This is a genomic window from Thermosynechococcus sp. GLH187 (genome assembly GCF_031583395.1).
GTDB lineage: Bacteria > Cyanobacteriota > Cyanobacteriia > Thermosynechococcales > Thermosynechococcaceae > Thermosynechococcus.
The window spans coordinates 2,004,289-2,060,316 of record NZ_CP134175.1; the positions used below are offsets into that span (position 1 = coordinate 2,004,289).

Annotated in this window: 57 protein-coding genes and 1 pseudogene (2 of these 58 cut by a window edge); 29 read left to right on the forward strand and 29 right to left on the reverse strand. The window is 53.0% G+C overall.

Annotated features, from left to right (window positions below; all coding sequences use genetic code 11):
* The 4 genes and pseudogenes from RHI63_RS09860 to ntcA all read left to right on the forward strand — a co-directional run.
* On the forward strand, positions 1–1,392 hold the 3' portion of the coding sequence (locus RHI63_RS09860) for an MGH1-like glycoside hydrolase domain-containing protein (protein ID WP_206200013.1). 1,335 nt of this gene lie to the left of the window's left edge; the window shows 1,392 of its 2,727 coding nt (coding positions 1,336–2,727); its start codon lies beyond the left edge, outside the window; its stop codon occupies positions 1,390–1,392.
* Positions 1,393–1,759: 367 nt separating this feature from the next.
* On the forward strand, positions 1,760–2,329 hold the full coding sequence (locus tag RHI63_RS09865; protein WP_310821537.1) for a hypothetical protein: 570 nt from the start codon (positions 1,760–1,762) through the stop codon (positions 2,327–2,329).
* Positions 2,330–2,335: 6 nt separating this feature from the next.
* Positions 2,336–2,990 (forward strand): annotated as a pseudogene (locus RHI63_RS09870) (DUF2834 domain-containing protein).
* Between the two features lie 174 nt (positions 2,991–3,164).
* A complete protein-coding gene (gene ntcA / locus RHI63_RS09875) occupies positions 3,165–3,830 on the forward strand; it encodes a global nitrogen regulator NtcA (RefSeq protein ID WP_190278317.1) in 666 nt (221 codons plus the stop codon).
* On the opposite strand, the gene RHI63_RS09880 is transcribed toward ntcA, so the two are convergent.
* Together RHI63_RS09880 and psb35 are read right to left on the reverse strand one after the other, a co-directional pair.
* Positions 3,827–5,443 carry a cyclic peptide export ABC transporter gene (locus tag RHI63_RS09880; protein ID WP_302678191.1) on the reverse strand — a complete coding sequence of 539 codons (1,617 nt, stop codon included), beginning with the start codon at positions 5,441–5,443 and terminating at the stop codon, positions 3,827–3,829. The two genes, ntcA and RHI63_RS09880, sit on opposite strands and share 4 nt — an antisense overlap.
* Positions 5,440–5,670, reverse strand: a complete 231-nt coding sequence (gene psb35 / locus RHI63_RS09885; RefSeq protein WP_315862966.1) for a photosystem II assembly protein Psb35 — start codon at positions 5,668–5,670, stop codon at positions 5,440–5,442. Before psb35 ends, RHI63_RS09880 begins: the two co-directional genes overlap by 4 nt.
* A 159-nt stretch (positions 5,671–5,829) precedes the next feature.
* Between psb35 and RHI63_RS09890 the strand changes: the two genes are divergently transcribed.
* Both RHI63_RS09890 and hemC read left to right on the forward strand, forming a co-directional pair.
* On the forward strand, positions 5,830–7,173 hold the full coding sequence (locus RHI63_RS09890; protein ID WP_302678192.1) for a TIGR03279 family radical SAM protein: 1,344 nt from the start codon (positions 5,830–5,832) through the stop codon (positions 7,171–7,173).
* A 64-nt stretch (positions 7,174–7,237) separates the two neighbouring features.
* Entirely contained in the window at positions 7,238–8,200 is a 963-nt protein-coding gene (hemC, locus tag RHI63_RS09895; protein ID WP_310821539.1) for a hydroxymethylbilane synthase, read from the forward strand.
* A 7-nt stretch (positions 8,201–8,207) separates the two neighbouring features.
* On the opposite strand, the gene RHI63_RS09900 is transcribed toward hemC, so the two are convergent.
* The 3 genes from RHI63_RS09900 to accD form a co-directional block, all read right to left on the reverse strand.
* Positions 8,208–12,470 (reverse strand): CHAT domain-containing protein, encoded by a 4,263-nt coding sequence (locus RHI63_RS09900; protein WP_310821540.1) that lies wholly within the window; start codon positions 12,468–12,470, stop codon positions 8,208–8,210.
* Between the two features lie 113 nt (positions 12,471–12,583).
* Positions 12,584–14,443, reverse strand: a complete 1,860-nt coding sequence (locus RHI63_RS09905; RefSeq protein ID WP_310821541.1) for a serine/threonine phosphatase — start codon at positions 14,441–14,443, stop codon at positions 12,584–12,586.
* Between the two features lie 119 nt (positions 14,444–14,562).
* On the reverse strand, positions 14,563–15,486 hold the full coding sequence (accD, locus tag RHI63_RS09910) for an acetyl-CoA carboxylase, carboxyltransferase subunit beta (RefSeq protein WP_206200021.1): 924 nt from the start codon (positions 15,484–15,486) through the stop codon (positions 14,563–14,565).
* A gap of 235 nt (positions 15,487–15,721) precedes the next feature.
* Here accD and rseP point away from each other — a divergent pair, with 235 nt between their 5' ends.
* The 5 genes from rseP (at position 15,722) to RHI63_RS09935 (ending at position 20,276) form a co-directional block, all read left to right on the forward strand.
* The gene (rseP, locus tag RHI63_RS09915; RefSeq protein ID WP_302677716.1) at positions 15,722–16,828 is read left to right on the forward strand and encodes an RIP metalloprotease RseP; all 1,107 of its coding nucleotides are present in this window, start codon (positions 15,722–15,724) and stop codon (positions 16,826–16,828) included.
* A gap of 8 nt (positions 16,829–16,836) precedes the next feature.
* Positions 16,837–17,505 carry an endonuclease III gene (gene nth / locus RHI63_RS09920; protein WP_206200023.1) on the forward strand — a complete coding sequence of 223 codons (669 nt, stop codon included), beginning with the start codon at positions 16,837–16,839 and terminating at the stop codon, positions 17,503–17,505.
* A 10-nt stretch (positions 17,506–17,515) separates the two neighbouring features.
* The gene (locus RHI63_RS09925) at positions 17,516–18,145 is read left to right on the forward strand and encodes a Uma2 family endonuclease (RefSeq protein WP_302678195.1); all 630 of its coding nucleotides are present in this window, start codon (positions 17,516–17,518) and stop codon (positions 18,143–18,145) included.
* On the forward strand, positions 18,142–18,900 hold the full coding sequence (gene gloB, locus RHI63_RS09930) for a hydroxyacylglutathione hydrolase (RefSeq protein WP_310822021.1): 759 nt from the start codon (positions 18,142–18,144) through the stop codon (positions 18,898–18,900). Before RHI63_RS09925 ends, gloB begins: the two co-directional genes overlap by 4 nt.
* A 62-nt stretch (positions 18,901–18,962) precedes the next feature.
* Positions 18,963–20,276: a hypothetical protein gene (locus RHI63_RS09935; protein ID WP_310800179.1), complete on the forward strand. Its 1,314-nt coding sequence runs from the start codon at positions 18,963–18,965 to the stop codon at positions 20,274–20,276.
* Here RHI63_RS09935 and RHI63_RS09940 read toward each other — a convergent pair.
* The 5 genes from RHI63_RS09940 to RHI63_RS09960 are packed head-to-tail and all read right to left on the reverse strand — an operon-like array spanning position 20,273 to position 24,758.
* Positions 20,273–21,841, reverse strand: coding sequence for a trypsin-like peptidase domain-containing protein (locus RHI63_RS09940; protein WP_310821542.1), 1,569 nt, complete (start codon positions 21,839–21,841; stop codon positions 20,273–20,275). The genes RHI63_RS09935 and RHI63_RS09940 overlap by 4 nt on opposite strands.
* A 53-nt stretch (positions 21,842–21,894) precedes the next feature.
* Complete coding sequence (locus RHI63_RS09945) at positions 21,895–22,776, reverse strand: inositol monophosphatase family protein (protein WP_310821543.1); 882 nt, start codon at positions 22,774–22,776, stop codon at positions 21,895–21,897.
* Positions 22,773–23,306 (reverse strand): GIY-YIG nuclease family protein, encoded by a 534-nt coding sequence (locus RHI63_RS09950; RefSeq protein WP_302680002.1) that lies wholly within the window; start codon positions 23,304–23,306, stop codon positions 22,773–22,775. Before RHI63_RS09950 ends, RHI63_RS09945 begins: the two co-directional genes overlap by 4 nt.
* Entirely contained in the window at positions 23,303–23,995 is a 693-nt protein-coding gene (locus RHI63_RS09955; RefSeq protein WP_310821544.1) for a HAMP domain-containing protein, read from the reverse strand. The genes RHI63_RS09950 and RHI63_RS09955 overlap by 4 nt, the downstream gene beginning before the upstream one ends.
* Positions 23,996–24,038: 43 nt before the next feature.
* On the reverse strand, positions 24,039–24,758 hold the full coding sequence (locus tag RHI63_RS09960; protein ID WP_310821545.1) for a cache domain-containing protein: 720 nt from the start codon (positions 24,756–24,758) through the stop codon (positions 24,039–24,041).
* A 78-nt stretch (positions 24,759–24,836) separates the two neighbouring features.
* Between RHI63_RS09960 and rodA the strand changes: the two genes are divergently transcribed.
* The 4 genes from rodA to RHI63_RS09980 all read left to right on the forward strand — a co-directional run bounded on the left by rodA (position 24,837) and on the right by RHI63_RS09980 (position 27,423).
* A complete protein-coding gene (gene rodA, locus RHI63_RS09965) occupies positions 24,837–26,111 on the forward strand; it encodes a rod shape-determining protein RodA (RefSeq protein ID WP_310821546.1) in 1,275 nt (424 codons plus the stop codon).
* Between the two features lie 54 nt (positions 26,112–26,165).
* Positions 26,166–26,333, forward strand: a complete 168-nt coding sequence (locus RHI63_RS09970) for a DUF3285 domain-containing protein (protein WP_206200031.1) — start codon at positions 26,166–26,168, stop codon at positions 26,331–26,333.
* A gap of 20 nt (positions 26,334–26,353) precedes the next feature.
* Positions 26,354–26,842 carry an rRNA maturation RNase YbeY gene (gene ybeY, locus RHI63_RS09975; protein WP_310821547.1) on the forward strand — a complete coding sequence of 163 codons (489 nt, stop codon included), beginning with the start codon at positions 26,354–26,356 and terminating at the stop codon, positions 26,840–26,842.
* A gap of 128 nt (positions 26,843–26,970) precedes the next feature.
* A complete protein-coding gene (locus RHI63_RS09980; RefSeq protein ID WP_310821548.1) occupies positions 26,971–27,423 on the forward strand; it encodes a diacylglycerol kinase family protein in 453 nt (150 codons plus the stop codon).
* A 24-nt stretch (positions 27,424–27,447) separates the two neighbouring features.
* On the opposite strand, the gene ychF is transcribed toward RHI63_RS09980, so the two are convergent.
* The 5 genes from ychF to RHI63_RS10005 form a co-directional block, all read right to left on the reverse strand.
* The gene (gene ychF, locus RHI63_RS09985; RefSeq protein ID WP_310821549.1) at positions 27,448–28,539 is read right to left on the reverse strand and encodes a redox-regulated ATPase YchF; all 1,092 of its coding nucleotides are present in this window, start codon (positions 28,537–28,539) and stop codon (positions 27,448–27,450) included.
* 235 nt (positions 28,540–28,774) lie between these two features.
* The gene (gene glnA, locus RHI63_RS09990) at positions 28,775–30,190 is read right to left on the reverse strand and encodes a type I glutamate--ammonia ligase (protein ID WP_310821550.1); all 1,416 of its coding nucleotides are present in this window, start codon (positions 30,188–30,190) and stop codon (positions 28,775–28,777) included.
* 109 nt (positions 30,191–30,299) lie between these two features.
* On the reverse strand, positions 30,300–30,797 hold the full coding sequence (locus RHI63_RS09995) for a DUF2085 domain-containing protein (protein ID WP_206200036.1): 498 nt from the start codon (positions 30,795–30,797) through the stop codon (positions 30,300–30,302).
* 168 nt (positions 30,798–30,965) lie between these two features.
* On the reverse strand, positions 30,966–32,324 hold the full coding sequence (locus RHI63_RS10000; protein WP_206200037.1) for a glycosyltransferase family 1 protein: 1,359 nt from the start codon (positions 32,322–32,324) through the stop codon (positions 30,966–30,968).
* A 59-nt stretch (positions 32,325–32,383) separates the two neighbouring features.
* Positions 32,384–33,460 (reverse strand): glycosyltransferase family 4 protein, encoded by a 1,077-nt coding sequence (locus RHI63_RS10005; RefSeq protein WP_149819063.1) that lies wholly within the window; start codon positions 33,458–33,460, stop codon positions 32,384–32,386.
* Positions 33,461–33,803: 343 nt separating this feature from the next.
* Between RHI63_RS10005 and RHI63_RS10010 the strand changes: the two genes are divergently transcribed.
* From RHI63_RS10010 to RHI63_RS10040, 7 genes are read left to right on the forward strand one after another with little or no spacing between them, the layout of a single operon-like run.
* Entirely contained in the window at positions 33,804–34,673 is an 870-nt protein-coding gene (locus tag RHI63_RS10010) for a branched-chain amino acid ABC transporter permease (RefSeq protein WP_206200038.1), read from the forward strand.
* On the forward strand, positions 34,657–35,202 hold the full coding sequence (gene rfaE2 / locus RHI63_RS10015) for a D-glycero-beta-D-manno-heptose 1-phosphate adenylyltransferase (protein WP_310744505.1): 546 nt from the start codon (positions 34,657–34,659) through the stop codon (positions 35,200–35,202). The genes RHI63_RS10010 and rfaE2 overlap by 17 nt, the downstream gene beginning before the upstream one ends.
* Positions 35,178–35,885, forward strand: a complete 708-nt coding sequence (locus RHI63_RS10020) for a GUN4 domain-containing protein (RefSeq protein ID WP_310800908.1) — start codon at positions 35,178–35,180, stop codon at positions 35,883–35,885. The genes rfaE2 and RHI63_RS10020 overlap by 25 nt, the downstream gene beginning before the upstream one ends.
* A 45-nt stretch (positions 35,886–35,930) precedes the next feature.
* Positions 35,931–36,326: a Spy/CpxP family protein refolding chaperone gene (locus RHI63_RS10025; protein WP_310744506.1), complete on the forward strand. Its 396-nt coding sequence runs from the start codon at positions 35,931–35,933 to the stop codon at positions 36,324–36,326.
* 4 nt (positions 36,327–36,330) lie between these two features.
* Positions 36,331–36,489 (forward strand): hypothetical protein, encoded by a 159-nt coding sequence (locus RHI63_RS10030; protein ID WP_310821551.1) that lies wholly within the window; start codon positions 36,331–36,333, stop codon positions 36,487–36,489.
* Positions 36,443–36,610, forward strand: coding sequence for a hypothetical protein (locus tag RHI63_RS10035; RefSeq protein WP_310821552.1), 168 nt, complete (start codon positions 36,443–36,445; stop codon positions 36,608–36,610). The genes RHI63_RS10030 and RHI63_RS10035 overlap by 47 nt, the downstream gene beginning before the upstream one ends.
* Complete coding sequence (locus RHI63_RS10040; RefSeq protein ID WP_310744508.1) at positions 36,611–37,036, forward strand: hypothetical protein; 426 nt, start codon at positions 36,611–36,613, stop codon at positions 37,034–37,036.
* Here the strand turns inward: RHI63_RS10040 and RHI63_RS10045 are convergent.
* Complete coding sequence (locus RHI63_RS10045; protein WP_206201682.1) at positions 36,954–37,256, reverse strand: carbon dioxide-concentrating mechanism protein CcmK; 303 nt, start codon at positions 37,254–37,256, stop codon at positions 36,954–36,956. The two genes, RHI63_RS10040 and RHI63_RS10045, sit on opposite strands and share 83 nt — an antisense overlap.
* Before the next feature lie 96 nt (positions 37,257–37,352).
* On the opposite strand from RHI63_RS10045, the gene cofH reads away from it, so the two are divergent.
* The 5 genes from cofH to RHI63_RS10070 all read left to right on the forward strand — a co-directional run bounded on the left by cofH (position 37,353) and on the right by RHI63_RS10070 (position 42,932).
* On the forward strand, positions 37,353–38,534 hold the full coding sequence (gene cofH / locus RHI63_RS10050) for a 7,8-didemethyl-8-hydroxy-5-deazariboflavin synthase subunit CofH (RefSeq protein ID WP_206200043.1): 1,182 nt from the start codon (positions 37,353–37,355) through the stop codon (positions 38,532–38,534).
* Positions 38,531–40,159: a DUF3352 domain-containing protein gene (locus RHI63_RS10055; RefSeq protein ID WP_310821553.1), complete on the forward strand. Its 1,629-nt coding sequence runs from the start codon at positions 38,531–38,533 to the stop codon at positions 40,157–40,159. Before cofH ends, RHI63_RS10055 begins: the two co-directional genes overlap by 4 nt.
* A 58-nt stretch (positions 40,160–40,217) precedes the next feature.
* Positions 40,218–41,132 carry a pentapeptide repeat-containing protein gene (locus RHI63_RS10060; protein ID WP_302677693.1) on the forward strand — a complete coding sequence of 305 codons (915 nt, stop codon included), beginning with the start codon at positions 40,218–40,220 and terminating at the stop codon, positions 41,130–41,132.
* A gap of 57 nt (positions 41,133–41,189) precedes the next feature.
* Positions 41,190–42,275 (forward strand): 3-isopropylmalate dehydrogenase, encoded by a 1,086-nt coding sequence (gene leuB / locus RHI63_RS10065; RefSeq protein ID WP_310800182.1) that lies wholly within the window; start codon positions 41,190–41,192, stop codon positions 42,273–42,275.
* A gap of 126 nt (positions 42,276–42,401) precedes the next feature.
* Entirely contained in the window at positions 42,402–42,932 is a 531-nt protein-coding gene (locus tag RHI63_RS10070) for a YqhA family protein (RefSeq protein ID WP_310821554.1), read from the forward strand.
* A 29-nt stretch (positions 42,933–42,961) separates the two neighbouring features.
* Here the strand turns inward: RHI63_RS10070 and RHI63_RS10075 are convergent, their stop codons facing one another.
* The 3 genes from RHI63_RS10075 to RHI63_RS10085 all read right to left on the reverse strand — a co-directional run bounded on the left by RHI63_RS10075 (position 42,962) and on the right by RHI63_RS10085 (position 45,994).
* Complete coding sequence (locus tag RHI63_RS10075) at positions 42,962–45,100, reverse strand: EAL domain-containing protein (RefSeq protein ID WP_310821555.1); 2,139 nt, start codon at positions 45,098–45,100, stop codon at positions 42,962–42,964.
* 140 nt (positions 45,101–45,240) lie between these two features.
* Complete coding sequence (locus RHI63_RS10080; RefSeq protein ID WP_310821556.1) at positions 45,241–45,555, reverse strand: hypothetical protein; 315 nt, start codon at positions 45,553–45,555, stop codon at positions 45,241–45,243.
* 307 nt (positions 45,556–45,862) lie between these two features.
* Positions 45,863–45,994, reverse strand: coding sequence for a hypothetical protein (locus RHI63_RS10085; protein WP_302677689.1), 132 nt, complete (start codon positions 45,992–45,994; stop codon positions 45,863–45,865).
* A gap of 119 nt (positions 45,995–46,113) precedes the next feature.
* On the opposite strand from RHI63_RS10085, the gene nrdR reads away from it, so the two are divergent.
* Positions 46,114–46,602 carry a transcriptional regulator NrdR gene (gene nrdR / locus RHI63_RS10090; RefSeq protein WP_206200049.1) on the forward strand — a complete coding sequence of 163 codons (489 nt, stop codon included), beginning with the start codon at positions 46,114–46,116 and terminating at the stop codon, positions 46,600–46,602.
* Here the strand turns inward: nrdR and RHI63_RS10095 are convergent.
* Genes RHI63_RS10095 through RHI63_RS10110 form a run of 4 tightly spaced genes read right to left on the reverse strand, consistent with a single transcriptional unit; the run spans position 46,599 to position 49,406 of the window.
* Positions 46,599–47,795 carry a GNAT family N-acetyltransferase gene (locus RHI63_RS10095; RefSeq protein WP_310453757.1) on the reverse strand — a complete coding sequence of 399 codons (1,197 nt, stop codon included), beginning with the start codon at positions 47,793–47,795 and terminating at the stop codon, positions 46,599–46,601. The two genes, nrdR and RHI63_RS10095, sit on opposite strands and share 4 nt — an antisense overlap.
* Positions 47,796–47,839: 44 nt before the next feature.
* Complete coding sequence (locus RHI63_RS10100; RefSeq protein ID WP_310742995.1) at positions 47,840–48,832, reverse strand: pentapeptide repeat-containing protein; 993 nt, start codon at positions 48,830–48,832, stop codon at positions 47,840–47,842.
* A gap of 48 nt (positions 48,833–48,880) precedes the next feature.
* Positions 48,881–49,132, reverse strand: coding sequence for a hypothetical protein (locus RHI63_RS10105; RefSeq protein WP_302678207.1), 252 nt, complete (start codon positions 49,130–49,132; stop codon positions 48,881–48,883).
* Positions 49,125–49,406, reverse strand: a complete 282-nt coding sequence (locus RHI63_RS10110) for a helix-turn-helix transcriptional regulator (RefSeq protein ID WP_011057702.1) — start codon at positions 49,404–49,406, stop codon at positions 49,125–49,127. Before RHI63_RS10110 ends, RHI63_RS10105 begins: the two co-directional genes overlap by 8 nt.
* 43 nt (positions 49,407–49,449) lie before the next feature.
* On the opposite strand from RHI63_RS10110, the gene RHI63_RS10115 reads away from it, so the two are divergent.
* Complete coding sequence (locus RHI63_RS10115; RefSeq protein ID WP_206200053.1) at positions 49,450–50,847, forward strand: aminotransferase class I/II-fold pyridoxal phosphate-dependent enzyme; 1,398 nt, start codon at positions 49,450–49,452, stop codon at positions 50,845–50,847.
* On the opposite strand, the gene RHI63_RS10120 is transcribed toward RHI63_RS10115, so the two are convergent.
* The 6 genes from RHI63_RS10120 to acpP all read right to left on the reverse strand — a co-directional run.
* Positions 50,844–51,389, reverse strand: coding sequence for a DUF3727 domain-containing protein (locus RHI63_RS10120; RefSeq protein ID WP_225901561.1), 546 nt, complete (start codon positions 51,387–51,389; stop codon positions 50,844–50,846). The two genes, RHI63_RS10115 and RHI63_RS10120, sit on opposite strands and share 4 nt — an antisense overlap.
* Before the next feature lie 180 nt (positions 51,390–51,569).
* Positions 51,570–51,980 (reverse strand): hypothetical protein, encoded by a 411-nt coding sequence (locus RHI63_RS10125; RefSeq protein ID WP_190278265.1) that lies wholly within the window; start codon positions 51,978–51,980, stop codon positions 51,570–51,572.
* Positions 51,981–51,984: 4 nt separating this feature from the next.
* Complete coding sequence (locus RHI63_RS10130) at positions 51,985–52,386, reverse strand: hypothetical protein (protein ID WP_206200055.1); 402 nt, start codon at positions 52,384–52,386, stop codon at positions 51,985–51,987.
* A gap of 107 nt (positions 52,387–52,493) precedes the next feature.
* Complete coding sequence (gene tkt / locus RHI63_RS10135; protein WP_206200056.1) at positions 52,494–54,488, reverse strand: transketolase; 1,995 nt, start codon at positions 54,486–54,488, stop codon at positions 52,494–52,496.
* Positions 54,489–54,523: 35 nt separating this feature from the next.
* Positions 54,524–55,786, reverse strand: coding sequence for a beta-ketoacyl-ACP synthase II (fabF, locus tag RHI63_RS10140; protein ID WP_206200057.1), 1,263 nt, complete (start codon positions 55,784–55,786; stop codon positions 54,524–54,526).
* Between the two features lie 4 nt (positions 55,787–55,790).
* Positions 55,791–56,028 carry the 3' portion of an acyl carrier protein gene (acpP, locus tag RHI63_RS10145; RefSeq protein ID WP_149819108.1) on the reverse strand. 8 nt of this gene lie beyond the right edge of the window, so the window shows 238 of its 246 coding nt (coding positions 9–246); its start codon lies beyond the right edge, outside the window; its stop codon occupies positions 55,791–55,793.

A 56,028-nucleotide genomic window follows, 5' to 3' on the forward strand; every position in this document is an offset into this window, starting at 1 on the left:
TTCGCCAAAGAGCAGCTTAAGCTGATGGTGAATGAACTGTATCTGCACCCCAACGGTCAAATTCCCGCCTACGAATGGAACTTTGGTGATGTGAATCCGCCTGTGCATGGGATTGCCACGTGGCAAATCTATCTCTTGGACAAAGCCATGAAAAAAGGCGAAGGCGATTTGGCTTTCCTTGAGAGTGTCTTCCACAAGCTCATGCTCAACTTTACGTGGTGGGTCAACCGCAAAGATTCCCTCGGCAACAACGTCATGGAGGGTGGCTTCCTTGGTTTAGACAATATTGGCGTCTTTGATCGCAGTGCGCCCCTACCCACGGGTGGTGTTCTTGAGCAGGCGGATGGTACGGCTTGGGTGGCAATGTTTGCCCTCGATATGCTCTCTATGGCGCTGGAGCTAGCACAGCACAATCCCGTTTATGAGGATATTGCCTGCAAATTCTATGAGCACTTCGTTTACATTGCCGGAGCGATGGATCGCATTGGTGTCCAGAAAGATGAACTCTGGGATGACAAAGATGGCTTTTACTATGACCTGCTGCGACTGCCCGATGGTCGTGCCCAGCGCCTGAAGGTACGCTCGATGGTGGGATTGCTGCCCCTGTGTGCCACTGCCATTTTCTCGGAAGAGTTGCTGGACTCCCTACCCACCTTTAGGGAACGCATTGCTGCCTTTAATGCCCGCCACCCTGAGCTTTTGGCCAACATTAACCCCATCGATCGCCCGGGTGTAAAAAAACGGCGGTTGCTCTCGCCCGTCAACGAGGCCAAACTACGGCGGATTCTCACCCGCATGTTGGATGAGAGTGAATTCCTCAGTGACTATGGCATCCGTGCCCTCTCCCGCTACCACTACGATCACCCCTATATTTTCCAACTCGGCCGCGAGGCCTATCGCGTTAGCTATGAACCCGGTGAATCCACCACCGGCCTCTTTGGCGGTAACTCCAACTGGCGTGGCCCCATTTGGATGCCCGTGAATGCCCTTTTGGTGCAAGCCCTCCGCAAAATGTATGGCTATTACGGCAACGAGTTTACGGTGGAATGCCCCACCGGTTCAGGCCGCTGGCTCAACCTCTGGGAGGTCTCGGCAGAAATTGCCCGCCGCTTGGCCAGTATCTTCCTCAAGGATGAATCGGGGCGGCGACCGGTCTATGGTGGCACCGAAAAATTCCAAAGCGATCCCCACTGGCGTGATCTAATTCTGTTTTATGAATACTTCCATGGGGATAATGGCGCAGGACTAGGTGCGAGTCACCAAACCGGCTGGACGGGTCTGATTGCACGGATCATCATGGGACTCAATGTTCTCGACGCCGATGAGGTACTGGAGAAAGGACACTTGGCTGTGGTCTCGAAACGCTTAGCGGAGTTGGTCAGCGCCAGCTAGCACCTGATTAAGGCTGAAGCGTATTGTGATAGGGGGGCGATCGCCCCCTTTTTTAGGTCAAGACTTGGCCACCCCCACAAAAATCTAAAACTCGGTAATCCTAGCTGATTTTAGTTCTATTAAATTTGCCAACGCACAAGTAAATTTCCGTGAAATTACTGGCAAAAAAGTACCCCTTGTCTCCTACCTTGATAAATAGACAGGAGGAATGAACTGACTTTTGTCTGAAGTGAGTTTTTACTGCTGCTAAAATTTGCTGCAGTAAGTGTAATGTTTACATTTTGCAATACAGCAGGAGACATGTTAAGCTGATTTACAAAAGTTTACATTCCGTCTGTGTTCCACATTGGCTTGATTTGAGGTTCAGATGATGTCGCTCACACCCATGACCCGCTATTACATTCGCCGTCTCCTTGCAAAGCGTGCTGAATCCCTTGGGTTGACCGTAAGTGGTGCCGAAAGTGACAGTCAAGCCTTTGCCGATCAATTGGCACGCCTAGAATCCTTGGCGGCAACTAAGTTGGCAGAAATTGATCTCATTGTGCGGATGCACCAAACCCTGAGCCGCAACGGCCAAACCTACAATAGCTACCTCGCCAATCTGGAACAAAAACTCTTTGCCCTCATGGGTCTGGGGGGACAGCCTCGCGAAGAACTGACAGACATTACCCTGCCGCAGCTTGAAGAAACAAAAGGCGCCGCAGCAAAAGCCCTCACCTTAGCGGAAGTGCTAGAACACTTTAACAAAATTGGCGACAATGATGGTCGTGTGGTTTGTCAATCGTACCAGTCCACCCGCGATGTGTTTCTCAGTGAGGAGCAGCTAGAGCACTTGCAAGGTTGGCTAGAGGCCTTTATCCGCCAGTGCCAGCGAGTGCTGCCGCAATTTACGAAGCAACTGCAAAAAGCGGGGGTACCCGAAACGGTTTTAGCTTAGGGCGGTATGCGGATTTTCTTTGCGGTTCTGTGGCTGGGATTGATTGTCTATAGCTTTGGTTTTGCCCCCCCCGATCAACCGCAAACACTGACACTTATTCAACGGCTAGCAACGGGAGACTGGCAAGGCATTAACCCCCTCATTGTCAGTCTTTTTAATTTGATGGGCGTCTGGCCACTGATTTATACCGCATTACTGGTGGTGGATGGTCAAGAACAGCGATTTCCCGCGTGGCCATTTGCGGCTTTTAGTTTTGCTGTGGGTGCGTTTGCCCTGTTACCTTACTTCATCCTGCGCCAGCCAGCACCGATCTTCAGCGGAGAACTCAATCGGGGGGTACGCCTCTGGGAATCACGGCTCACTGCCGTTGTCATTGGTTTATTGGCTATGGGCTTTCTTGGCTATGGCTTGGTCGGCGGCGATTGGCCAGACTTTTGGCAGCAGTGGCAAACCAGCCGCTTTATTCATGTGATGAGCCTAGACTTTTGCCTCCTGTCGTTGCTCTTGCCGGTGCTACTAGGTGCTACTAGTGGATGACTGGCAACGGCGAGGGCTGGAAAAGTCACCGTGGCGCTGGTGGAGCCTTGTCCCCCTCTTAGGAGCATTAGGGTACTTGCTTTTGCGTCCGCCCTTAATTCTCTCGAAAAAAAGTGTGGCATGATACAAAAAAATGCCCCTGAATTGGTTTTACTAATCTGTCAATGCTGAACTCTTCACCCAGAGCAAGATTCGCTGGCGTTGAGAGAGTTGCATTGTTGGGGGGATATCAATGCCGACAGCACCCTATGCGATCGCCACACCACCAGTTAAACCACCTTGGATTGACACACGACTCATGAACAAAGATCAACCCTTAGCACCCGTCTTTCGCCACATGGCCAGTGGCCTGTTTCCATCCACCACTGAAACTTATGAACGCGGCAAAACCATTTTCTTTCCGGGGGATCCGGCGGAAAAGGTCTATTTTCTCCTCAAGGGGGCAGTGAAGCTCTCACGGGTGTATGAAGCGGGTGAGGAAATTACGGTGGCACTGCTGCGGGAAAATACCGTATTTGGGGTGCTGTCCCTGATTACGGGCACCCGCTCCGATCGCTTTTACCATGCGGTGGCGTTTACGAATGTGGAGCTATTGGCCGTTCCCATCGAACAGGTGGAAAAGGCGATGCACGAGGATCCCGATTTGCCGATGTTTATGATTCAGGGGCTGTCATCGCGGATCCTGCAAACGGAGATGATGATCGAGACCCTTGCCCACCGCGATATGGGATCCCGCTTGGTGAGCTTTTTGCTGATTCTTTGCCGTGATTTTGGGATTCCCACGAGTGCGGGAGTCACTGTGGATTTGAAGCTTTCCCATCAGGCGATCGCCGAGGCCATTGGTTCGACACGGGTAACCGTAACTCGCCTTCTCGGGGAACTTCGGGATCAAAAAATGATCTCAATTCACAAAAAGAAAATCACGGTGCATAACCCCTTGATGCTCAGTCAGCAGTTTACCTAGGTCACGAGTTGGCCATAGTCGAGTTTGATCAGGCGATCGGCCACGTCAAAGTAGCGATCGTCATGGCTAATCACAAACACCGTTTTGCCCTGAGCCTTTAGCTCGGGTAGGAGTTGGCGGTAGAAAATCTCCCGAAACACAGGATCTTGATCCGCTGCCCATTCATCAAAGAGGTAGGCGGGGCGATCGTCGAGATAGGCCATCAACAACCCCAAACGCTTGCGCTCCCCTTGGGAAAGAGATGTCGTAGAGAAGCGGTTACCTTCTAGGCAAACTTTGTGGCTCAAGCGCAATTTTTCGAGGTAACTTGGCACTTCTGCAAGGCGTTCGGGGCACTCAATGCCCAACAGTGACTCAAAAAGATAAAAGTCACTAAAAACAGTGGCAAAGTGTTGGCGATACCATTCGTAGTCCTCAGGCTGCAAACAGTGATCATCCACCCAAATTTCTCCCTGATCGGGAATGTACAGGCCAGTAATAATTTTTGCTAGGGTGGATTTACCGCTGCCATTGCCACCGACAATAAAAAGGAGTTCCCCAGCCTGCACGGTCAAACTCAAAGGGCCGAGGGTAAAGGTCGCAGGTTCATCCTCGTGGCCACTGCGGTACTGATGACAGATCTGCCGCAGAGAGAGGGTTTTCCAGCCAAGGGGAGGGAGTTCGCCTGTATCGTTGAGGTTTTGGTGCGGATCTCCAAGGCTGAGTTGCAAAGATTCCACTTTTTTCAGGGCAACCCTAGCACGGCTAAAGACAGGAATCGCATCAATCAGCTGCTGCATCGGCAGCATGAGGTAAATGATCGTCAGAACATACCCTGAGAGAACTGTGGGTGTGGCTCCTAGCAAATGGGGCAGCGTAAAGAGAAAGAAGCCAATGGTGACAAACAGCAGCAACTGCCCCCAACTGGCAGCAATGGCAAAGACCATGTACCCTAGCTCGTTTTGCTGCCGTGTTTTCTGAGCCGTGGGTTCCAATTCCCGATAAAAGAAGGCCAACCGCCGTTGCCGATTGAGCTTGAGTTCTTTGTTGCCCTCGGTGAGTGTCCGAAAGTGTTGAAAAAGGTGATCCTGTTGCTGCCGTGCCCGCTCTAGGAATTTGCGTGCTCTGCCCGCTAGAAACAAGTAGCTGCCAGTACCAACGACAATCAAGCCCACAAGGGCAAAAAAGAGGGGCGGCGACAACCAACCCATGTAAATCAGGCAGCCAATAACAATGGCAATGGCATTAAAAAGATTGGGCAGGACGGAAAAGGAACGGGAAACGGCATCCACGTCCTCTGTCAGTGTCGCAAGGAGTTGCGGATTGCCAATGGCTTCTAACTGGCGTAGGGGTGAAGCGAGAATCTGGCGGCTGAGGAAGAGGCGCATTTCATAAACCGCCTGTTGGGCAGCCCGCACCAGGAGCACTTGAGAGCTAAAGTGGGTCAGCAGTAGGAGGGTTCCGAGGAGAATAAATCCCCAAGGTAAGAGGCGCTGGAGGGCAGGGGTTTTCTGCAGGGCGGCATTCATCAGGGCAATGAGCGCAGCCGTACTGCCACCGTTGAGAAGTCCAGCGATCGCTGCCGCAACAATCGTCGGCCAAGCCGCCCGTAAAAGAATCCGAAAGAGCTTCACGAATCTGTTGTCTCATCAGGGGTGGGATTGGACTCAGACTCTTCGAGATTCAACTTGGGAATAAAACTGGGGCGATCGGCATTTTCCCAACCGGGGGGACGCTTCGAGTTGTACCATGCAATGAGGCCAATGCTCACGGCCGCCACAAGACCCAGCAGCAATACCCCATAAAAGGGGACAAAGTTACCTGCACCAACGGTAAAGCTAATCCCCAATGACCCCATCATCGTCCTCGTTAACATTTTTTAGAAATATGTAGAACACCACTATATCAACCCTATGGTTGCTTTGAGAATCCTGAGAGTTGGAAGCGGCTGTGCTGCCTAAGGTACAGTACAAGATAAAGAAGTTTTGCTGACTGTCCCCCCACTTTTCAACAATCAACCATGAGCGATCGCGCCCTTCGCCCGGCTGTTGTGGCTGCTGTGGAACCCGGCTCCATTGCCGCTGAGTTGGGATTTGAACCCGGTGATGCGTTGGTGGCCATTAATGGCGATCGCCCCCGCGATTTGATTGATTATCGGTTTCTCTGTGCCGAGGAATACCTCACCCTAGAAGTGCTAGGGAAAGACGGCCAAACCTATGTTCTCGAAATTGAAAAAGACATTGATCAAGATTTAGGACTGGAGTTTACCACCGCCCTCTTCGATGGGTTGATGCAGTGCAACAATCGCTGCCCCTTTTGTTTTATTGATCAGCAGCCCCCCGGCAAACGGGAAAGCCTCTACGCCAAAGATGACGACTACCGCCTCAGCTTCCTCTACGGCAGCTACATTACCCTGACGAACCTGCTTCCCTCAGAATGGCAGCGCATTGCCCGCTTGCGCCTTTCCCCCCTCTATGTCTCTGTCCATGCCACAGTAGCCAGTGTTCGCCAACGCCTACTGAAAAATCCACGGGCGGGGGAAATTCTGCAACAGATGCGCTGGTTTCAAGAGCAACGGCTGCAACTCCATGCCCAAGTGGTTGTCTGTCCGGGGATTAATGACGGCGAGTGCCTTGAGCAAACACTGCGGGATTTAGCCCAGTTCTATGATCCTGAATGGCCAACCGTGCTTTCAGTGGCAGTGGTGCCGGTGGGGCTGACTCGCTTTCGCCCTGCTGAGGATGAACTGATTCCCGTCACCCCTGATCACGCCCAAGCGGTGATTCAACGGGTACAGGCACTCCAACAGCGGTTTGAACAGCAGTGGCAAACCCCCTTTGCTTGGCTAGCAGATGAATGGTTCTTGATTGCCGGATCGCCCTTACCCCCCGCCGCCCACTATCAGGACTATCCGCAACTCAGTAATGGCGTGGGAACGATTCGCCTGTTTTTAGAAGAGTTTGAGCTTCACGCCCAACAGCTTCCCCAACGCTTACCGCAGCCGCGTCATCTGAGTTGGGTGGTGGGTAATACCGTGGAACAGGCCTTTGCACCCTTGGTGGCTCGCCTTAACCAAATTGAGAACCTGCGCCTTGATCTCTATGCCCTTGCTAGCGACTATTGGGGACAGCAGATGTCCGTGACAGGGCTATTAACCGGCCATGATTTGATCTATCACCTGAAGGGCAAACCCTTGGGCGATCGCCTGCTTCTGCCCAGTCTGATGCTCAAGCACGATGAACCCGTTTTTCTCGATGATGTGTCTTTAGCCACTGTGGAGGAAGCGCTAGGGGTCCCCATTCAAGTGGTCTCTGGTGGCGCGGCAGCGATTATTGCTGCTTGTACTCACCCCGAAAATGCCTGATCTTGCCCCTTGGGATCCCCGCAACCTATAATGGCTGGATGCTGTCCGCTGCACACTCAACCCTATGATTGCCACCTCCTCCCGCCCGGTTCGCATTGGTTCCCGCAAAAGTCAACTGGCGCTTGTGCAAACGGAATGGGTACAGGCGCAGTTACAAGCCCATCATCGCGATCGCGCCTTTGAGGTGGTGACCATGACCACCCAAGGAGACAATATCCTTGATGTCGCCCTTGCCAAAATTGGCGATAAAGGCCTCTTTACCAAAGAGCTAGAACTTTCAATGCTGCGGGGTGAGACCGATTTGGCCGTTCACTCCCTCAAGGACTTACCCACCAAGTTGCCCGCTGGTTTAGTTTTAGGTGCGATTACTGAGCGGGAAGACCCAGCAGATGCCCTTGTTTTAGGTGCAAAATGGACAGGACACACCATTGATACCCTACCTGAAGGCACGGTCATTGGTACTTCGTCACTGCGTCGCTTGGCACAGTTGCGCCACCACTACCCCCATCTCACGTTTAAGGATGTGCGGGGCAATCTAAATACTCGCTTGGCCAAATTAGATGCTGGGGAATACGATGCCTTGATTTTGGCGGTAGCTGGTCTGCGGCGTTTGGGCTTTGGCGATCGCATTAGCCAAGTCTTACCCGCAACAGTCTCCCTTTATGCCGTGGGTCAGGGCGCCTTGGGCATTGAATGCCGCGCCGACGATGCTGACATTTTAGCCTTGGTCAAGACCCTTGAACATCCAGAAACAGCAGCCCGTTGCCTAGCAGAGCGAGCCTTCCTACGGCAATTGGAAGGGGGCTGTCAAGTGCCCATTGGGGTGCATACGGTGATTGAGAATGGTCAACTCACCCTCACAGGCTTAGTAGCGAGTCTCGATGGCCAGCGCCTTGTCAAAGACAGTCTCACAGGGGAGCCTGCCAGTGCAGAAGAACTAGGAACGCAGCTTGCCCTGAAACTCCGTGAACAGGGTGCGTCAGAGATTTTGGAAGAGATTTTTGCTACTGCCCGTCTCGAGCGTTAGTTTATCCCTACCATGGAACCCCTACCATGGTAAAGGCAGCCCAGTAGTAGGGATGATCGAGGGAACGACCACCAGCCCCTTGGGTAACTTCTGGGGGTAACGGGATGCGGCCACGAATTGTTTGCAGTTCATTGTCCTGGATGCGAATATTGCCGCGCAGCATCGCTAGCTGCGCTTGCCGTAGCGCCTCGGCCTTAATGGGTACCGTATTTAACAAATCGTAGAAAGTGGTCATCAACGCCAACGTCCCCTCATCGCTGACATACCACAAACTGGCCAGCACCGACTTCGCCCCCGCCTGTACCGCCAGACCCGCAAACCCCAGTTCTGCATCCAAATCTCCAACCGCCGTGCGGCAGGCACTGAGGGTCAAAAATTCTGCTTGGGGACGGTTAATCTGTAAGCCTTGGAACTGCAAAAGATTCAATCGCCCATCCCTAAAAGCAATGTAGGAATTTTCTGCAGCCCCCGGTTGAAACTCAGCGTGAGTGGCCAAATGGATCACGGGATAGATTCCTTGACGGCGCTGTTGTCTAAAATTAGCAATTGTAAAGGCCTCATTGAGAAAGGCTTGGCCTCCTCCTAGGTTTTTAACAACCTGTGCTACCTCTAGGGGTGCCATCGGCAAGGGGGACTGATCTGGGAATTCCGATGCTCCCATTGCCAAGATGGGTTCCCGTTGAATACTGCGGTAGCGAATATCTATGAGCCTTATACTGGGAACCAGCGCCGTACTAAATTGCTCTACAAGAAAGTTTTGACCATCATGGAGCGCTGCCAAGGGAAGGCTACGCATACCACTGTCTAGAACAAAGACCAGTGTATCAATGCTCTGGGCATTCAAGTTAGCACGCAAGGGGGCAATCAACCATTGGTAAAGCTGTTGTGCCGCCGGTAGATAAGTACGGGTATTGATCAGGCGTGGATCACGCACCCTGTTAGTCAAAGTATCCACTGTTTTCAATAACTGTTCACGTCCCACGTTCTGTAGGGGTGTATAAAGCGGCCTCCCCTCTGGGGTAACCAAGATGAGATCAAATTGGTCAGGCCGGGCTAGGGTATAAATGACCGCTGGCTTTTTACCTGTTTGCTTGGCAATTTCATTGAGGGCTGCCTGTAAATCCTCAAGGGAGAAATCTTGCCTATCACAAGTACGTTGTAGGTAACTGCTGACTTCTTGACAGCCCCGTAGATCGAGTAACGCCAGCGCACCCTCAATGTTATTGCTAGCTAGGGCAGTCTCGATATCTCTAGTCAAGAGAATTTCAGGGGGAGCGGTGGGTACTTTAAGGGGATCTGAGATGGCTGGTGTAGGGGGTTCTAACAGAGGATTGATTTTTTCAGAAGGAACGAAGCTCCTATCGGCAACATTTTGACCTGTATTTTCAAAACGAATATTTCCGACCTCCACAAGACCTGAAAGCGTTGTAGGTACAGGAATAATCGATCCCTCGGCTTGAATTGCCCCTGCAGTTCCATTCTTTTCGGAATTGCCCACTAAAAATGGAGTAGCATTGTTGATAAAGATATTCACTGAGTCACCCCATATCGTGGTAGGTACACCATTGGAAACAAACGTACCCAAGCCACGCAGTGAATTTTGCGCATAAATATCAACACCGCCCGCCCCAGCATTAATCCAGTTGAAAACTAGATTGCCGCCCCTTAGGTTGACATCCCCACCACCAGTCGTCAAATGACCCAGCGTTAAGTTGCCGCTGGGTATTGTCTGGAGATTAGTGAATAGATCAGGCAGTGTTAAATCATCATCCGGAATTGGATCAATCGTACCTCTAGAGGTTGGAATAGGGAAATCACCAGTCCAAGCTAAGAAGTTACCACCGTTGGTGAAGATATCACCCGTCGTAATCGTAGGCGCAAACAGTGTGACATTGCCACCACTGCCAGCTGTATTGATATTACCTATTGTTAAAGCACCCCTGTAGGCAACAGCAGCCAAATCACCCCCGCGAGTCGTGATATTGCCAGTTGTTATGTCAGTTATGGAATCAAGATAAACAAAACCACCGTTGCTGTTGATATTGCCAGTTGAAATACCCCCGATTTCTGAAAAGACTGCGATCGCTCCGCCTGCACTGATTAGGTTGCCGAGAGTGATGTCATTAAAAGCAACTACGCCGACAGTACCACTACTTTGAGTTACTTGCAAATTACCAGCAGTAATATTAGATGCCGAGTCTAGACTAATACCTGAACTAGTGGTGACATTGTTCAGCTGAATATTACTAAGAGCATTGATGCTTAGACTTGCAGTGTTGATTGTTCCTAAAACTACGGTTTGACCTGTTGAGTCAATATTCAAAGAATGATTGCCATTGATATTGCCATTGAATGTAATATTTTTCCCTGAAAAGCTCGTTGAGTTCAGTAGAGCTGTGTTACCACTGAATTGAATGCTGCCTGCAGATGCATTAACTAAACCTCCAAGGGAAATCGTACCCCCACTACTCTGTAGATTAATACTTCCACCTGATGTACTGAGAACATTGCCACTAGAAGGAAGGAAGATATTGCCACTAGCTTGGAGGGTGATATTAGCGCCATTAGTTTGTATGGGAGCATTGGCACTAATGTTTGCTGCACTGATATTAATTGGATTATTGAAGGATGATTGATTTCGAATCACTCCCTCTGCTTGTAATACCAAGCTCCCCTGAAGCGAGATGGGGTAGCCGATGATGATATCATTATCAGCCTGTAGCGTGAGTGAGTTTGTCGAGCTGCTGGAAATTGAGGTTTCTACATAGATATTCCCAGTAGTTAGCGCCGTACTGTCTGTTGTTATGACAACGTCTGTGGAATTGAGTGCTGATAACAGCGTTCCTATAGTTAACATAGAAAATGAATGAGAGTTTGATAGTGCTTTAAAGGGCGAAGAGGAAGTAATGTTGACATCATGCATGCTGTCAGTGATGTATATGTCTGTCGGATCAAGTAATAATGTTCCTGTGTTGCCATTTAGGGCAGTGGTATCGACTGTGCCTTGAAAATCTAGAAACTGTTTGCCAGAAACTTCGACAAAGCCGCCATCTCCCCCAAGCGCACCGCCACGGCTACTGATCTGGCCATAGAAACGTGTGTTGTGCTCTGCCCAATTGATAATTGTGCCCCCGTTGCCCTGATGGGTGGCATCAGCATTCAAAAGAGTACCGGCATTAACAAAAAGGTTTTGCGCATTGAAGCTACTGCCTAGCCGGCCAGTTCCTGTTGTTCCCCCTAAATAGTCACCACCAATGAGAATTGTGCCGCCCCCTGTATTACCCGCAGCATTCAGTTGAGCATTAATCAGAGCAATATTACTGCCTTGGCCAGCAATGGTGATTTTACCCCCGGCGCCGGTGGTATGACTCACATCAATCGTGCCGCCAATGACTGCTGTATTTGTGGTTAGGGGAATCTTGGTACTGTCGTGAACCAAATGAATCGTGCCATCTGGATTTTGAATCACGCTATTGACGGCAGGATAGCCATTACCCCCTGTGAGTAACGTCGGGAGATCAATTGGCTGAATAATGCCTGCGGCGGGCAATCGCTCTTTGGGAATCTCTAGACTGAGGAGCATGCCCTCTTGGGAAATGCGCACCAGACCTGATTCAGGTACCGCCACAACATTGACCGTGCCCCCCGTTGCGCCAAGGGTACCTGTATTGATCACCTGATGCGCCATCAGGGTCAGGGATTGACCAGCATTCACCCTAAGATTGCCTTCATTAATTAGGATGCCTCTATTGGCCAATTCAAAGCCAATCGGGGAGCCATTGAGTTGGCTGTAGGTGTTTGAACCATTGAGATCAAAGAGGCCATTGCCAAAGTGAACGCGCTGGGCTGTCGAGGCATGGAATGCCGCTGGTAGATTCAACTGCGCATTCGGACCAAAAACAATACCTGCAGGATTTAGGAGGTAGAGATGACTGTTTCCGCCTGTAACTTGCAGCACGCCGTTGATATAACTAGCACTGCCACCATTGACGCCAGCAAGAATGTTGCGAATTTGCGGGGTAGAAAGAAAGTTGGCGGTTTGCCCCTGCTGGACGTTGAAATCACGAAACAGGTGAAAAAGGTTTTGGCCATCGGCAGAACGTTGTCCGCCCCCAATGTTGAACTGATGGTTGACGGTTTCTACGGTGGTGCCAGTGGCATTGGGAGCGGGGGTAATTTCAGCAAGGGCGGGTGTACCAAGAAAAGAGGTCAAGCTAGTCAGGATCACCCAGCTGTAGGGCAACACTTTTGTTAAGCATTGAGAATTCATATGACGTTATGTAAAAAAAAACTTGCTAATGAGGATAGTTTTATCCTCAGGGACTATTTTAAGTGTGATCAAGGCAATGTGCCACTTGGTAAAGTGTCTGCTGCGGGTACTGTCTAAAATAGGGCATTAAGAACAGAGCGCAATTTGAAGCGGAGGGCGATCGCTGTTAGGTTGTCGTGGCCGTTGACTTGATTTCCAATATCAATGAGTTTATGAAGCGACTGATTGAGGGGGAGACTAAAATCCAGCATTGGCAGCAAATGGCTAATAATGTGGGTTTCGAGGCAGCGGTTATCGGAAAGGCCATCGGAGCAAAGCAGAATCAGGGTGTCTTCTTCGATGTCCAAGTCTATAACCTCAGGGGCAATGGCTTCATTGCTGCGGGGGCCAAGGGCTTGGGTGAGTTGATAGGCATCGGGACGACCGTAGGCAATTTCAGGCTCTACCCCTTGTTGAATCAGGCGTTGACCGACTTCGTGATCAATGGTGAGTTGTTGCAGTCCTTGGCGTTTGGTGAAGCGGTAAATGCGACTATCACCGACATGGCCAAGGCGTAGGTGGTAGTTATGCAGTAGAGCCATGACAAGCGTGGTCCCCATGCGACCACTGCCGGTTTTCCCTTTTTGATCATTAGTGGCAAAAATGACTTCATTGGCACGGTAAATAGCGTTGCGTACTTCCTCCGCACTCGGCAGTTCTCCCTGCCACGGCCAAGTCTGCTCGAAGTATTCATGAACAGTTTTAGTGGCAAGGGAACTGGCAATTTCACCTTCTGCATGCCCCCCCATGCCGTCACAGAGCACGTATAGTCCCTGGACATCCAACTGCTGCCCTTGGGGGGTGAGACGCACTTGCTGCCGATGATCAATCAGGTAAAAATCCTCGTTGTGGTGGCGATCGCGCCCGGTGTCTGTCTGGGCAGCAACATCCACTTGAACCAGTTGTCGCGGTAAGAGGGCAGTGGGTGCATCCTCAATAGCGGTATGGTCCTCTTCTGGTGATTCTGATGAGAGGGTGATGTCTGGCAGTTCATTAATCAAGTCACCCGTACTTTCACCTGTCTCCTCCTCAAAGTCTGGCAGGGGTTCACTGCGCAGGGTGGAGGCGAGAGAGTCGAGCAACATCTGAATTTCTGAGATTTTCTCCAGAGGAGCCGTGCTCAAGGAGACCAAGAGCGGCATAAAAACGGCTTGACGACGACTAGAGGCATGGCGAAATAACTCTTCCCAAACAGTAATGAGGCTGGGGGGTGGCGTGGGTCGCTCAAAGGTTTTCACTAAGGGAAAGGTGAAGTCCAGTTGATGCAGCCGCAATTGATCGTCAGGGTTGACGGCTAAATTCCTAACTGTGAGCAAGGAATAATGGCAGTGCCACGGTTCTAGAGTCTTCCACAGCTCAATCATGTCCTCTAGGTATTGGAAAATTTGCTCATCGGAAATGTTGTCGTCTTGCCAGACATCTTGCAGAGGGCGCGCTGTGTGATCGTAGTCGAGAATAATGCCGTGGCAGTAGTTGGCCGGTAAGTTGCTTGTGGAAACGGTATCTAGCCACGCATCGTGAATGGCTGGAATGGTTTCGGGATAGACAAGGTGCAAGGCAAGGTAGGCGATCGCCACCGCACTGAGGTCAGGGTATTGAGCTTGCAAATGGGGAATGACCACACTGGGGTCGAGAATGTTTAACCCCTGTGCCCAATCCTGAGCCGTTTCGCGGAGGGCTTCTAAGAGCGTCGGTTCCTCAGGCTGTAGATCCTGTACCAGTTGGGGCAAATCACAGGCGTAACGGTGATCCCAGCGTTGGTAGCGGTGCTGTGGGTCAAAAAAAGCGGCGGCATTGGGAGGATTGGTGTCCTGCTCAAACACAGTTCCCTCAGAGTTACGGTTGGAGACAGCCAAAATGGGGTGATCGGTATAGGCAGGATAGAGAACGCCCCACCAAAGTTTGAGGTTTTGATCAGTTTGAGCGGTAGGCATTAGAGCAGGTGAGCCAGCAAAGACAGCACAGTGACGACCACCCCTTGCGGTGTGGGAGCGGTATCCCCTATTGTATAGCGATCGCCCTAGGACAACCCTTGATCTGGGGGTTGCTGCTGTTATTCCTCAGCCATTGCCATCACAGGAAATGATTTGGGCAGCAGGGTCGAGGAAACATGACGCGTCACCGGTTGATGTAACCGAATTAACTGTGCCAAAGTTGACTTCAGGTGAGTCCGCGGCACAATCACATCCACAAAGCCGCATTTCTGGACAAATTCGGCGGTTTGGAAGTCATCGGGAAGTTTTTCCCGCAGCGTTTGCTCAATAACCCGCCGCCCCGCAAAGGCGATCGTTGCTTTTGGCTCGGCAATGATAATATCCCCTAACATGGCAAAGCTAGCCGTCACGCCCCCAGCAGTGGGATGGGTCAAGACGGGGATATAAAGCAGACCTGCACTGCGATGCCGTTCGAGAGCAGCAGCCGTTTTCGCCATTTGCACCAAGCTGAGCATCCCTTCTTGCATGCGGGCACCGCCAGAGGCACAGACAATCACAAGGGGAATCTGCTCCCAAGTGGCTCGTTCAATCAGGCGCGTGATTTTCTCGCCGACCACGCTGCCCATGCTACCGCCCATGAAGGCAAAGTCCATCACCCCCAAGGCAACTGGCAGACCCTCGAGTTGGCCGAGGCCGGTTTGCACGGCATCCTTGAGACCGGTTTTCTCTTGATATTCCCGCAGGCGATCGCTATAGGGCTTGCGATCCTTGAATTGTAAGGGGTCACAACTGACCAAATTTTCATCGAGGGGGCGCCATGTGTGGGGGTCAATCAGTTGTTGGATACGCTCACTACTGCTGACGCGATGGTGATGGCCGCACTCTGGGCACACCAGTTGATGGCTATGCAGATCCTTGCTGTAGATCATGACGCCACAGGCTTCGCACTTTGTCCAGAGACCATCAGCGATCTCCCGCTCTGGCTGCATGGGGGTCAAGGCGGTTTCTTTACGGCGATTTGCAAACCAATCAAATAAAGACATTGTAGAAAATTCCCTTTAACGTTGAGGTCTCAAATAGCACGTTTGTATGGGTCTCTCTCAGGAGCGTCCACTAAGAATAATTACTTATCATCCCACTTTGTTGCATTTTTGCAATATATCGCACAAGTTTGAGAAATGATGCAAGGGGCTGTGGCGAGATCACCGATCCAAGGGGAAGTTCGGTGTCACAATAAAAGGGAGTTAACAATTCGCAGCGTAGCACTGGGTTGAATCTATGTCCATGGTTGCAGTCGTGGTGGCGATCGCCATCCTAGGAATCTTGATTTTTGTCCATGAGTGGGGGCACTTTATCGCTGCTCGCAGCCAAGGCATTCATGTCAACCGCTTTTCCATCGGCTTTGGCCCGATTCTCTGGAAGTTTCAAGGCAAGGATACCGAGTATGCCCTGCGCCTGATTCCCCTAGGGGGCTATGTGGGATTCCCAGACGATGACCCCAATAGCAGCGTTCCCGCCAACGATCCCAATCTCCTGAGCAACCGGCCGATTTTGGATCGCGCCATTGTCATCAGCGCGGGGGTGATTGCCAACTTGGTCTTTGCCTATTTGCTACTGCTGGTGCAAGTGGGCGTCATGGGGATTAGTCAGGCCACCTACTATGAGGGTGTCCTCATTCCCGCCCTTGTCCCGGAAAGTAGCCTTGTGGCCACCAAAGCGGGCATTCAGCCGGGGGACTTGGTGTTAGCGGTGGATGGCCAACCCTTGGGTGCCGATGCCAATAGCTTACCAAACCTGATGCGAGCCATTCAGCAGCATCCGCAGCAACCCCTGACACTGACGATTCAACGTCAAGGGCACATCCAAGAGATTACCGTCACGCCAGAAGTGAGTGAGGATGGTCAAGCCCGGATTGGCGTTCAATTAGCCCCCCATGCCGACATTCACCGTGAACACACCTTAAACCCGATTAAATTAGTCACGGCGGCTGCGGCGGAGTTTCAGCGGGTGATTGTGCTGACCCTAGAGGGGTTTCGCGAACTTTTCCAGCATTTTGATCAAGCGGCTCAACAGGTCTCTGGACCGGTGGCGATCGTAGCGATGGGCGCGGATATTGCCCGCTCCAATGCTGAACAGCTCTTTACCTTTACCGCCTTGATCAGTATTAACCTTGCAATTATTAATATTCTGCCCTTTCCAGCCCTTGACGGCGGTCAACTGCTCTTTTTACTGGTGGAAGCGCTGCGGGGTCGTCCCTTACCCAATCGCATTCAAGAGGGCGTCATGCAAACGGGGCTGGTGTTGCTCCTTGGACTGGGGATGTTCCTCATCGTGCGGGACACCGTGAACCTCACGGGCTTGGGCTGGGTGCAGCAACTCTTTTAAGTCCACCTATGGCTATTACCCGTCGCCTCTCCGCCAAGCAACAACGGGCCTTGGAAATTCTCACCCGCCTCAAACGCCTCTATCCGGATGCCACCTGTAGCCTCAACTTTGCCAATCCGCTGCAACTGCTGGTAGCCACGATTCTCTCTGCCCAATGTACGGATGAGCGGGTGAATCAAGTCACACCGGCGCTGTTTGCTCGCTATCGCGATGCCGAGGACTTTGCCATGGCTGATTTGGCTGAGCTAGAACAGTACATCAAGTCCACTGGCTTTTATCGCAACAAAGCCCGCCATATCCAAGGCGCCTGTCGCCGCATTGTCGAAGTCTATGGGGGTCAAGTGCCCAAGGTGATGGAAGATTTGCTTTCACTGCCGGGGGTAGCTCGCAAAACAGCCAATGTGGTTCTTGCCCATGGCTACGGCATTTTGGGGGGAGTGACGGTGGATACCCATGTCAAGCGGCTGAGCCGGCGGCTGGGGCTGACCCAAGAAACGGATCCCGTGAAAATTGAGCGGGACTTAATGCGCCTGATCCCCCAGCCCGATTGGGAAAACTGGTCAATTCGCTTGATTTACCATGGCCGCGCCGTTTGCCAAGCGCGCCAACCCCAGTGCGAAGGCTGTGAACTCATTGATTTGTGTGCCACAGGTGGGAAGCTGATACCAAAGTCATAGGGGATTTGCCATGAAAACCCTAACCACAACTACGGGCGAACAGCGTGTCACGCTCCACGGCCTCACTTGGCAGCAGTACCAAGAGATTCTTAATGCCCTGCCGCAAACCCGTGCTGCCCACTTGATATTTGATCGCGGAATCCTTGAAATTACGATGCCCCTTGAAGAGCATGAGTTTGCCAGTGAGCTAATGGGTCTATTTTTGCGCATTCTGGTGGTGGAAACAGGACTGCGGCTGCGATCGCTGCGCTCAACAACCCTGTGGCGACCGGATCTGAAGCGAGGAGCAGAACCAGATAATGCCTATTACATCCACCATCAACCACAGGTGGCTGGCCGCAGCATTGATCTGAGCATTGATCCACCGCCTGATTTAGTGATTGAGGTGGACATGACCCATACCGATATCGATAAAAACCAGCTGTATGCGGCCTTGGGGGTACCGGAGCTATGGCGGTACAATGGTCGGGAATGGCAAATTTTCCAGTTGTGGGACGGATGCTATCAGGGGTGCGATCGCTCCCCTTTGTTTCCATGGGTGCCCAAGGAATGCCTTTATCGCTTCTTGGCAGAGGCCAAAATGGATGAGGTAGAGGCAGAGAAAAATTGGCGACGCTGGGTACAGGAACAACGGCCATGATGATTTATCGCCTCAATGCCCTTACAGATAACTACATTTTTTTGCTCCATGATCCGCAAACGGGGACAGCGGCAGTGGTGGATCCGGCAGAGCCAGAACCTGTTCTTGCCAAATTAGCGGAATTGGGAGCAACACTGACGGCAATCTTCAATACCCACCACCACTGGGATCATGTGGGGGCCAATCGTGCCCTGCGATCGCGCTTCCCCAATATCGAAGTCTATGGCAGCCGCGAAGATCAAGGCCGCATTCCAGAGCAAACGGTTTTTCTTAGTGCCGGCGATCGCGTGCCCTTTGGCGAACATGCTTTTGAGGTGCTGTTTGTTCCCGGCCATACCCGCGGTCACATTGCCTACTATGGGCCAGCAACGGGCGATCTGTTTTGCGGTGATACCCTCTTTGGCGGTGGCTGTGGTCGTCTTTTTGAGGGGACACCGGCACAGATGTTGGAGTCTTTGAATCAACTGCGGCAATTGCCGGAGCAAACGCGGGTCTGGTGCGCCCACGAATATACCCAAAAGAACCTCAGCTTTGCCCTGACAGTGGATGCCAATAATCCTGCCCTGCAAGAGCGCTATGCTCAAGTCTGTCGCGATCGCACCCAAGGAAAAAGCACGATTCCCAGTACGATTGGCGTTGAAAAGGCAACGAATCCTTTTTTACGCTGTGAAGTCAACACCATTCAAGCAGCAGTGGGGGCAACCACCCCCCTCCAAACCTTTACACGGTTGCGGGGTAAACGGGATCAATACTAGGTGCCTATTGAGCACCTCAGAACGCTAATCTAGTTTTATATTCCTCTACCCCCAAAGCTGCGATGGCAGTTTCCTATCAGAGTCGCTTCTTGAGCTTTTGGCAACAGCAATGGCACCGTTGGCAGCAACACTGGCAACGCCAACTATGGCAAATTGAAAGCAGCCTCAGTGGCACGCTGCAAGTGATTGGCGCCATTCTGGCACAGGTTTGGCAGCGGGGACTCCCCCAACTCATGGGCAGCGTCTCTCGAATGCGTCAACGCCTCCTAGCGCAACCCACAGCGGCACCCCCTGCCGATGAAGCACTGCTAACCGTGATGTCTGCCCTCTCCCTGACGAAAGGGGAGGATGACTCTTGGGTGGTGGCGATCGCCCCCATTGCCCGTCCACTTCCTTGGTGGCAGCGCTGGATTGCTAGTGTGCAACGCTGGTTTCAACCCCAGTCCAAGACGTTACCACCACAGGATGCACCTTTGGCACAGCGGCAGCCCTTTTACCTTGCCTGCGATCGCGCCGCAAAATCCCTATTGCTTGTGGATGAGGCTGCCCGTCCCTTGAAAATCTTCACCGCCACAGAACAGCGGCAAATTGAGCAACGCATTGCCTATGCCTTGGCAGTGTACTATCAGCACCTTCGGCAGTGGTATCGGCGACGGCATCACTGGCTCTGGGGTTGGCAGCAGCGATCGCTCAAAGCAGGCTCTAACCCACCGTCCTGTTTGGTGGGCAATTTTCTAAGGCAACTTCAGTTAACAGATGCTAGTGAAGGGGATTTAGTCCTACCCCCAGTGTCTCCCCTAGCCGCTGTCTTCCATTGGTTGCGATCGCGCCTTCCCTTCGGCCGCAAAAATACGCTGTCCCAAGTGCGGGTGCAGGGGATTGCCACCCTTCTAGAAACCCAGCAGATGGTGCTCATCGGCAGCGATAACGAGATTCTTTATACCCTCACCCCTGCCCAACAGGCGCAAGTTCTGGCTTGGATTGAACGTCATCTCAACCCCTTCAAGCTGCCCTTCCCAGACTGGCTGAGTCAACTCTCCTATTGGCTAGGGGGATTCCAACCCCCAGTGGTGGCAGCCGTAAATTCACCGCTATTGGCGGCTACGGATCCTTTGCCAGTCTTTTCTCCCGTGGAGACCCTTCTTAGCCTAGGCAGTCGCTCTGATTCCCTAGCCCATTCGCCACCCTCAGAAACTGCGGCCACCAGTGTCCCTCCCAATCCAGAGCAGTTAATTCTTGATGTGGATGCTGCCCTGATTGGCTATGAACTCCACTGGTTTGAACGCCTCCTGCTGTGGTGCGATCGCCTGTTTCTCTGGATTGAAGAACACCTGATTCGTTTCGGTCGTTGGCTCTTGCAGCAGTGGCAACGCTAGCGGTTCTCAATCTGACGAATTGCCTCCATCATTTCGTTGTAGGACTGCATATTCCCCTGTTGGCGATAGAGTTCAGCGGCTTGGCGCAGATCCGGTAGGCTCGCTTTGGAGTTCTGTTCAAGGAGATACGTTACACCCCGCACTGCAAAGGGGATGGGATCTTTGGGGGTGAGCTGCGTCAAGGCTGTCCAACTGGGGCGACTGAGGGCATAGTCTCCCATGAGAAAAGCCGCAATTCCCCGCAGCAAATGATAGTCGGTGCTCTTGGGATTGGCGGCAATGAGACGATCAAACACGGGGATACTGCGGCGAAAATCGCCACTGAGAAACAGCGCCAAGGATTGAATCATCTGTAGATCGCTGTTGTTGGGACTGAGGGCAAGGGCGCGATCGCTATCCGCAACGGCAGTACCAAAGTTGCCGAGGAGCAAATTCAAAAAGCTACGGATGCCATAGGCTTCGGTGTACTGGGGATTGAGGGCGATCGCCTTGGCAATGTCCTGCTGAATCGTGCCGGGGCGTTCAGCCATATTGCGGACAAACGTATCCAGCATGGGGGTGGGCGGGTGGGGGGGAAAGGCATCCTTGAGAATAGGGTTGCCTTGGGTCAGACGACTCAGGTACTTGGTTCCCAGTTCTTCACCGAGCTGATTAAAGTCTTGGTGAGGCACAAGGGCAAACATTTGCGCCACGGCCCGTCCCAGATAGGCTTCACTGTAGTTAGGATTAAGGGCGATCGCCTGGGTATAGTTGTCAATGGCGGCGGCAAAATTCTTGCGTTGGAAGTGCTCCTCAGCGGCGAGGAAATAGTCCGCTGCCTTCAGGGGGGTCGGGGCAGGCAGAGCCGTGGTTTCCCGCGACGGTGTGGCCAAACTCAAGTAGGTATTGATGGGAATGCCGAGATTAAAGCCGCGTTTCACAAAGACAGTACTGAAGCCACTGCCCTCCTGCACAAGGGTAGAAGCAATATCGGCACTGCCATGAACCCCAATTAAACGGCCATTTTCATCGAGGACAGGGCCGCCACTCATCCCCGGCAAGGTGGGATTGCTATAGACCAAGGCATAGCCATCTTGAATCGGACGCGAGGCATTGGCCGTCAACCGCCCCTCGGTAAATTGATAAATGCCCCCCAAAACCGAGGCCTCCTGAGCAGGAAAACCAGCCACAAAAACGGGCATGCCCTCCACTGCCTCTACGGCGTTTCCCAGTGTGGCAAGGGTGTAATCGCGGTTGCTTTCAATTTCCAGCGTGGCCAGATCAACACCGGGCAAGCGACGAATGGAGTTGGGTTGCATGGCATAGCGCTGACCATCAACCGTTTTCACCGTGTACTGGCCGGCCTTTTCAACCACATGGTAGGCGGTGAGGATAACGTAGGTACTGCCCTTGCGCTGCAATAGGATACCTGAGCCATGGCTGTTGGTACCTTCAATGAGCACAGTGATATTTTTGGCAATGCGGGCAACTTCTGTAACGCTCACCCCTTGAGCCGGAAAAGGCTGAGCAATATGGACGGTGGCGATCGCCATTCCTACCAATGACCAACTGTGCCAGCGCCCCATCGGGATGCCTCCAAGCAGACTCTAGCCCCACGATAGCCTATTTCTCAGAGATGCTAGGTAGAACCAAGGGACAGTTGAACGGCGGTAATCGCCTCCACCAAGGGCGATCGCAAGGCAGCGATATACTCTGGCCAGCCAATGAGAATTGGTTGCTGATGGGCAAGGGTCTGTCCCTGTAACCCCGTAGCATCAAAGCGCAAGGGATTTCCCTGCAAGTCGGTGCACACCAAACCTGCTGCTGTTGCTAAAGCCAAGGGGGCGGTGGTGTCCCAGAGCTTCACCCGCTGATTTAAGTAGAGGTAGAGTCCCGCCCGTCCCAAAATCACTTCAATCACCTTGAGGCCAAAACTGCCCAGAAAGCGAAATTCCACTTGGGGCAACACCCGATGAATTGCATCGCCGTAGGTGCGGTAGTCGCGATAGCCAATCATGATCGGGCAATGGTCTTCATTAGGAGAGGGCGGGCAAACCGGTAATAGGGGGACAGGGGGACCACCACTGCTCATCTGAAAGAGTCCCCAATCTTTACCGCCATAGTAGAGGTGATCCAGATTGGGAGCATAGATCCAACCCGCCACTGGACTGTAGTGCGCCAGCAGGCCCACCATGAGGGCGTAACCTTGGCGATGGTGAATCAGATCATCCGTGCCATCAAGGGGATCAATCAGCCAGTAGCGGCTTTTCGGTTCTTGAAAGACTGCTTGGGAGTCAGCATTTTCTTCGCTGATGATGCCATCCTCAGGAAACCAAGTGCGAAATTTTTGACTCAAGAGCCGATCCAAAAAGCGATCAATACTGGTGGCGAAGTCTTGGCGTCCCTTTTCAATGACCTCAAAGGGTTGCTGTGCCAGTTGCCGTGCCCGCTGCCCCGCTTGGCGCAGAAGTTGATTGATTTGCCAGATTTGGCTAGAGGTCAGGGGGGGAGAAGTCATCATTTGAGGTCCAGCCGTCCACTTTCCTTTAGTTTGGCGTTAAAGACCAGCGGCTCCTGTAGCGATCGCTGCTTTAGCTGTTCCAGAATTGCTGCTTCAACCCGCCGCGCCACCTGTTTCAGCAGTTTCGGTTGCGTCAATGGATCGGCACTTGCCCATGCAGTGCGTTCGGCCTCGGTCATTTGCTCCCTGACATCAATGGCATTTTCCCACTGGGGGCGATCGCGATCGTTGCCGAGGGGGACAGTTCCCAATTCCGCTAGCCACTGTTGTTTTACGGCTTCTAGCCACGGGCGATCGGGACGTTCGATGGCGATCGCCTTATAGCCACGACACTGCTGGGGACAACGCACAAGGTGTTGCAGCAAACTCAGTCGCATATCCCGCGAATAGCCAATGTATTGCACGCTGCCAGTGGCATCAAAAATGGCATAGAGACCGATCGCCCCCTTAAGATCCGGTGCTACCCGGCCTGCATCATCAATGTAGGGATGGAAGGGCAATTCAGCCAAAGTCGGCGCAGGAAAGCTCATGTTGGCAGGGGTGGCTCATCTTTGCGTGCTTCACCCTCAGTATGCCCTATCTGTGGATGTGTGGCAGGAGTGGGAGATTGGGTATGGGCACGTTGGCGCAGTTGTTGTGCCCGTTGGCGCAGTTCTTGAAAGTAGTCGGTGCTGGTAATTTCGGCAACGGATTTCTTTCGCTTTTCTTGGTCAATTTCGATTTTTAGTTCACTCAGTTCCTCCTCCAGTTGATCTTGGCGCTGCTCTACCGCCTGTGCCATGTCCAAAAAGACTTGGGCAAGTTCTGCCATGTCATCACTCCCTTGAGCATAGTGCCTGAGAACTCTGGGATTAAACTCGTTAAACTGGTCATGCTTGAGGGCGTGGGCAGCACTGACAAGGGCACGAATCGGCTTAGTAATCGAACGAGCCACAATCAGGGAAATGAGAATGACCCCAACACCAACAAAGAAAAGACTGAAGAAACCTTGGGTCGCCAACCGCTCTAAGGGCGCTAGAAACTCGCTCAACCGTACACTGACCACAACAACGCCCTGATGACGGGTCAGGGGCGCATAGGCATAGATATAATCGGCATCGCCTCCGGAAGAACGACTGGCGAGGAGAGCACCGACCTCTTTTGATTTGGCCTTGAGAAAGACATTGCGCAAGGTGTAGCTGCGATCTGCCACTGTGGGAATGGGTTGAGGTGATGTCAAGAGAAAATATTGGTCGCGAATCTCGGGGGGGAGTGGTTCAATGCTATGCAAATTCAGGTAAGGATTTGTGGTGCTCAGAATCAGACGTGGTGCTCAGAATCAGACCGTGATCATCAATGAGAAAAGATTCACCGTGAATATCGGGCACTAGGTAGGTCACGATGTCTTTGACTGCGGTCGCTTGTAGAGGTAGTAGAACTGCTCCCAGTCGTTCATTATTGCTATCAATAATCGTTTGGAAGACAACAAACAGGGGTCGCTCAGCGATCGCGCTATTGATTTTGACCCGAGAAATGAAGTAGTCTGCTGTTGCCGACTGCTGCCAGAGGGGGGTGTTCTTGTAGTCTAGCCCCAGACGGGTACGCCGTGTCCCTGCGATCGCTTGGCCATCACGGTTGAGGAGAATCACCTGATAATAGGCTGGGTTCAGGTTCTTGACATCTTCGAGGAAGTTATTCATCGTCGCTTGCTCGATGGCACTATGGCTCCCACGCCTCAGGAAATACCGTACGTCACTGTCATTGGCTACCAAGAGAGCATCATTGAGGGCATCCTGAAACAGCTGATCAAGGGAACGGGCTTTGCTGATCGCCAGCAGTTGCAGGGCATCAATTTCCCAACCCTTCATCATTTCAGCGCTTTCAGTTTGGTTGTAGAGCACCACCATCCCCATCGGTAATAGGGAAATCAGCAGCATCACCAGCAGCAGCCGCCCCGAAATTGACCACAAAAGCCTTGACCAACCCTGTCGCCACCGAAGCATGGATCCACTCAAGCTAGAATGGGAATCTTGATCAAACCACCACTGTTCCAGCCTAGTGCGAACGAAGGATATTGGGCGATGTTTTGGACAACTCGGCTATGGCAACGCCGCTGGTCTGCTTGGCTCCACCCTTGGCGGGGGATGGATTGGCTCCTTTTAATTGCCGTATGGCTGATTACGCTGTTGGGGGCAGTGGCCATTCACAGTGCCGAGCTGCACATTGGCGAAAAGGATGGCTTCCAACATCTGGCGATCGCGAGCGTGGGGACGATTTTGCTTTTCCTACTGGCACGGGTGCCGACATCGGTCTTTATCTCAGTCCATTGGTGGGTCTATGGTATCAGTTGTGCCCTCCTACTAGCTGTAAGCTTATTTGGTGTTGAAGCTAACGGTGCCCAAAGTTGGCTGCCCATTGCGGGCTTTAACCTCCAGCCTTCAGAATTTGCCAAAATCTCGATCATCCTCACCCAAGCTGCCCTACTCCAGCGGGTGCCTGCCAATGGCCTCAGCGGCATTCTACGGGTGTTTGCGGTAACGGTCTTGCCCCTAGGGTTGATCTTATCGGAACCTGATCTGGGGACCTCCTTTGTTTTTGGCGCCATCACCTTGGGAATACTCTATTGGGCCAATGCCCGTTTGGGCTGGATTGTGCTCATGCTCTCCCCTTTGGTGGCGGCCATTCTCTTTGCCCTACCCCTGCCCGATGAACTGAATTTGGTGCTGTGGTTTTTGTGGACATTAGGGATGGGGGTTGTGGCATGGCAAAACCTGCCCTTGGGGTGGATTGGGGCGATCGGCGGCATTGTTCTCAATCTTTCCGGGGCAGGGTTGGGGCACTTGCTGTGGAGTGTTCTCAAGGACTATCAAAAGGATCGCCTCTTAATGTTTTTAGATCCCGATAAGGATCCCTTGGGGGCGGGCTATCACCTGATTCAGTCCCGCATTGCCATTGGTGCCGGTGGACTGTGGGGGCGAGGTCTGTTTCACGGGACACAGACACAGTTGGGGTTTATTCCCGAACAACACACCGATTTTATTTTTTCCGCCATCGGTGAGGAATTAGGCTTTTTGGGGGGGCTGCTGGTTTTGGGACTGTTTTGGTTGATTGGCCTGCGGCTATTGCAAATTGCCAATAGTGCCCGCAATGATTTCGGCTCGCTGCTGGCGATCGGTCTTTTTGCCATGTTGATGTTCCAAGCGGTGGTCAATATCGGCATGACCATGAACCTATTTCCTGTGACGGGCATTCCCTTGCCTTTCCTCAGCTATGGCCGTTCTGCCCTTTTGGCAACCTATATTGGTTTGGGGCTCGTGCAATCAGTGGCCAATCATCGCCCGCGATCGCGCTACTGAAGTCAAGCACTCTTTGTTAAAATTCATGAAGATTGCCAATAGCAGTGAAATCCCATGAGCGAGTCCCCAGAACCCACGTCCTCCCCTGTCGAGCAGCCCAGTTATGTCAAATTGGCCATGCGGAACATGGTGCGCAAGGGGGGCAAATCTCTGACCCATTTTGCCCTCACGAGTATCGGTCTGTTGGCGTTGTTGGTGGGCTTGTCCTACCTCACCCGCTAGTGAGAACACAGCAAAAACAAATGACGGTTACCGTCTATCTAGAACTTCACGATCCTTCCCTGAGCAATGAGGTGGCAGAACTTCCTTGGCAAGTGTGGTTTCGCACGTGGATTGCCATGGTTGAACCAAACCAAGGTAAGGCCTATGAGGTAACACTGCGTTTGACGACGGATGCTGAAATTCAGGTGCTTAATCATCAGTATCGCGATCGCGACACCCCTACGGATGTACTCGCCTTTGCCACCCGCGATGACGCTCTGCCGCTGCCCCTAGAGGAACCTGAATACCTTGGCGACATCATTATTTCTGGCGACACCGCCCGAAAGCAAGCCAAGGAAGGGGGGTATTCTCTATCCATAGAAGTGACTTGGCTGGCTTGCCATGGCCTCCTCCATCTTTTGGGCTGGGATCATCCCGATGAGACGCAATTGGCGCGCATGCTTGCCCAGCAGGCTGAGTGTCTTAGGGCAGTGGGTCTTACCCCTCCCTATTCTCCCGATAATCCATAGGAACGAAATCCCAAAGGATGTGCTTAAATGGGAGGCGTTAACAGCCAAATTTTTTGAAAAACTTTTTAAGGCGTATGGAATCCAGCGTCAACACTTAAAGACCAATGTTTGGTGTGATGGGTAACGTTATGACACAAAAAGTTCTTGCCACCTACGCTGAGAAAACATCAGGGATAACCATACTGCGACAGCGCTCCTACCGTGTGGCGCCCTCTTTACTGAATAGTTTCCGTTATGCATGGGCGGGGGTGGTCTATACCTTTCAAACTCAGCGCAATTTTCGGATTCACACCGCAGTTGGTCTTAGCGCGATCGCCCTCAGTGGTTTGCTAAAACTTCCCCCCGTTGAGGTGGCAGTGATTTTGCTCACGATTGGGATTGTCATGGGGCTAGAGCTGCTGAATACGGCTCTTGAAGCGGTGGTGGATCTCACCGTTGGCAAGGAATATCACGAGCTTGCCCGCATTGCCAAAGATTGTGCCGCTGGTGCGGTTCTGCTCAGTGCGATCGCAGCGGTGGGGGTGGCGATGGCCATAATTGTGCCCCCCTTGGTTTACCCCATTGTCGGAACGTTGTTATAAATTGTCATAAATCGGGGGGAGCCACTAAACGTTGAAGCGGAAGAGCATCACATCCCCCTCCTGCACAACGTAGTCTTTACCTTCACTGCGGACTAGGCCTTTTTCCTTAGCTACCGTCATGGACTGGCAGGCCACTAGGTCTGCGTAGCTCACTGTCTCAGCGCGAATAAAGCCCCGCTCAAAGTCACTGTGAATGACGCCTGCCGCTTGGGGTGCCTTGGCACCGGCGGGAATCGTCCACGCTCGGGTTTCCTTCGGCCCTGTGGTGAAGAAGGTTTGCAGACCAAGAAGTTTATAGGTTGAGCGAATCAGCGATCGCAAGCCCCCTTCGCTGACGCCAAGACTGGCGAGATACTCGGCGCGATCGCCCTCGGGCAAATCCACAAGTTCAGCCTCCACCTGAGCAGAGACAATCACCACCTCCGCCCCCTCCTGCCGGGCAATCTCCTGAACCGCCCTTGTCCATTCATTGCCAGTGGCCAAATCCTGCTCAGCCACATTAGCGGCATAGATCACGGGCTTACGGGTGAGCAATCCCAGAAAGCGAATGGCGGCTTCTTCGTCCTCCGTCAGTTGACACAGACGAGCCGGCTGTCCCTCATTGAGCACGCCAAGGAGCTTTTCAAGAGCCGTGAGTTCAATCTGTGCCTCTTTTTGCGATCGCGCTGCCTTACGGGTACGTTCAATACGCTTTTCGATTTGCGCTAAATCCGCCAGTGCCAACTCTAAGTTAATGACCGCAATATCCTCGACAGGATTGACGCGACCTGCCACGTGGACAATATCCTCATCTTCAAAGCAGCGCACCACGTGCACAATGGCATCCACCTCGCGAATATTTGCCAAGAACTGGTTGCCCAATCCTTCCCCTTTACTGGCTCCCTTCACCAAACCCGCAATATCCACAAACTCCACCCGCGTCGGCACGATCTGCGCTGATTGGGAAATTTTTGCCAATACCTCCAGCCGTTCATCGGGGACGGCCACCACACCGACATTGGGTTCAATCGTACAAAACGGAAAATTGGCCGCCTCGGCCTTAGCATTGGCCACAAGGGCATTAAACAGCGTTGATTTGCCCACATTCGGTAGGCCGACAATTCCCGCGCGTAGCATCAGACCCTACAACCTCATTCTTAAGGAAAGACTTTTCCCAAACATGACACCCAAAAATGGGAATGTTAATTTTTAATAACACTCCAACTTATCAGAAATTCCAGCCCTAGGCAACTACGGGCACACTCAAAACCGCTGTCAGAGAAGAATCGGCAGCAAAAATAAAAGAGGCAACCCTTGATGAGTGCCTCTAAGTGCTATATCCCTAAATGCAAGGCTCTAGCGATTCACTGCCCTAGGCATCAAAGTAGAGGGTGAATTCATAGGGGTGAGGACGCAGGGACATGGGAATCACTTCTGTGTCCAGCTTGTACTGAATCCAGTTGAGGATAAAGTCTTCGCTAAAGACACCGCCCGCTGTGAGGAAGCTATGATCCTTTTGCAGGTTTTCCAGAGCCGCCATGAGTGAACCGGGGGTGGAGGGAATTTTGGCCAGTTCTTCGGGGCTGAGGTCATAGATATCAACATCCAAGGGGCTACCCGGATCAATTTGATTCTTGATGCCATCAATCCCTGCACACAGCATCGCCGCAAAGGCAAGGTAGGGGTTACTTGTGGCATCGGGGCAACGAAACTCTAGGCGCTTCGCTTTGGGATTGGCACCAGTGAGAGGAATCCGCACAGAGGCAGAGCGGTTGCCTTGGGAATAGGCAAGGTTCACGGGGGCTTCAAAGCCGGGAACCAGTCGTTTGTAGGAGTTCGTTGTCGGGTTGGTAAAGGCCAACAGCGCTGGAGCGTGCTTGAGAAGACCACCAATGTACCAGAGGGCAATTTGGCTCAAATTGGCGTAGCCCTCGCCCCAAAACAGGGGCTGACCATCTTTCCAAATCGACTGGTGGGTGTGCATCCCCGAACCATTGTCGTTGAAGACAGGCTTGGGCATAAAGGTTGCCACTTTGCCGTGCTTGCGGGCAACATTCTTGACACAGTACTTATAGGTCATCAGCCAGTCGGCGGCTTGAATGAGGGTGCCAAAGCGGAAACCCAGCTCGCACTGACCGGCTGTGGCCACTTCGTGGTGATGTTTTTCGATGGGTACACCGCACTTGGCCATCGTCAAGAGCATTTCTGTGCGCAGGTCTTGCAGCGTATCTGTGGGCGCAACGGGGAAGTAGCCCTCTTTGCTACGGATTTTGTAGCCGAGGTTGCCCCCTTCTTCTTCGCGGCCAGTGTTCCAAAGACCTTCAATACTATCAACGTAGTAGTAGCCAGACTTTTGGTTTTGGTCGTAGCGAACGTCATCGAAAACAAAGAACTCGGCTTCGGGGCCAAAGTAAGCCGTATCGCCAATGCCGGTGGCTTTTAGGTACTCAATGGCACGGGTGGCAATGGAGCGCGGGCAGCGATCGTAGAGTTCTCCGGTGCGCGGATCTTTGATGGTGCAAATCATGCTCAGGGTGGGTTCTTTCATGAAGGGGTCTTCCCACGCCGTATCTGGATCCGGCACCATCACCATGTCGGATTCGTTGATCGCTTTCCAACCGCGAATACTGGAGCCGTCGAAGGGCACACCCTCGGTAAATGAACGTTCGTCAATTTGGCTCTTGTGAACCGTCAGGTGTTGCCACGTGCCGGGCATGTCAATAAATTTCAAGTCGATGAGCTCGTACTTGCTGTTGATCAAATTCAAGATTTCTTGGGGCGTTGCCATGTATAGGTTACTCCTTCTGTATTGGGCGCACCGCAGCGACAATCTATGGTAGAAAGTTGCCCCAGTTAATTTTTGTATCGGAGGCTACCAAAATTTCGGTGTTTGCTCCCTAGCGGGAGGTAGCAAGGCGCTGTTTGGGATATAACAGGGGCATGATCAGTAATCCCAAGCCCAGTCCCGCGATCGCCCCAAAGGGAAAGACAATCCAATTGGAATAGCCCCAGACGCCATAGTGTTGCAGTGCCCACTCAAGGGGATAAAACAGCATTAACAACACCGCCACTAAAAAGCCCCCCAGACCATACTGCGGCAGCCAGTACCACTCGCGGGCAGTGGTGGAACGCTCAATCCACCAACGGGTGAGGAGAACGCCCAAAAGGGTGCCATAGCAGCGCATGCACACCGCCATTTTCCAAGGGGGAGCGAGCATCAAGCCCATTTCTGGCTGTGGACATACATGATTGCCCATCGTGTAGATAATGTGGGCAATTTTAGGCAAGAAAAGAAAATGACTAGCAGCCAAGAAAGGCGCAAACAAAGGACCTAGAATCAGTGCCGCCAGAATGACATCAGGCCATAGAGGAGAAAGCGATCGCCACCGCACCATTGGATGTTAGAAATGATACAAAATGATAAACAACCCCCTAGAATTTAACAAATTGTTCACAGCAAGGGCAATCAGTAATTGGGCAGAGCGGCGAGATAGAGATGATCCCTCCACACGGGAATACTGCTTAATCTTGTCCTCAACCACTCTGCCACGTCATTAAGAAGCTTAGGAGGCTAAGGCAGCTTTGGTCACGGTTGTCAGTGGGGCTGTGTTCTTAACCGTCTCTAAGCGCGGTGAATTCCCCATGAGGGAGGCAGCAAAGAGTTGCCGGTACAGTTGCCCCATCTGGAGGGCGATCGCTTCCCAGTTGAAGAGGGCTTGCACCCGCTCGCGGCCATTTTCCCCAAGGGTACGCGCCCAAGCTGGATTAGCCAAGATACGCTGAATGGCCTTGGCCAAGGCAGGAGCATCCTGAGGCGGCACCAGTAGCCCTGTTTTTTCGGGAATCACCGTGAATTGCAGACCCCCAACCGCAGAGGCAATCACCGGCGTGCCACAGGCCATGGCTTCAATGGCCACCAAGCCAAAGGGTTCATAGTAGCTGGGCACAACGCAGACATTGGCAGCACTGTAGTAAACCGCCAAGCGCTCATGGTCAATTTGCCCGACAAAGGTCACGCGATCGCCCAGGTTGTACTCCTGCACTAATCCTTCAATGCGCCGCCGTTCGGCACCATCACTGCGCTGCGGATCACTCCCCCCCACAAGCAGTAACCGCCCTTGGGGTACCTGAGCCATCGCTGCCACCAGCGTTTCAATCCCTTTGCGGCGATCAAAGCGACCCACATAGAGCACAATCGGCTCATCGGCAGGCAAATTCAGTTGGGCACGGGCATCGGCCACGGGGTAAAAGAGATGCAAATTCGTGCCACAGGGAATCAGACGTGTTTGCCCTGCCTTGGAGACCCAACGCCGTAGGTAAGCTTCCTCTTGGGGGCTAGTCACAATCACACAGTCGGCATTTTCAAGGATGGCTTTTTCCACCATGAGGCGGGTTTCATCCCGTTGGGCTTGCTCAGAAGCCACTTGATATTTCACCACCCCCAAGGAATGGTAGGTGTGCAGCCATTGGAAATTCAACTCCTGACGCAACTGCCAACCCACCCAGCCAGAGAGCCAGTAATTGGTGTGGATCAGGGGATAGCCATATTTGGCATGGTAAGCCTTGAAGGCTTCGACAAACTTCGGCAAGGTCTCAAAGAGTTTCTCACGCGGAATATAGGTCAAAGGCCCTGCCTCGAGGCGAATGGTGCGACAGTGGGGACTGTGCTCAATGACATCGGGGTCATCGGGATGGATTTTGCGGGTAAACATATCCACGTGCCACCCAGCTGCCGCGAGGGCTTCCCCCAATTGCCGTACATAGATATTTTGACCACCGGCGGATTCATGGCCGACATCAGCGGCGGGATCCCCATGCACAGAAATCAAGGCAATGGGTTGACGGGCAGGCACCTGCGGTTGGGGCATGGCAAACGCCCGAGGAAGTGTATTTTTTGCTGTACGGGTTGATAATGCTTGCATAAATACACCTTTTGAATAACGGTCAAAAAAACACTTTTGCACAGGGTTCAGGGATACACTTAACTGGCCAGCAGTTCAATCGTCCCCCTACGATGTCCATTATGGACAAAGGTGTCGGCGAGAACGGTATCATAAACTGCTTCATACTCGCTCACCATCCGTTCAACACTGAACCGCTGCCAAACATAGTCTCGACAGGCCATGCGATCCAGTTGCGGCACTTGGGCAACAGCCGCCACACATTCGTCAACGGAGTGACACAGAAAACCGGTTTTGCCGTGCTCAATCACTTCAGGCGCTGCCCCCTTGGCGATCGCCACCACTGGTGTACCGGCTGCCATGGACTCAATCATCACTAGGCCAAAGGGTTCCTGCCACGTAATCGGAAAGAGCATGGCGATCGCTCCACCTAGGAGAGCATTTTTGGTTGGATGATCTGCTTCGCCGATAAATTGGATCAATTCACCATCAATGTGGGGTTCAATCAATTCCTTGAAGTAGTCGCGATCCACCCGATCCACTTTGCCGGCCATCCGCAGGGGGATGCCCACTCGCTTAGCAATTTCAATGGCATGGTGAGGGCCTTTTTCCGGCGAGAGCCGTCCCAAGAAGGCCAAATAGGGTGGATCGCTGGGCTGGGAATAGAAGTGATGGGTTTCCACGGCAATGGCGTTATAGACCGTGGCAATGTAGTTCAAATCCCGTAGTTGCCGCTGGGAATGGGAAATACTGACATAGTTTTGGTTGCGATATTGGCTGAAAATGCGCTCATTATCCGTCGTAAAGCGACCATGGAGCGTGTGAACAACGGGTGTTTTCACCAGGCTGGCGTAGGGTAAAGCCGTATAGCCCACATGGGAATGGATGACATCAAATTCATTGGCGCGACTAAAGACTTCTCCCAGTTGCAGGGCTTCATAGACGGCATATTCCTGCACATTGGGATCGAGGCGAATGGCGTGGGGATAGGTAGAAACCAATTTGGCTTGGGTAATAGAATCGCCACTGGCAAACAGCGTGACCTCGTGCCCTCGCTTGACTAACTCTTCTGTGAGCAGACTCACCACCAACTCCACACCCCCGTAGGCTGGCGGCGGTACCCGTTCCCACAGGGGAGCGATTTGAGCAATGCGCATACAAGCCTCCTCGAACAATACGGTTGGTCACCGCTGCCTTGATGCTAATCGCGCGATTGACTCAGCAGCATGGCTGCCTCAACGGTACGCAATCTCACTGAAAAAGACCAAGGGGGTAAATCCCTACCTGAAACTTCGGGAATCCGTACTATTATTTGTTATTGTCGCTACATTTTGGCAGTATAAATCAAGATATAATCTTGGGTTTGGCTTGAAGCTTTCGAGATAGAACTCACTTTTTCCAGTGAGAGAAAATGCTCTCGTCTAAACACCCCACTGATCGCTATTCTATGAGCAGGTGCTGCCCCTTTCACGTTTTCTCAAATTTTAGTCGCAATCGTTCATGGATATTCAACTGATTCAACTCTTTGTTAACGGATTGGCGGTGGGCAGTATTATTGCCCTCGCAGCAGTGGGTTTGACGCTCACATTTGGGATTTTGCGCCTGCCCAATTTTGCCCACGGCGACTTTATGACGGCGGGAGCCTACCTAACGCTGGTGGCTAATGCAACAGGACTGGATATTTGGCTCTCAATGGCGATCGGTGGCTTGGGAACGGCAGGGTTAATGCTCCTGAGTGAGAAGCTCCTGTGGCAGCCAATGCGCGATCGCCGCGCAACTTCCACAACACTGATTATTATTTCCATTGGTCTGTCGTTTCTGCTGCGCAATGCCGTGATTCTCATCTGGGGCAGTGAAAACCAAACCTATCGGCTGCCAGTGATGCCTGCCCTTGATTTTTGGGGCGTGAAAATTATTTACGCGAAGGTGATTGTCATGATTTTGGCAGTGGTGGCGATCGCTACTGTGCACTTAATCCTGCAACGCACCAAGGTGGGCAAAGCCATGCGAGCGGTGGCAGATGATTTAGATTTAGCGCGGGTTTCGGGGATTGATGTTGAGTGGGTGGTGCTGTGTACTTGGCTGTTGGCGGGGGTGCTCACGGGGGTGGCCGGGGGTCTCTATGGCCTGATTACGGCTGTGCGGCCAACGATGGGCTGGTTTTTGATCTTGCCCCTCTTTGCCAGTGTGATTCTCGGTGGCATTGGCAATCCCTACGGGGCGATCGCTGGCGCCCTGATTATTGGCGTGGCTCAGGAGATGAGTACCCTGATGATTCCTTCTGAATACAAGCTGGCCGTTGCCCTAGTGATCATGATGGCGGTGCTTTTAGTACGTCCCCAAGGGCTATTTCGTGGCACACTCAGTTAGTGTTCTTAGGAGAAGTCCCCTGAACCTTTACACCCTTGAAGCCCTTGTGGCTACGATCAATGCTGCGCCCCAAGACTGGCGCCCCTTGGTGTTTACCAACGGCTGTTTTGACCTGATCCATGCGGGTCATGTGCGCTATCTGGCGGCAGCCCGTGCCCTGGGTAAACGCTTGGTGGTGGGGTTGAATAGCGATCGCTCCGTGGCAACTCTAAAGCCAAAACGGCCAATTATTCCCGAACAGCAGCGGGCAGAGGTGCTGGCTAGTTTACGATCAGTAGATGCGGTAGTGCTATTTAGCGATCGCACTGCCACGACCCTAATCGAGGTTCTCCAACCGGAGATCTACGTCAAGGGGGGCGATTACCAACTGGAGACCCTACCGGAAGCGGCGGCTGTGCAGCGCTATGGTGGTCGCATTGAACTCATTCAAGTAGAGGTTCCCAGTTCGACAACGGCGATCGTCCAACGCATTTTAGAGTTGCATGGGGAGGAGTCACCGGGCGCATGGTTACCACAGAACCAGCCTTAGCCGATTTACGGGAGCAGTTGTACAACGGCAACGAAAAATCCCAACTGGCCGCCATGACCACCCTGAGTACGGCAGGCAGTGAAGGCTATCACCTCTTGCAGGAATTCCTCAAAGACAGTGCCACCTTTTCCCCCCCACCCGCCCCTTGGATTCGCGGTCAGGCCTATCGTCTCCTATTCCACAGCCCAGAAGCCTCTGTGCAAGCCTTTTTGCAACAACACTATCCCCAAGGGGTGATCCCGCTGCGCTCCGATCGCGGGGTGGACTATCGAGAACTGGCTGAACTCCTAGTGGCCGAAAAATTTGAAGCCGCCGATCGCCTAACCAGCCAAAAGCTCTGTGAACTGGCAGGCCCGATGGCACAAAAACGCCGCTGGCTGTATTTCACCGAGGTGGAGCAGTTGCCAATTGTGGATTTGCAAACCATTGATCAGCTATGGCTGGCCTTTTCCCTAGGCCGCTTTGGCTATTCGGTGCAACGGCAACTGTGGTTAGGCTGCGGTCAAAACTGGGATCGGCTGTGGGAGAAAATTGGCTGGCGGCAGGGCAAGCGGTGGCCGCGCTATCCGAATGAATTTATCTGGGACTTGAGTGCCCCGCGCGGCCATTTACCCCTGACCAATCAACTGCGGGGTGTACAGGTGATCAACGCTCTTCTCAATCATCCCGCTTGGACAGCCTAGAATAGGGGTAGCAACAAGCGTAGCAGCAGTGGTGAGGTGGCAGCGATGAAAAAGAATATTCAGCGATTCATGGTGGCGATCGCCTTGATTATTGGCATCAGTGGCACAGTCATTCCACCTCAGGTGATGGCTCAAACCAGTGGCGGCCTATTGACCGCTGAGCAAATGAAAAAACTCAATCTCAGTGTTGAGCAAAAACAGGCGGTGCTGCGGCTAACCCTGCGCACCAACGATCGCATCCTGAGAATTTTGGATCGTGACCAGCAGCGCATCTTTCGCAATGCCATCAAACAGGGGAAATCTACCGGTGAAGCCATGGACGCCGTTTCGTTGCGCCCTGATCAAAAGACACAACTCTCGAAGGTGATGCAGGATACCCGCGTCGAAATGCTGACAATTCTCACCCCTGAGCAAGTGAAGCAACTGCAAGGAGCCCGCTAGCGTTATGAACGTTTTTGTCCTCTGTACCGGTCGCTGCGGTTCGGTCACGTTTGCCAAAGCTTCCACCTTCATCACCAATTTCAGCAGTGCCCATGAGTCGCGGACATTCCTGCTCGGTGAGGCGCGTTTGGCCTACCTCGATCGCCACATTAGAAGTGGATAATCGCCTTTCTTGGTTTTTGGGACGACTCGATCAAACCTATGGCGATCGCGCCTACGACGTTCACCTGCGGCGGGATGACCTCAGTGCTGCCCGCAGCTACCGTCAGCGCTATGGCATCTAGATGATGAAAGCATACCGCGAGGACATCTTGCTCAACTTGCCAGCCAATGCTGACCCCTTAGAGGTGTGTTTGGACGATTGCCATACGGTGAATAGCAACATTGAACTCTTTCTGCGGGACAAAACCCACAAAATGACGATTGATTTAGCGGACATTCAAACCGCTTTTCCTCAGTTTTGGGAATGGATTGGTGCTGAAGGGGATCTAGAGGCTGCCCTAGGTTGTTTTCAAACAAAGCATAATGCGGCTTACTTTATTCCAGCTACCGCCATTGATAGCCTAGTACGGTCAGGGCGACGGCTCCTACCTCAGCCGCCCATTCAAAACACCTTAAAAAAACACCTTAAAGTAGAAAATCCTCGGGTGGCTGCTGCGGGACTACAATCGGTAAAACCGGTTCGAGATTGCCATCGGGACGGCCAATAATCTGATGGGAAATGACCTCGTGGCCACTGAGCGATCGCGCTGCTCGAACTGCTGCATTCACGTCCGCCACCTCTCCCCGAATCACCACTGTCCAATAACCCGCACCAATCCCCTCACAACTGACAAGGGTAACCTGAGCCGCTTTGACCAAGGTATCGGCCACAGCAAGGGCTGCCGGGTACCCCAAGACCTGCACCATGCCCACCGCTTCTGCTGCCATTGCCATTCCCCCTTCCACGTCTCCCATATTTTAGAAAAGGGCTGTGCTTAAGCTGAAGAAAGAGTGACCTAATTTCCTAAAGGTGGAGTAGATTCGATGCAGACCATAGGGGCGATCGCTGAGCTAGAGGCGGCTCTTGCTAACAATGGCATTTCTGCCCAACAAGCCCTCACCCTTTTGACAGCCGCTCTTCCCTTAGCCGCAAGCAGTGATCCTCAAGAACCATTGCCCCCCCTCCTCAGGGCACTACAAACCGCGAGCGATCGCCTGCGCCAACAACAGGTAGGCGACACCGTCACCTATGTGATCAACCGCAACATCAACTTCACGAATATCTGCGAGCAACACTGTGGCTTTTGTGCCTTTCGTCGCGATGCCACCGCTGCCGATGCCTACTGGCTCGACATTGACACGATCCTGAGCAAAGTGGCTGATGCAGTTGCCCAAGGGGCGACAGAAATCTGTATGCAGGGGGGACTCAATCCAGCCGCTAAAGAATGTGGCTCCAGTTTGCGCTATTACCAATCCCTCGTGCGGGACATTAAAACGGCCTTTCCTGAAATCCATCTCCACGCCTTTTCGCCCCAAGAAATTCAATTCATTGCCCGCGAGGATGGCCTCTCCTATGCCCAAGTGATTGATGTTCTGCATCAGACTGGGGTGGACTCCATGCCCGGTACCGCTGCGGAGGTGTTGGTGGATCGGGTGCGCTCAAAAATCTGTCCTGAGAAAATAAACACCGCGACATGGCTAGAGATTGTTGAAACCGCCCATCGTTTGGGGGTATGGACAACCAGCACAATGCTCTGCGGCCACATTGAAACGCCAGCGGATCAGGTGGCTCACCTACAACACCTACAGCAACTTCAGCAAAGGGCTTTGGAACACGACTATCCCGCGCGAATTACCGAGTTTATTCTGCTGCCCTATGTGGGGGAACTTGCCCCCAAGGCAATGCGACAATGGGTAGGACACCACCAACCGCAGTTATTACCGACATTGGTGCTAACGGCAGTGGCGCGGTTGTTTTTAGGGCGATGGATTCCGAACCATCAGCCTAGTTGGGTCAAACTGGGTCTTGAGGGGGCAACCATGGCCCTGAATTGGGGCTGTAATGATTTGGGGGGAACACTGATGGAAGAACACATTACCTCAGTGGCTGGAGCGCAGGGGGGCACGGGCGTTAGTCCAGCAGATCTGGTGGCCGCAATTGGCTCCTTAGGGCGAACCCCATGTCAGCGCACCACACTTTACCATCCCGTTGGAGAGTTGCGATGACCACGGAATCTCAGCCTTCGGTTCAGTCTCCCCGTCGGTTCCGCCCTTGGCTGGTGGGGGGTATTGCTGTGGTTATTGCCGGGGCAGCCGCCGCTGCGGGGGTCTTCCTGTGGCAACGGTTTAGTCAACGTCCGATCGCGCCCGGAATGGCGATCGCCCCCAATAGCGCCCTACTGACCCTCACTTTACCCACGGATCCCAAGCCTTGGGAAGCCCTTGCCAAAAGTGGCCTGTTACAAGCCCAACCTTGGTTGAACCCCAGCTATGATCCGCTCTCGCCAGAGGGGGTGAATCTGGCGCAACTGGATTACCTCAAGGATGTGCGCCCGTTTATTGGTGACCAAGCCACAGTGGTCTTGTTGCCCATTACCCCAGAGTCCGTCAGAGAATTGCCGGTACCGCCCCACGTTTGGATTGTGCCGACCCTAAATGTACCGATGGGGGAGCAACTGCTGCAAAGCGTCATTGGCGAGCCGATCACAGAAATCAACGGCGTGAAAATCTTCAAGGCCAAGGGGATTCTCCCTGACCCCGATAGCGGCGCGATCGCCCTTATTACGCATGAGAATCAGGCCTACATCATTTGGAGTCAGCACCAGAGCGCCCTGCAACAAGTCATTGCCACCGCCCAAGCCAACAACGGCATTGGCAGCCAGCCCACCTATCAACAGGCAGTGAAAGGGTTATCGGATCATCGCCCTTTGGTGGAACTTTATTTGAACCTACCCGCCTTTTTAGCCAGTCAGATGGCCGCCCCTGAAGGAAGTCTGCCTGAACCCCCGCGGGAACTGCAAGGGATGGTGCTCACCGCAGACATGACCCCTGAGCAAATCGAATTGGAGGCGGTGACTTGGCGCCCTGAGCAGAATCCAGCCCTGGTCAGTGAAGGTCAAAGCCGTGAACTTAGTCGTCTTGTGCCTGAAACGACCCTTGCTTTTTACGGTACAGGCTCCTTTAAGAATTTATGGCAGAATACCCCCGCCTCAGTGAAAGAGACGATCGCCAGCACGGTTAAAGATCTCACTGGCCTCGATTGGCAACAGGCCTTTGTGCCTTGGATGGATGGCGAATTTGCTGCTGCCTTTGTGCCCGTTCCCGCCCTAGGCAATGCCCCTAGTTTGCTCTTTCTCAGTCAGACCGGCGATCGCCCCCAAGCGAGTCAAACCCTGAGCCAGCTCGATAGCCAAATTCGCGATCGCCTACGGTGGCAAGTACAACAAACCGCCCCTGAACCGCAACCCCTCACCACTTGGCGCATTCCTCCAGGCCTGCCGGTGGGGCAGCATGGCTGGCTAAATGACCAGACCCTCTTTTTGGGACTTGGCCCGTTGATGGATATGCGTACCCCCCCTACGCGCTCCTTGGCTGACTCTCCCCTCTATCGTGCAGTGCTTCCCCATCCCAAGGGCACCCAGTTTTACCTCAATTTGAGTGATTTGGCGCCGTTGCAAAATAACTTGCTGTTGCCACAGTTAGCCCCTGAAATCGCGCGATCGCTCCAACCCTTTGCTGCCCTAGGCATTACCAGTCAGGTGCGAGATAATCAGTTTACCCACTACATGGCTCGAATTCGCCTAAAACCCCTCTCACCACCGGAGGTTCAGCCAACGCCGGGGGAACCCTAAAACTAGACGCAGATTTGCTACTGAAGGACATGACTGAATTACTGTGGAACCAGATGTTTTGCTGAAACGATATAGTGTGGGCGATCGCGACTTTGCCGGGGTACGCTTGCGCCGTGCTAACCTGAGTCGGTGTATTTTGACGGGCATTGATCTTTCCCGTGCCGATCTCACCGATGCTGCCCTACAGAGCACGAACCTGCAAGGGGCTGATTTGCGGGGGGCAATTCTCACTGGCGTGAATCTTAGTCAGGCGGATTTGCGGGGGGCGGATCTGCGGGGCGTGATTTTAATCAGTGCCGATCTCCGCTGGGTGTCGTTGCGCAAGGCCAACCTAACGGGGGCGGATCTCAGCCGTGCCAACCTTGCCAATGCCGATCTCAGTGAAGCCAACCTCACCGGTGCCCAACTGAGTGAAGCGATTTTGCGGGATGCTAATTTGACGCTCACGGATCTTACCCTTGCTGAGCTAGAACGTGCCAACCTCACCCGTGCCAACTTAACGGAAGCCTACCTGCGGGGCGCTGATCTTGCGGATGCCGTCTTGCGGGAAAGTCAACTGGTACAGGCCAATTTGCGCGGTGCCAACCTCAGTGCCACCAATTTGTACCAAGCCAATTTAGAGCGAGCCGTCCTGATTGGGGCGAATCTGCGTCGTGCCCGCCTTGAGGAAGCCCATTTGCGGGAAGTGGCCTTCAAAGAAGCCAACTTACGCCATGCCTGTTTGGACAAAGCCAATCTTGTTGGTGCCGATTTACGGGGAGTGAGCCTTGCCCAAGCACTGTTGCGGGGAGCCGATCTCAGTTCCGCGATTCTCATTGGTGCCAACTTAATGGGGGCGAATCTCAGCGGTGCCGATCTGCGGGGAGCCAATCTCATTGAAGCGATTCTTACCGGTGCCAGCCTCAATGGCGTTGATCTCAGTGCTGTGGATATGAGCGAGGCGATTTTGCCGGATGGCTATCTCTCGGAATAGCCTCAAGGGAAGACCGCTGCTGGTGTAGATTAGAAGATCGGTGATTTTGAGACAGGCATGGCAACCACGTATCGCATTGCTGTTTTGGCCGGGGATGGTATTGGTCCAGAAATTACGGCTGTTGCCCTCGATGTGTTACAGGCGATCGCCCCTCGCTTTGAATTGGCCTTTGACTTTATTCCTGCCCTTGTGGGCGGCTCTGCCATTGATGCTGTGGGGGAACCCTTGCCAGCAGCAACGCTGGAAACCTGTCGGCAAAGTGATGCCGTGCTTTTAGCCGCCATTGGCGGAACGCAGTGGGATAGCTTACCCCGTCATCTGCGCCCGGAGACGGGATTACTTGCCCTTCGCGCTGGTTTGGGTCTGTTTGCCAACCTCCGCCCCGCCAAAATTTTTCCCCAGCTGCTCCATGCCTCGTCCCTGAAGCCGGAAGTGATTGCCGGCGTGGATCTCATGGTGGTGCGTGAACTGACTGGCGGCATTTACTTTGGTCAACCGCGCGGTATTTTCACCACGGAAACGGGTGAGCAGCGGGGGGTGAATACGATGGCCTACACCGCCACGGAAATTGATCGCATTGGCCGCGTGGCCTTTGAAACGGCTCGCAAACGGCAGGGCAAACTCTGCTCGGTGGATAAAGCCAATGTCCTTGAAGTTTCCCAACTGTGGCGCGATCGCCTGACTGCGCTTAGCGCTGAATATCCCGATGTGGAACTCACCCACCTCTATGTGGACAATGCCGCAATGCAACTGGTGCGTGCCCCGAAACAGTTTGACACAATTGTCACCAGTAACTTATTTGGTGATATTCTCTCCGATATTGCTGCCATGCTCACGGGCAGTATTGGTATGCTTCCCTCCGCCAGCCTAGGGGAATCCGGGCCGGGTCTGTTTGAACCGGTTCATGGCTCGGCGCCCGACATTGCCGGCCAAGACAAAGCCAACCCTCTGGCAATGGTACTCAGTGCGGCCATGATGCTGCGTTATGGCCTCAACCAACCAGCAGCAGCGCAAGCGATCGAAGAAGCGATTACTGCTGTTTTAGATCAAGGCTACCGCACTGGCGATTTAATGGCTGAGGGCTGTACGCTGGTGGGCTGTCGCGAAATGGGCAACCTCTTGATTAAAGAATTATCCCAATAGGCTCCTACTCCTCTGCTAGTAATCTTCAACTACTAACCCCTAGCTATTACTCCCCCAACATTTCCCACCTTCTTTGATTGGCGAGTGCCTCTGCTAGGATGTTAGGAGCTTTTGGTGCTCTTGGTAATGCGAAGCTTATCCCAACTGGAGAGGCTTGTTGAGCCTTTTCTCTGGTATTTCCGTCTTTTTGTCATTATTCCCGTCATTTTTAGCCTACTCAGTACCTTTGCTCTATTTATTCTCGGCAGTCATGAAATTCTTTTAGGGCTGGGCATCCAATTTCGCAATTATGGGGATTCCACAATTTATATCAAAACCCTTGGCTACATCATCACGGGTATTGATTTGTATTTAATTGGCATTATTTTGTTGCTGTTTGCCCTCGGTATCTATGAACTGTTTATTTCTAAAATTGATGCGGGTCTGGCTCGCGATCGCGCCACTGATGTTTCCCTGATGCAGGCTCAGAGCTTAGATCAGCTTAAGGATAAACTGCTAAAAACAATCGTCATGGCTCTAGTGGTGACTTTCTTTAAGCAACTGATTGCCTTCAATGTCAAAACGCCCCTTGACCTACTCTATCTGGCCACCGCAATTCTGATTATTGCCATCAGCACATACTTGATGTACCGCGTCAGTTCAGAAGCCCATCACTAGATGCTTAGGGTTTCCAAGAAATGGTGTTTCTAAGTAGCATGAATCTGCGCCAACAGGGCATCCACCTGCTCAATACTCAGGGGTTGCGAGAAATAATAGCCTTGGGCATAGTCACAGCCCAGTTCCCGCAGTCGCGTCACTTGATAGGGATGCTCCACCCCTTCGGCAATCACTTCTAGTTCCAATCCCTTTGCAAGGCTGACAATGGCATCAATGACGAGGTGTTTTTGGCTAGTTTCGGTGATCAGCTTCACAAAGCTGCGATCCACTTTGAGGATGTCAATGGGAAGATTGGTCAAGTAGGAAAACGAAGAATAACCCGTGCCAAAGTCATCGAGGCTGAGCTTGATGTCTTGAGCCTTGAGTTTAAGTAATATGTCGCGCACCTGATCGGGCTGATCAATGCCTACACTTTCGGTCATTTCGAGGTGCAGGCAATGGGGGGGAATCTGGGTTTGCGCCAAGGCGGCTGAGATTTGCTCCAAAAGGGCAGGGTACATCAGTTGCCGATTCGATAAATTCACATTCACAGACAACTGACACTGGGGAAATTGCTCGTGCCAGTGCTGAAGATCGCGGCAAGCCCGCCAGATCACCCAATCGCCAATAGGCAAAATGAGTCCCGTTTCCTCAGCAAGGGGAATGAAGCGATCGGGCAGTAATAAACCTTGGGTGGGATGTTGCCAGCGAATCAGGGCTTCAAAACCGTAGAGACGATTATCACTAAGACGATAGATGGGCTGATAAAAGAGGGTAAATTCATCCCGCTCAATGGCTTGGCGCAACCCCACTTCAAGGGAGAGGCGATCGCGCGCCATCAAATGCATTTCTTCACTAAAGACTTGATAGCGATTGCCCCCCGCCAGCTTGGCACGATACATGGCAATATCGGCATTGCGCAAGTAGTTTTCTGCTTTTTCAATGTGGGACGATCGCGTGGCCACGCCGATACTCACCCGCAGCGTAATTGGTTGATCTTTGACCATAAAGGGTTTATCGAGTTCACAGCGAATGCGATCGCACACCCCCAAAGCATCGTTGTTGTCACGAATATCATCCAGCAAAATCACAAACTCATCGCCGCCAATACGAGCCACGGTGTCATCGGGGCGCACAATTCGGGTGAGGCGATTGGCCAATTCAATCAAAATCAAGTCACCGCAACTGTGGCCGAGGCTGTCGTTAATGACCTTGAACCGATCAATGTCAATGAACAAAATGGCAAACTTGTAGTCGGGACGACGCCGACCATGGCGAGCCGCCTGTTCAATGCGGTCAAAGAGGAGCGTGCGATTGGCTAGCCCCGTCAGCGAGTCATGGAGGGGATCATGGAGCAACTGTGCCTCGGCAAGGCCATGTTCCGTCAAATCGGTCAGAGAACCTGCAACCCGCGTGGCATTCCCGTAGGCATCCCGCAACACCAGCCCCCGTGCCAACGCCCAGCGATAAGAGCCGTTGCGATGTTGAATGCGAAACTCTTGGTGGAAATGGGGGGTTTGGCCGCGCACATGGAGCATTAAATTCAATTTGACCCGCTCAACATCTTGGGGGTGTATCCGCTTGAGCCAATCGTCAATGTGGTTGCCAATTTCGTGATCCTGATAGCCGAGAATATTTTTCCAGCGCGAGGAATAAAACGTCTCATTGGTCGTCAAGTTCCAGTCCCAGATGCCATCATTGATGCCACGGGTGAGCAACGCGTAGCGATCGCTGGTTTCCAGCAACGCTGCTTGGGTTAACTTTATATCGGTGATGTTGTAGCCGCAGATCAGCCCCGCCCCATTGGGAAACCGCACAAAAGCCCAGATCATCTCTCGGACTTGACCATCCGCACCATGGACAGGTACTTCCTGCCAACCGCTGGGGGGATGAATCATCCAATAGCGAATTTGCCGCTGGGTCTCTGGATCGGGAAAACACTGGCTCAAAAAATCCCGCGAGAGCAAGTCCCCCGTATCCCAGCCCAACTGGGTCGTCACCTCTTGGTTAATGGAGTAAATCTGCCCTTCATTGTCATAGAACAGGATCAGCAGAGGTAAACGGGCACAAACCCCCCGCAGCAACTCGTAGGGGTCTGCACTGGCTGGAAAATCAAATCCATAGCCCGCCTGCCCACCCATGATTGGATGACCAAATTGAGGAAATAAAAAGGAGGAATTGTGCTCCATAATCCTATCCTAGCTTTGGCGCTTGGAAAATAACAGGTGAAGCCAGCCAATGGCACTAGAAAGACCCCTTCCCCTTGGGGCCTCCTTCGACATCATTCGTTGCAAACCCCGCAGATTTTTGTATTTTCTAACCTGACTGGTTAAGCAATATCTAATTGTTGCCCCACCTCTGGTGAGGTATATTTTAATCCCAAGATCCAGAAAATTTGCTGCACAATTGCCTCATATTGCTCACTAGAGAGGAGGTCTTTTTTCTGATGTAAAAGAATTAACCGACTCAACTGTTCGGTGGCGGTTGCCAACTCCTCAGCCTCGGGATAAAGACTCTCCAGTACAGCGCCCAGATCCGCTTCTGCCGTAGCCACCCCTTCAGCAATCACAGGCTTGAGCATTGGCGCATACCGGCGCAGTAGGCGCCGTAGGTAATAAATTTGGGAAATGGATAGGTGTAGCATAATTACTTGATGCCTGCTTTGCCAAGGCAACAATAGAAAAATTTTGGCTTCATTCAAAACCTACCACGCACCTCGGGGAAAAGGGGTTGCTTAGGCTACACTATCTTAGGGAATGTTCTAAATTTTTCTTTAATTTCTTGCTGCTTTTTTATTGATTAGACTCGTCCTTTGCTCTTATCTTTATGATTCTTAACATTTTTTTATAGTCAATCCCTAGGGTCTCCTAGGCTTTTTTGCGGCCATTGAGGGGTCGTTGCAACGAAACTCTTTTCAGAACGATAACGGCAAGGCGGTTGGTGTTTTCAGCCTAGTGCGCAAAAAAGCCCACAATCACCAGCGGAATAAAGAGGCTTAGGGCAGCAATGAGGAGTAAATTTTCTGGCTCGACGTTAATGATCGTGGGTTGATTACGTTTCTTTTGGGGGTTTGGATCGGTCATGGCAGGATACCCGATGGATACCCCTAGCCTAACAAACGCTGTCGCAGCCCTTGCGAATGTTAATCGCTCGAAAGAATCGGCTATGATACTCTCAGGTGCCTAAATAAGCGGGGATCCCTATGCAGTGTCCCTATTGCCACCATACGGATAGTCGGGTTCTAGAGTCTCGATCGGCAGAGGGGGGGCAAAGTATTCGGCGGCGTCGAGAGTGCCTCCAATGTAGCCGTCGCTTCACCACCTACGAGCGGATTGAGTACGTTCCTATTACGGTCATTAAACGCAATGGCGATCGCGAGTCCTTTGATCGCTCAAAATTGTTGCGGGGCATCATGACCGCCTGTGGCAAAACCAACATTCCCCAACAAAAAATTGAAGCCCTCGTAGATGATATTGAGGCGGATTTGCAGTTGCGATCGCGCCGCGAAGTCACCAGCGCTGAATTGGGGGAAGCAGCACTCCAACGGCTGCGTCATCTTAGTGAAGTGGCCTATGTTCGTTTTGCTTCGGTCTATCGCCAGTTCCAAGGGATTAGTGATTTTGTTGCCGAATTAGCCCATCTCCAAGAGACCCCTGCTTCACCAGAGTTGGTGACGGCCTCCCAGTCTTAGCGCTGCTTCATCGGTAAGTCGGCATTAATTGTGTCAATGAGCCGCTGCTCCTCGTCATTGATCTGGTCAATGTAGTGATCAAAAATTTGCGCTAACTGCGGTGCATAGAAGCGGTGCAGGCTGTAGTTGGGCGTCGCTGGGAAGCCCCGCCGTTTTTTATGGCGTCCGCCCGCCCCCGGATCAAAGCGCTGAATGCCGTTGGCGATCGCCCATTCAATGGGTTCATAGTAACAGGCATTGAAGTGCAGGCAATCAATCTCCTGGACACTGCCCCAATAGCGACCGTAGAGATTGGCTCCCTTGGTAATACAAAACGACATGGCAATGGGACGCTGACCGCCATTGCTGGGATAGGCAGCAAAGAGCACCACGCGGTGACGATAGCGATCGCTCAGGGCTTCAAAAAACTGCCGTGTTAGATACTTGCTGCCCCACCAGCCAAATTTGTCGCAGGTATCGGCATAGAAATCGTACATCTGTCGCAACAGGCTGCGGCTGACCTCATCCCCCTGATGAACTCGAAACGTGAGATCCGCTTGAGCCACGGCCTTGCGTTCCCGCTTGATGTTGCGGCGTTGGTTGGCATTGAAGTCCGCCAAATAGTCGTCAAAGGTCTGATAGTTGCGATTTTGCCAAATGTAACTGTGGTGGAGCCACGCACGATAACCGTAGGCTTCGGCAGCGGGTTGCCATTGGGGATCGACGTAGAGAAAGTGGCAACTGGAAAAACGGTGACGCTGACAGAGGCGATCAATTTCGTGGAGCATCACCTTGGTCATCAGAGCCACATCCACTCCCTCGGCCATGAGAAAGCGATAGCCCACCGCCGGCGTAAAGGGCGCCATCCCCAGCAGCTTCGGATAATAGCGAATGCCCAACCGCGCCGCCAGCTCTGCCCATTGGTGATCAAAGACAAATTCCCCTTGACTGTGGCCTTTGACATAGAGGGGAGCGGCAGCGACCAGTTCCCGCTGACCTTGGCGATCGCGCCAAACCAAGAGATGATGGGGGAGCCAACCGGTTTGCAGCGTTGCACTGCCAGAGGCTTCAATTTGGTGCAGCCATTCCCATTCAAAGAAGGGGGTTTCTAGGGGCAACGCAAGAGCATCCCACTGCTCCTCGGGAACGCTGGCGATCGCATTCACCCACTGAATCGTTAGCTCCGGTGCCAGTGCCGCTGCAAACTCTGCCATACCCCTCAGGGAAACTGCGTCTCTGTTGTACTATAGCAAGTGCTTTAGATAAAGACACTGCCATCGGGCATTAATGCCTGCTCCAAGCAAGCCTCCAGCAACAGGGCACTACTGAGATCAGCACGCATTAGGTTGGCTTGACGTAAATTGGCACCCTTGAGATTCGTGCGGGCTAGGTAGGCATCAATGAGGCGAGCTTCTTGCAAATCCGCCCCGGTGAGATCCGTACGCCGCAAATCCGCCTTATTCAAAACCGCTTCCCGCAAGTTCACCCCTTGAGCTTGGGCATCATCAAGCCGCGCCTCAGAGAGAATCGCTTGACTTAAATCCGCTTGCGTGAGAATCGCTCCCCGCAGGTCTGCTTGAGCCAGCCGCGACTGCCGTAAGTTGCTTCCCACCAGATTCGCCTCATAGAGAATGGCACGGGTGAGAATCGCCCCCTGAAGATTGGTATTTGCCAAATTGGCTTGGGTCAGGTTGGCGGCATTAAGGTTGGCCTCCTTGAGATTGGCTCCCTTGAGGTTAGCCCGTGATAAATCCGCTCCTGCCAAATTCGTTCCTTGGAGATCGACTTGGCGGAGATCTGCACCCACCAGACTTGCCCCCTCCTGATAGTTCTCTTTGCGAAAGTTAGCACTGCGCAGACAGGAGCCAGCCAAAACCGTATGGCTTAAATTCACCTGTCGCAAGTCACTACTCAGGAAGTTGCAGTCGCGAAAAACCGCCAATGTGAGATCTGCCCCCTGCAAATTGGCGCGATCAAAAACGCAACCATGACATTGGGCATCACGAAAATGGCTATCGTTAAAAACTGCTTGGGTAAAGTTGCATCCTTCCAAGCGTGCTCCCGTCAACAGAGCATAACTAAAATCAGCACGGCCAAAATGACAGAACTGCAAGTGTGCCCCCTGTAAACTAGCACCCCGCAAATCAATGCCGATTAAATCGGCGCCAACCAGATTGAGGCCAGTCAGATTCACAGTTTGAAAATTGGTTTGACCCTTGGCATAGCAGGCGAGCAATTCTGCGGATTCCATCGTTAGTCTCCAGCAGGGAGCAGCATTGGCATTCCAGCAATACCATACCTATAGTGAACCCTGCCAGTCCCCATACTGCAGTCCATAGTGTTGGAGAATCTCCTCACAGCGTGCTTGCATGTTTGGCGTTGGCGGCCAAGTCACGGCAATGCCTTCAATTTGGCTCAATTCGTAGTCAAAGCGGGAACAGGTTTGGGGCAACAGCCGCACAGAAATCCCATCAAGTAACTGCAAGTGGGCAGCCAGCTCACGATAGACGGCCAGTGGCAGGCGGGGATTGTAGTACACACGTTCACTCATGGGGCTGGGTAGGGGGGGTGGGCAGTGCACAACAATTGACATCATTCAAGCAAACTTTACCCCACGCTAAAGCCCAGCGCACAAGTGCCACACGATTTTCTGATTTTGTTTTCATCAGAATATTACTGATATGGTTATCTACCGTACGCTTGCTGATGTCTAGTTTGGCGGCAATGTCTTGGTTGGTTAGCCCCGCCGCCACAAGCTCCAACACCTGTAGCTCACGCTCCGACAGCAGTGAATACTCCAACCGATCGTCTTGCGGTATAGACATCCCTAAATCCGTATAATTACTTAGACCCTTATACTCATTCTAGTTGACGATTTCTCTCCTTGCTGCTCTTTTAGCCCAAAACCACACGATTCCCTTACACACGCCCGGCCATCAACGGGGTCGAGGCATGGAACCGCTGTTGCGTGCCCTTTGGGGAATGGCCTTAGCCCAAGATTTAAGTGAGTTGCCCGGCCTTGATAATTTGGCGCAGCCAACAGGAGTGCTGGCAGAGGCACAGGCGGCGGTAGCGGCGACGGCGGGGAGCGATCGCGCTTGGTTTTTGGTGAATGGTGCCACCAGTGGTCTTTTAGCCGCACTTCTAGCCACGGTAGGGCCGGGCGATCGCGTTCTTGTGGGGCGCAATGTCCACCGCTCAGTGATTGCGGGACTGGTGTTAACGGGGGCGAAGCCCGTCTATTTGGGAGTCGCGGTTGATCCCCAGTGGGGGCTGCCGTTGCCCATTACCCGTGATGTGGTTGCCGCCGGCTTGGCTGCCTATCCCGATACCAAGGCGGTTGTGCTTGTCAGTCCCACCTATGAAGGCCTTTGCTCACCCTTGGTCGAGATTGCTCAGTGCGTCCATGACCACGGTTTGCCCCTCATTGTCGATGAAGCCCACGGCAGTCATTTTGCCTATCATCCCGCCTTTCCGGTAGCTGCTTTGGCCGCAGGCGCAGATGTGGTGGTGCAGTCGTGGCACAAAACCCTCGGCACGTTAACCCAAACGGCAGTGCTGCATCTGAAGGGGGAGCGGGTGTCCCCTGAGCGCTTGAGTCAAGCCCTGAACCTCGTGCAAACCACCAGTCCCAGCTATTGGTTTTTGGCAGCCCTTGAGCGGGCGGGGGTGCAGATGGCTGAGCAGGGAGAGCAAATCTACGCCCGACTTCTCCAGTGGGTTAAGACCTCTCAATGGCCTTTGCCGCGCTGGCAGCCCACAGGCATCCCTCAGGATCCGCTGCGATTGACCCTAGGGACGTGGTCGATCGGTCTGACGGGGTTTGCCCTAGATGAGCTGTTGCAACCGCAGATCATTGCTGAATTTCCCAGCGGGCGATCGCTCACCTTTTGCCTTGGCCTCGGTACCAGCCAAACAATGCTCGAAATCTTGGCCGATCGCCTAAAAAGTGTTTGCGCCGAATACTGCTACCATGCCCCTCTGCCACCACTGGCCATCCCCCCAATCCCTAACCTTGAAGAACCTACGCTCTCACCACGGGACGCCTACTTTTGCCCACAGGCATCGGTTCCCCTCAAGGCGGCCTTAAATGAGATTAGCGCCGAGACACTCTCCCCCTACCCACCGGGAATTCCCGCTGTTATCGCCGGGGAACGGATCACTGCATCAGTGATTGAAACCTTGCAAACCCTCCAAGAGCTGGGGGCAGAGATCGTGGGGGCTGCCGATCCTACGCTACAAACCCTAAGAATCTGTAGGGTCTAGTCTTCCCAGTCCTCCTCTTCAATGAGATGGCTCACCAAATGCTGTTCCAAGAGGGGTTGCAGGTGTTGAAAATCTTGGGGAGAGAGGAGTTCAGGTTCTTGACCGGGGACAAGACGGGCAACGTACAGGGTCGGACTCAGGGGCGTATAAACGCTGTATTCTCGCGTACCGCAAAAGAAGCTACTGCCGAGGGGTTGATACTCCTCAATGTCATCATCGGCTTCCACTTCAACCGTGAGAATCTCATCTTCATCCAGATCCGGTAGTTCACCCGCTACGGTGAGGGTCAGTGCAGTGCGCTTGAGGGTGAGGTTTTGTTCTTCAAGGATGGCACGGGCTGTATCAAAGACCGCATCAATTTCCTGCTCCTCTAGGGGCACCAAGGTTTCTTCCTCGTCGTTTTCGACCACGACCGCAAAAATTTCTACGGGATAGTCCACTGGCCGCAGCAGCGCATAGGTTTCCCCTTGCACATTCAGACGAAACTCGATGTAGCAGTCGAGGAAGCGACCGTCATCATCGTAAAGGCGGAGTTGCTCCATCTCCTCCTCGAAGTCTTCCTCCTCCCAGGGCTGCTCATTACTGTTTTGCTGGTTTTGATAGTTTGAACCCATGCTGCTTCGGTAAAAAGATTCCCTATGGCATTGGAGCATACCATGCAGCGGGTCGCCGTGGGGCATTCCCTGTGGCAGCCTTGGTTAATTTTCTACAAAAAATTAAAATTAAGGGGGATCTAAGCCGGCAAATAGGGCGGCAACCACCTGTGCTGCCTTCTGATCGAGCTTGTGCCAGTCCACCTCCCCAGCAGGGTCAAAGAGGCTGAGGTCAGCTTGCACCTCCCCCACCTGAAAGTCATGGATGCCGCTGTAGTCGAGTTCTGGGGTGTACTGCTGAAAACAAATTTGGTAGCACAGCTCCCACAGGTTCACCCGCTCTTGGCGATCGCCCTGACGTAAGTGCAGCCAGTAGAGAATTTGTGGTTCGGCTTCACCACAGGGAATCTCAACGGTTTCATAGGTGCCCTGCCAAGGGGAAGTTTCTAGCGATCGCCGCAGATGATCAAGCAGGCGAATCAGTGCCGGTTGAATCAGTTGTGCCGCTGCATACCAAGGATGATCTGTGTTGGCCGTCATGAGACTAAGCGAGGGGTTTTTTGACATTGTAGGCTTCGTGGGAGAGCACACTACGGGGTTCAATGCGATCGCCCGTGTCATAGCAGATGAGGCGATAGTCATAGCTCAGGGGAATACTAATAATGCGGCGATCGTGATTCAGGCGCTTGCCCTTGAACTGGCGATAGTCGGCCCCTGCAAGGAGTTCTGCAATCACTTGGCGGGCTTTGAGGACAATCCACTTGGGCAATCCCTGTAGATCCACCACATCCTTGGCAAAGGTGGCCTCCCACTCCTGCCGTGCCAGTCGTGCCTGTTCCCGTTCTGCTACCTCTAGAGCTTTTGCTTGGATCAACTGAGCGCAGTAGTGGCAAACCTGACCATAGCCTTGGTGGCCGCAGGGAAATTTTTTCCGACGACGTGGCATAGGGCGTTCTCAAAAAAACTCAAAAAAAGCAAAACAGGGCAGAGAGTTATACCCCCCACCCTGAGCATCTATTGATATTTTCCGTCTAAAGGCGTACCACCGGCAACTTAGCCAAGCAGGGCATTGGCCTTGGCCACCACATTGTCCACCGTGAAGCCAAATTTCTCCATGAGGACGTTACCGGGAGCCGAGGCACCAAAGCGCTCGATCGACACCGTTGCATCGGCATAGCGGCACCAACCAAAACTCGAAGCCGCTTCTACAGCAAGGCGTTTTACCCCCGCAGGGAGCACACTGGCTTTGTACTCAGGGGATTGCTCCTCAAACAGTTCCCAAGAGGGCATGGACACGACCCGCACCTTCTTGCCACTGGCCGTCAGGGTTTCAGCAGCCTTGACACAGAGGGAGACTTCTGAACCGGTGCCAATCAGGATCAAATCGGGTGTCCCTGCACAATCTACCAGCGTGTAGGCACCTTTGGCGACATTGGCCGCAGAGGTACCGGCCAAGTTGGGGACATTTTGCCGCGTCAGTGCCAAGAGGGTTGGCTGTTTGCGGCGTTGGACGGCCACTTGGTAGGCACCCGAGGTTTCATTGCCATCGGCAGGACGGATCACCAGTAGGTTGGGAATGGCACGCAATGAGGCCAAGGTTTCCACGGGTTGGTGGGTAGGGCCATCTTCACCAAGAGCAATGGAGTCGTGGGTCATCACATAGATCACCCCCGCTTGGGAGAGGGCTGAGAGGCGCAGGGCAGGCCGCAGGTAATCGGCAAAGACCAAGAAAGTGGCACAGTAGGGAATCAAGCCGGAATTGTGGAGAGCAATGCCGTTGCAGATGGCGGCCATGCCGTGTTCCCGTACGCCAAAGCGAATGTTGCGATTTTGGTACTGGCCTTTTTGGAAGTCACCGGAGCACTTGAGTTCGGTGAGGTTGGAGTGGGTCAAGTCGGCAGAACCGCCAATGAGTTCCGGCAGATTGGGGGCGATCGCGTTCAGGCAAATTTCCGAATGCTTGCGGGTGGCCACAGCCTTATCTTCAGGAGTGTAGCTCGGCAGATTGGCATCCCAGTTGGCGGGCAGCTCACCCCGCAGCAGCCGTTCAAATTCGGCAGCCTCCTCAGGATACTTTTGGCGATAGGTGGCGAGGGTTTGGTTCCACTCCGCTTCATAGCTAGCACCGCGCTCCACGGCTTTGCGGAAGTGGTTGAGGACATCCTCGGGGACAACAAAAGGCTCATAGTTCCAGCCAAGGTTTTCGCGGGTGAGCTTGACTTCCTCAGGCCCAAGAGCAGCGCCGTGCACCCCAGCGGTGTTGGCTTTGTTGGGGGAACCATAGCCAATGGTAGTGGTGACTTTAATGAGTGAAGGTTTATCGGTTACGGCTTTGGCCGCTTCAATGGCTTTGGCAATGCCCGCAAGATCCGTATTGCCATCGGCGACGTGCTGCACGTGCCAACCATAGGCCTCAAAGCGCTTGCAGACATCCTCTGTAAAGGCAATGTCGGTGGAACCGTCAATGGAAATGTGGTTATCGTCGTAGAGGGCAATGAGTTTGCCTAAGCCCCAGTGACCCGCAAGGGAGCAGGCTTCGCCGGAGATGCCCTCCATGTTGCAGCCATCGCCAAGGATAACGTAGGTGTAGTGATCCACTAGTTTGACATCGGGCTTGTTGAAGCGAGCCGCTAAGTGGGCTTCCGCCACTGCTAAGCCAACGGCGTTACAAATCCCTTGACCGAGAGGGCCTGTGGTCACCTCCACACCGGGGGTTTCAAAGTTTTCCGGGTGACCGGGTGTGCGCGATCCCCATTGGCGAAACTGTTTAATGTCCTCGATGGTGACGCTGTCGTAGCCCGTGAGGTAGAGCAGGGCATACTGCAACATACAGCCATGACCCGCCGAAAGGACAAAGCGATCGCGATTGAACCACTGCGGATTTTTGGGGTTAAACCGCATGAACTGGTTCCACAGCACATAGGCCATGGGTGCTGCCCCCATGGGTAGGCCGGGGTGCCCGGAGTTGGCCTTTTGCACCGCATCGATCGCTAGGAAACGAATCGCATTAATACAGAGTTCATCAAGGGATTGAGTCACCGCAGGCATTGCTTTCTCTCTCTAATTGGGTTTGCAGCAGACAGTTAACGATCGGGAGTAAATTTGCGGAAGGCCAACGTGACGTTGTGCCCACCAAAGCCAAAGGAGTTGGACAAAGCCACCGTCACCGGACAAGCCCGGCTCTGATGGGGAACATAGTCCAGATCGCAGGCAGGATCCGGTTGCTCCAAGTTAATTGTAGGGGGGATGCGATCGTGGGCAACTGCCATCACCGTTGCGATCGCCTCAATACCCCCTGACCCCCCTAGGAGGTGCCCCGTCATGGATTTTGTCGAACTCACGGGAACGCGACGGGCATTTTCCTCACCAAGGGCACGTTTAATGGCGGCAGTTTCCGTACTGTCGTTGGCGGGGGTGCTTGTACCGTGGGCATTGATATAGCTCACCTGATCCGGGGCAATCTCCCCATCCTTGAGGCAGGCTTCAATGGCACGGGCCGCCCCTTCTCCCCCCGGTGAGGGAGCAGTCATGTGGTAGGCATCACAGGTCAAGCCATAGCCCACCATTTCTGCATAGATGCGTGCCCCCCGGGCAAGGGCAAATTCCAATTCTTCAAGGATCAAGATGCCTGCCCCTTCCCCAAGGACAAAGCCATCGCGGTTGAGGTCAAAGGGACGGCTGGCATGGTGGGGGTCATCATTGCGGGTGGACAGGGCACGGGCTGCCGCAAAACCCGCCACCGATAGGGGAGTAATCGCTGCCTCAGTACCGCCACAGATCATCGCCTTGGCATAACCGTGCTGCACCATGCGGAAGGCATCGCCAATGGCATTGGAACCCGCTGCACAGGCGGTCACGGAACAGGAATTGGGGCCTTTGGCACCGGTGTGAATGGCGGTGAGTCCGGCGGCCATATTGGCAATCATCATCGGGATCATAAAGGGACTACAGCGATCGGGCCCCTTGGTGAGATAGACCTCCTGCTGATCCTCCATCACCTTTAGCCCGCCCACACCCGTACCAATAATGATGCCAATGTCAGTGGCATTGCCCTCGTCAATCGTCAATTGGGCATCTGCAAGGGCTTGCTTACTGGCAGCCACGGCAAATTGAGCAAAGCGATCCATGCGTTTGGCATCTTTGCGATCCATGTAGAGGGTGGGATCAAAGCCACGCACCTCACCCGCAATGCGGCAGTCATGACGACTGGCATCAAAAGCCGTGATGTAATCAATGCCGTTGCGACCGGCCATTAACCCTTCCCAATACTCCGCAAGGGTGTTGCCGAGGGGGGTAATTGCCCCCATCCCCGTGACAACGACCCGTTTTTGGTGCGCCTTTGCCATGGATCTATGCAGCTACCTTATTGTTGATAAAGTCAAGGACATCTTGGACGGTTTTCAGTTTTTCCGCCTCTTCGTCGGGAATTTCCACACCAAACGCTTCCTCAAGTGCCATGATCAACTCCACGGAGTCAAGGGAGTCAGCATTGAGATCCTCGGCAAAACTTGCTTCGGGCACAACTTTTTCTGCATCAACACTGAGTTGATCGGCAACAATGGCTTTTACTTTTTCGAGAATTTCAGAC

Coding starts and splice junctions, on each gene's coding strand:
- RHI63_RS09865 (WP_310821537.1), top strand. CDS start 1,760: ATGATGTCGCTCACACCCATGACCCGCTATTACATTCGCCGTCTCCTT.
- ntcA (WP_190278317.1), top strand. CDS start 3,165: ATGAACAAAGATCAACCCTTAGCACCCGTCTTTCGCCACATGGCCAGT.
- psb35 (WP_315862966.1), bottom strand. CDS start 5,670: ATGATGGGGTCATTGGGGATTAGCTTTACCGTTGGTGCAGGTAACTTT.
- RHI63_RS09890 (WP_302678192.1), top strand. CDS start 5,830: ATGAGCGATCGCGCCCTTCGCCCGGCTGTTGTGGCTGCTGTGGAACCC.
- hemC (WP_310821539.1), top strand. CDS start 7,238: ATGATTGCCACCTCCTCCCGCCCGGTTCGCATTGGTTCCCGCAAAAGT.
- RHI63_RS09900 (WP_310821540.1), bottom strand. CDS start 12,470: ATGAATTCTCAATGCTTAACAAAAGTGTTGCCCTACAGCTGGGTGATC.
- RHI63_RS09905 (WP_310821541.1), bottom strand. CDS start 14,443: ATGCCTACCGCTCAAACTGATCAAAACCTCAAACTTTGGTGGGGCGTT.
- accD (WP_206200021.1), bottom strand. CDS start 15,486: ATGTCTTTATTTGATTGGTTTGCAAATCGCCGTAAAGAAACCGCCTTG.
- rseP (WP_302677716.1), top strand. CDS start 15,722: ATGTCCATGGTTGCAGTCGTGGTGGCGATCGCCATCCTAGGAATCTTG.
- nth (WP_206200023.1), top strand. CDS start 16,837: ATGGCTATTACCCGTCGCCTCTCCGCCAAGCAACAACGGGCCTTGGAA.
- RHI63_RS09925 (WP_302678195.1), top strand. CDS start 17,516: ATGAAAACCCTAACCACAACTACGGGCGAACAGCGTGTCACGCTCCAC.
- gloB (WP_310822021.1), top strand. CDS start 18,142: ATGATGATTTATCGCCTCAATGCCCTTACAGATAACTACATTTTTTTG.
- RHI63_RS09935 (WP_310800179.1), top strand. CDS start 18,963: ATGGCAGTTTCCTATCAGAGTCGCTTCTTGAGCTTTTGGCAACAGCAA.
- RHI63_RS09940 (WP_310821542.1), bottom strand. CDS start 21,841: ATGGGGCGCTGGCACAGTTGGTCATTGGTAGGAATGGCGATCGCCACC.
- RHI63_RS09945 (WP_310821543.1), bottom strand. CDS start 22,776: ATGATGACTTCTCCCCCCCTGACCTCTAGCCAAATCTGGCAAATCAAT.
- RHI63_RS09950 (WP_302680002.1), bottom strand. CDS start 23,306: ATGAGCTTTCCTGCGCCGACTTTGGCTGAATTGCCCTTCCATCCCTAC.
- RHI63_RS09960 (WP_310821545.1), bottom strand. CDS start 24,758: ATGCTTCGGTGGCGACAGGGTTGGTCAAGGCTTTTGTGGTCAATTTCG.
- rodA (WP_310821546.1), top strand. CDS start 24,837: ATGTTTTGGACAACTCGGCTATGGCAACGCCGCTGGTCTGCTTGGCTC.
- RHI63_RS09970 (WP_206200031.1), top strand. CDS start 26,166: ATGAGCGAGTCCCCAGAACCCACGTCCTCCCCTGTCGAGCAGCCCAGT.
- ybeY (WP_310821547.1), top strand. CDS start 26,354: ATGACGGTTACCGTCTATCTAGAACTTCACGATCCTTCCCTGAGCAAT.
- RHI63_RS09980 (WP_310821548.1), top strand. CDS start 26,971: ATGACACAAAAAGTTCTTGCCACCTACGCTGAGAAAACATCAGGGATA.
- ychF (WP_310821549.1), bottom strand. CDS start 28,539: ATGCTACGCGCGGGAATTGTCGGCCTACCGAATGTGGGCAAATCAACG.
- glnA (WP_310821550.1), bottom strand. CDS start 30,190: ATGGCAACGCCCCAAGAAATCTTGAATTTGATCAACAGCAAGTACGAG.
- RHI63_RS09995 (WP_206200036.1), bottom strand. CDS start 30,797: ATGGTGCGGTGGCGATCGCTTTCTCCTCTATGGCCTGATGTCATTCTG.
- RHI63_RS10000 (WP_206200037.1), bottom strand. CDS start 32,324: ATGCAAGCATTATCAACCCGTACAGCAAAAAATACACTTCCTCGGGCG.
- RHI63_RS10005 (WP_149819063.1), bottom strand. CDS start 33,460: ATGCGCATTGCTCAAATCGCTCCCCTGTGGGAACGGGTACCGCCGCCA.
- RHI63_RS10010 (WP_206200038.1), top strand. CDS start 33,804: ATGGATATTCAACTGATTCAACTCTTTGTTAACGGATTGGCGGTGGGC.
- RHI63_RS10020 (WP_310800908.1), top strand. CDS start 35,178: ATGGTTACCACAGAACCAGCCTTAGCCGATTTACGGGAGCAGTTGTAC.
- RHI63_RS10025 (WP_310744506.1), top strand. CDS start 35,931: ATGAAAAAGAATATTCAGCGATTCATGGTGGCGATCGCCTTGATTATT.
- RHI63_RS10030 (WP_310821551.1), top strand. CDS start 36,331: ATGAACGTTTTTGTCCTCTGTACCGGTCGCTGCGGTTCGGTCACGTTT.
- RHI63_RS10040 (WP_310744508.1), top strand. CDS start 36,611: ATGATGAAAGCATACCGCGAGGACATCTTGCTCAACTTGCCAGCCAAT.
- RHI63_RS10045 (WP_206201682.1), bottom strand. CDS start 37,256: ATGGCAGCAGAAGCGGTGGGCATGGTGCAGGTCTTGGGGTACCCGGCA.
- cofH (WP_206200043.1), top strand. CDS start 37,353: ATGCAGACCATAGGGGCGATCGCTGAGCTAGAGGCGGCTCTTGCTAAC.
- RHI63_RS10055 (WP_310821553.1), top strand. CDS start 38,531: ATGACCACGGAATCTCAGCCTTCGGTTCAGTCTCCCCGTCGGTTCCGC.
- leuB (WP_310800182.1), top strand. CDS start 41,190: ATGGCAACCACGTATCGCATTGCTGTTTTGGCCGGGGATGGTATTGGT.
- RHI63_RS10070 (WP_310821554.1), top strand. CDS start 42,402: ATGCGAAGCTTATCCCAACTGGAGAGGCTTGTTGAGCCTTTTCTCTGG.
- RHI63_RS10075 (WP_310821555.1), bottom strand. CDS start 45,100: ATGGAGCACAATTCCTCCTTTTTATTTCCTCAATTTGGTCATCCAATC.
- RHI63_RS10080 (WP_310821556.1), bottom strand. CDS start 45,555: ATGCTACACCTATCCATTTCCCAAATTTATTACCTACGGCGCCTACTG.
- RHI63_RS10085 (WP_302677689.1), bottom strand. CDS start 45,994: ATGACCGATCCAAACCCCCAAAAGAAACGTAATCAACCCACGATCATT.
- nrdR (WP_206200049.1), top strand. CDS start 46,114: ATGCAGTGTCCCTATTGCCACCATACGGATAGTCGGGTTCTAGAGTCT.
- RHI63_RS10095 (WP_310453757.1), bottom strand. CDS start 47,795: ATGGCAGAGTTTGCAGCGGCACTGGCACCGGAGCTAACGATTCAGTGG.
- RHI63_RS10100 (WP_310742995.1), bottom strand. CDS start 48,832: ATGGAATCCGCAGAATTGCTCGCCTGCTATGCCAAGGGTCAAACCAAT.
- RHI63_RS10105 (WP_302678207.1), bottom strand. CDS start 49,132: ATGAGTGAACGTGTGTACTACAATCCCCGCCTGCCACTGGCCGTCTAT.
- RHI63_RS10110 (WP_011057702.1), bottom strand. CDS start 49,406: ATGTCTATACCGCAAGACGATCGGTTGGAGTATTCACTGCTGTCGGAG.
- RHI63_RS10120 (WP_225901561.1), bottom strand. CDS start 51,389: ATGGAGCAACTCCGCCTTTACGATGATGACGGTCGCTTCCTCGACTGC.
- RHI63_RS10125 (WP_190278265.1), bottom strand. CDS start 51,980: ATGACGGCCAACACAGATCATCCTTGGTATGCAGCGGCACAACTGATT.
- RHI63_RS10130 (WP_206200055.1), bottom strand. CDS start 52,386: ATGCCACGTCGTCGGAAAAAATTTCCCTGCGGCCACCAAGGCTATGGT.
- tkt (WP_206200056.1), bottom strand. CDS start 54,488: ATGCCTGCGGTGACTCAATCCCTTGATGAACTCTGTATTAATGCGATT.
- fabF (WP_206200057.1), bottom strand. CDS start 55,786: ATGGCAAAGGCGCACCAAAAACGGGTCGTTGTCACGGGGATGGGGGCA.